Raw genomic sequence first — 54411 nt, forward strand, 5'->3', positions numbered from 1 at the left:
CATCCTCGTTGGCGTCGACGATCGTGGCGCACACCATCTCTGGGACCGCGAGACCTACACCGTCCACATCATCCGGGCGGACGGCGGCCGCGGGCGGAAGATCCTCGATGGCGGCGATATCTACGACTACGCCGACGCGGTCGCAGAGGCCCACGGCTGGCAGACGCGCCGGCTCTTTGAGACGCTCGGTAACGCGATCTCCAGTCGGGTGAGCGCGTGATGGGCGACGTTGACCTGGACGTGGTCAAGACGCAGTTGGCCCAGGCCTACACGCGGGCGTTGCAGCCGGCCGCGCGGGAGCATATTCACGCGGCGCTGCTGGAACTGGATGCAGAGGTGCCGAAGAGGCTCGCGGAGTGTCCCAGTTGTGGGCGCGTTGGATTGCCTGATCGGGTGCGAGAACACGACTGTTGAAGCTTCGCCGTAGTTCCTGTTCAAGGGGGGTGCTGTATACAGGGCGCGTTCCTGTACAGTTTCCTCGACTACGACCAGATCGCGACCGCCAAAGCACTGTCTCTGCCCGCGTTCGTCTGTCAGGGCGAGCGCGACTGGCAGGTTGAGATGCGAAACTACGAGCGCTGGATAGAGGCATTCTCCACAGGGTCGGCACGAAAGCGGTATCCGGCACTGAACCGCTTCTTCCAGCCTGGAACCGGTCCTTCACTCAACATGGAGTGTTTCTACTTCGACAACGTGGCGAAGCTGTCGTGACCGAGCTGGTGTCGTGACTCAGCTGCAACGACCGACCTCTTCGTTCCCACGGCGTGGCGTGCTCTCAAACTCGCTCACAGCCACTCTTTCGGCGTGCCAAACACGTATATCGGCCGGGTTGACAGCAGAGTCGCTTGGCGAGTGTGTGACCTCCTCCACGGCCTGAAGGCCGTGGCATCCGGCCACCGGATGACCGGCCTGTCGAAACAGACCGTTGCGGTTCCAACCCGCACTCAGAGGGAACCGGCAGCATACCGGCGAAACTCTCGTTTTCTCCCTCGCTGTAGGGCTGTGGCCCGGTCACGCAGGCCCCATCGGAATCGATGTCATTGCCGTGTGACGAACAGACCGCGTTCGTCACCGCCCCTTGTCTGTTGGGGGCCGGCGTCTCACCGATTCCGTAGCAGGCTCCAATACGTCGGGCCACGACAAAAACATTCGGTTGGTCATCCAATTCGGCCACAGTACGGCGGTTCCTCGGTAGGAGTGTCCGCTTGACCCCCGCCTGTTCACTCCTCGGTTCCGACAGAGCGTCGGAACACTCGTCGCTCACGGGAAGGCGGGGGTATGCGCTCGTATCTCTATCAGGCGCGTAAGGATGTCACGCCCCGGTAGCGGTCGACCAGCGTCGCGACCAGTCGCCGTTCGACGGGGGCGAAGCCGAGCCACAGCAGGACGCCCGCGTAGGCGGCCACACCGACGAGGGTGCCGACGAGCGCGCCGACAGGCCCGGGTGCGACGGTCCGTGCAACAAGCGCGACGGTCGCCAGCGGCACGGCGGCGACGAGCGGGCGGATATGCGCGCGCGTCAGTGGCTGGAGTCCCTCCAGCCGGTAAAGCACGAGCACCTCCAGCGTATTGTTGATGGTGAGCATCAGCAGATACGCGATGACGACGCCGACGAGCCCGAACTGGCGCACAAGCGGGATCGCGAGGATTGCCAACCCGGCGGTGATGGCGGTGTTAACGACGAGCAGTGCCCGCTGGTGGTCGGTCATCATCAGGAGGATGCCAACGCTGCCGGCTGCACAGGCGACCCACTGTGCGAGCACGAACGCCGGCAACAGGTCAGCGTAGGTGACGAAGGTCGGGCCGAACAGCGTCATCACCTCGTGGCGGAACACGACGACCGGCACGGCGAGTGCAGTGACGCCGACGAGGACGAGCCGGCTCGTCGCGCCGTACACCGCCGACAGCGCGTCGCGGTGACCGCTGCCGTGGAGTGCAGCAGCCACCGGCGGCATGAACTGGTTGATGCCCATCAGCGGGAGCCGGACGAGCATGCCGACGAGCGCACCGACGGCGAACACCCCACCAGCGGTCCCGGAGAGGAAGACAGCGATGAGCGGATAGAAGCCGAGCCGCTGGACGGTCGTGGCGATAGAGCCGGCAAACACGGGAGCCGTGTACCGGGCATACTGGCGGTGGAGTCGGCTGGCGTTCGTCCCGCGGAGCCGAGGGCGGAGCCCCCGCTTGCGGCCCAGCCACCCGATTGCGGTGAGCCCGGCCAGCGCAGCGACCACCGGGGCGCCGATGGCCGCAACGAGCAGGGTATCGGTCGCGACGGCGATTCCCGCGACGACGAGTTGTGCGGCCGGGAATCCCAGTCGCTGCGTGAGATTCAGCGGGCCGACCTCTTCGAGGCCACGTAGCAGCGCCACCGCGGTCTGGAGCGCGACGGTCGCTGGGAGCGCGACTGCGAACACGCGGAGGAAGATCCCAAACCGCGGGGCTGTCCCGGCGAAATCGGTGATGACCGGCGTGGCGAGGTACAGTCCGCTCCCGAAGACGACGGCTGCCGACAATCCCAGGAGACTCCCGATGGTGGCGACGATGTCGCGTTCGGTGGCCGTATCAGCGTTCGGGAGATACCGGCTCAGTCCGGTTCCGAAGCCGTTCGTGAGCGAGACGAGCACGAACTGACATCGGCGGGCGAGTACGAACAGGCCGTATGCAGCCGCCGAAAAGCCGTTGGTCAGCAGCGCGGTGAACGCCAGCGTCAGCAGCCGTTCGACGAGGATACTCGGGACGCTAACGACGGCGCCATGGGCGACCCGTTCGAGCGCGTCGGCCACCCTGTCGTCGGTCGGGTCGGACGGCTCTTCGCGCACACCCGGTCGGGGTGGCTGCGACGGGAAAACGTGACGATGCGTGCGACTCGGGGTGGGCTACGAGCGTGAGGACTCGACCAGTCGGTCGAAGGCAGCTGGATCCTCCCACAGCTCCCGAAGCGTCGCAGCTGCGAGAAACCGCGTGGGCGCGGCGACCCACTCCGTCGTGACATCGGCATCGGGGGCCGGCGTGTCACCGGCCGTAAACCACCACGCGAGATAGCCGCCGTCGTGTAGTTCGGCGGTCGGGTAGAGCCGCCCGTCGACAGCCACGTCAAGCCGCGATCCATCGACGACCGACGGCCGCTCGTCGTCATCGCCGGCGAGGGTCACCTCGATGGGGACGCTGCGGTCGTCCCGGCGAGACGGCTGGCCGTTCATACCCGCTCCGTACCTGACCGGTGGACAAAAATCCCCGTCGGACGCGCGGCACACGGGCCTCACTCGACGGCGTGTGCCTCAAGCGTCGCCCTGTCGAGCGTGTCGAGGACGGCGGCGTTCGTCGCCGCGAGCACGACCGGTGGCGCGACGCCTGCCTCCTGGGCCTCTGCCCACCGGGGGACACAGAGACACCAGCGGTCGCCCGGCTCTAGTCCGGGGAAATTCAGCGCCGGCCGCGGCGTCGTAAGGTCGTTGCCACGGCGCTTCGAGAACTCAAGGAACGCCTCCGTCAGGACTGCACACACTTCGTGCCGGCCGGGATCGCGGCGCAGGTGCCGACAGTGACCGTCGCGCTTGAAGCCGGTCGTCGGCTCGTGCGAGCAGGGCTCCAGCGGCTCACCGAGCAGGTTCTCCTCGTCCATACAGCGACGTGGGCCGCCGGGCAGAAAACTACAGGGCGTCGTCCCAGTCGATCCACTCCTGCTCCCAGCCGCGGCGACGCTGGTCGGCGCGGCGAGCGCGTTCGCCCTCTTCACGGCGGGTCCGGTTCCGCTCGAGGGTGTTCGCCTGCTCACCCTCGACTAGCATCGGCGCGAAGGCGACAGAGCCGAGCCGTTCGCGGTCGTCGCCATCCGGGCCGAGGGCCGTCAGCGTCTGTGTGCCAGCGCCAAGCGGGAGGACGAGTCGGCCGCCGTCGGCCAACTGTGCGAGCAGTTGTCGCGGCGGCTCCACGGCGGCCGCCTCCACGAGCACCCGGTCGTAGGGGGCATATTCCGGGAACCCCTCGGCGCCGTCTCGGCAGTCGACAAGCACCGCGTCGTAGCCGGCCTCGCGGAGGTTCTCGCGGGCCTCGTAGACGACGCGGCGGTCGATGTCGACAGCTTGGACGTTGCGGCCGCCAACGAGTTCGGCAATGACGGCAGCGGTGTAGCCGACGCCGACGCCGACAACGAGCACCTCGTCGCCCGGCTCGACAGCCAGCGCTTCGAGCAGGCGGGCGGCGTCGGAAGGCGCGAGCACGCGCGTGCCGAGCCGCTCTGCCGATCGGTCGGCATAGGCAGCTCCCTCGTCGGGGACGAACGGCTCGCGTGGCACTGTCCGCATTGCAGCGGAGATGCGCTCGCTCTGGACGACAGCCTTCGCCTCGTGTTCGAGGCTGTCGACCATGTCGTCGCGCAGTACCACCGGGTCCATACCACTGTTCGGGGGGCGAGGCTATTGAACCCGACGCCCGACGGCGGTCGTCACTCCGGCTTGAGTCCGTCGTTCTCGACGCGCATCACGCTCTCGCCGTCGGGGAGGTTCGGCGCGTCGACCAGCTTTACGATGCGTTTGTTCCCCTTGGATTTCTTCAGATAGAGTCGGAAGGTGGATTTGTGGCCGAGGATGTTGCCACCGATGGGCTTCGTCGGGTCGCCGAAGAACGCGTCCGGATTCGACTGCACCTGATTGGTGACGAGAACGGCGGCGTTGTAGAGGTTGCCGACCCGGTCAAGGTCGTGGAGGTGCTTGTTGAGCTTCTGCTGGCGGTTGGCGAGCTCACCACGGCCGACATACTCCGCTCGGAAGTGGGCGGTAAGTGAGTCGACACACAGCAGCCGGACCGGGTAGTCGTCGTCCTCGTGATCTTTGGCGATGTCGAGCGCCTTCTCGGCCAGCAGGATCTGGTGGTTAGAGTTGAACGCCTTCGCGACGTGAATCTTGTCGAGGAAGTCCTCGACAAGTGCTTCGAGTGCCCCCTCGTCGTCGACGTTTCCGTCGATTTCTCGGTGGTCAAGCTCTGCTTCGAGAATCTCGTCGTCAAGTCCGCGGACCATCTCGTCGATACGCTCCGGGCGGAACGTGTCCTCGCTGTCGACGAAGATACAGCGGCCGTGAAGCCCACCAAGCTCGTCTTGGAGCTGGACGTTGACCGCGAGCTGATGCGTCACCTGCGACTTGCCAGCACCGAACTCGCCGTACACCTCGGTAATGGATTGGGTTTCGACGCCGCCGCCGAGCATCTCGTCAATCTCGGGGACGAGCCACTCCAGCTTCCCGATCTCTTCGCGGCGCTCGAGCACATCGGCGCCCGTCTCGAAGCCGCCGATGTCAGCGGCCTCGCGGGCCGCGTTGATGATGTCCGATGCTGATGACTCGCCGACGTCCGCCTGGTTCGAGAGTTCGGCCGGCGACGCGACGGCGATAGACTGGTAGGATTCGAAGCCGTTCTCTTGGAGTTTGTCGGCCGTCGCGGGACCGACACCTGGGAGTTCTTCAAGATCCTCTGATGCTGCCATACCCGTTGCTACTGTATCCGGGATGATAAAGGTACGTTAACAGCCAAGTGAAAGTGAAATCGAACGACAGGACGGCACTGAGGGACTCGAGAAACGGAGAGGTGACGTTGAGGAGCGGGTGTTCGACCCGAAGCGTAGGGGTTCAGTCGTCGGCCGAGCCGGACACCTGGAGTTGGTCGTCCATGGTGGCCGCGTACCGCTCATCTTGGAGGTGACACGCGACGCGGCGCCGGCCGTCGTCCTGCATGGCCGGCTCCTCGTTCGCGCAGACGGTCGGGAATGCCTCGCGCAACGTCGCCGCGGCGGCATCGCCGTCGCCGGCCGTCAGCTGGTCGACTGCCTCCGACACTGCCGACTCTGCATCGGCGTCTGCGAGCGTCTCCGGCAGTTCGAACTCTTCGCGGATAGCCGCGTCCACCTGTTCGCGGTCGTAGCCTGTTTCGCCGGGGTCCTCGACATCGAGGTGGCTCTCGACCACGACATCTGCTTCAATCCCTTCACGGTCTGCCCGACTGCGGAAATCCATCACCCGCCGCCAGACGGATTGCTCGAGGTCGATATCCTCGGGCGGGATGACGAGCGGACACCGCGTGTGGAACCGACAGCCCTCCGGTGGATTCGACGGGTTGGGGACGCTGCCGGTCAACTCGACGCCCATCCCTCGTTTGCGCGGGTCTGGCTGAGGGATGGAGCTCATCAGCGCCTGTGTGTACGGGTGTTGTGGGTCGTCGAACACTTCTTCGGTCGGTCCGCTTTCGACAATCTGACCGAGATACATCACGTTCACCCGATCGCACACCTGCCGAACGACCCCCATGTCGTGGCTGATGAGCAGGAACGAGAGGTCGAACTCGTCTTGGATGTCTTCGAGGAGGGAGAGAATCTCCGCCTGGATGGAGACGTCCAGCGCGCTCACCGGCTCGTCGGCGACAATGAACTCGGGGTTGACGGACAGCGCCCGCGCGACCGCGATGCGCTGTTTCTGCCCGCCGGAGAACTCATGCGGATACCGGTCGGCGTCACGGGCGGACAGGCCCACCCGCTCGAGCAGGTCCTCCACGATGGCGCGGCGTCGGCTCTTGTCGGACATGCCGTGGATGCGAAGCGGCTCTGCCACCGACTCGGCGATACTCATCCGCGGGTCGAAGCTCGAGGACGGGTCCTGAAAGATCATCTGAGCCCGCCGCCGGAACGCCTTCAGTTCCTGATCGTCGTACTCGGTGACGTCTTCGCCGTCGAACCAGACAGCCCCATCTGTCGGCTCCTCCAGCCGGAGGAGCGACGTGGCGGCCGTCGACTTTCCACAGCCCGACTCGCCCACCAGCCCGACCGTCTCGCCGCGGTCGATATCGAAGCTGATACCATCCACTGCGCGGACGGTGCCGACCTGTTTTTTGAGGATTCCCTCGGTGATAGGGTAGTGTTTCTTCAGCCCGTCCACCTCGACGAGCGGGTTGGGGCGACTCACTGCTCGCTCACCTCCCCTTGGACGGCGTCGGCCGCCGCAGCTGTCCCGCGGACGACGCTCTCGTCGTATCCCTCGCCGTAGTAGATACACGCCGCCCGGTGGCTGTCCTCGGCCCCGTCGACCCCGAGCAGGTCGGGATGCTCGCCTGTTTCGCACTCGCGGACAGCGTGCGGGCACCGCGGCGCGAACCGACAGCCGTCTGGCGGGTCTGTCGCGTCGGGCAACGAGCCGCCGATGGCCTTGGTGGTGTCACCCCGTCCAGGGAGACACTCCAGCAGCGCCTTCGTATACGGGTGGGCTGGGTCCTCGAACAGCTCATAGACGCCACCCCGCTCCATCACCTTGCCGGCGTACATCACCACGACACGATCGGCAATCTCCGCGACGACTCCCAGGTCGTGGGTGACGAACAGCACCGCCATACCGAGTTCTTCCTGGAGGTCACGCAGGAGTCGGAGGATCTGGGCTTGGATGGTGACGTCCAGTGCTGTCGTCGGTTCGTCGGCGATGAGCAGATCCGGTTCGGCGGCCAATGCCATCGCGATGATGACTCGCTGTTTCATACCGCCGCTCATCTCGTGGGGGTAGTCGTCGACGCGGGTCGCCGGCTCCGGGATACCGCACCGGTCAAGCAGGTCGATGGCTCGCTCGCGGGCCTCAGCCTTGCTCACGTCCTTGTCGTGGATACGAATCGTCTCGCCGATCTGCCGGCCCACGCGGTAGACGGGGTTGAGCGTCTCCTGTGGGTTCTGGAAGATGTGGGCGATACGGTCTCCTCGGAGCTTTCGCAGCTGCTTATCTGAGTAGGTCGTCAGGTCACCGCCGTCGAAGTAGACGGAGCCGCTGACGATTTCGCCCGGTGGGATGGGGATGATGCGCGTAATGGATTCGCTGGTCACTGACTTGCCGGAGCCGGACTCGCCGACGAGACACACCGTCTCGCCACGGTCAATATCGAAGCTGACACCGTCCACCGCGCGGACGGTACCAGAGTCGGTGTGGAACTGGGTCCGGAGATTCTCGATGCGTAGCAGTGGTTCGTTCGTGCTCATGAGCTACTCCGTGGGTCGATGGCGTCGCGGAGTGCGTCGCCGACGAAATTGAACGCCAGTACAGTGAAGAACAGGAAGAAGCCGGGGATAGTGCTGATCCACCACGCCGTCGCGAGGTCTGATCGGCCGGCGCTGATTGTACGGCCCCAGCTGAACGCGCCGGGGTCGCCGAAGCCGAGGAACGACAGTGCCGCCTCGCCGAGAATGAACACCGGGATCGAGAGCGTCGCAGCCGTGATGACCGTGCTAGAGACGTTAGGGATGATGTGGCGCCGGACGACCCACAGCCGACTCGCGCCGGCAGCCTCGGCGGCCCGTGAGTACGCCTCCTCGGTGCGCTGGAGCGCCTCCGACCGGACGAGCCGAGCGGTCCCCTCCCAGCCGAACAGCCCATACAGCGCGATGATGAGGAAGAGGCTCGCACCGTACAGGTAGATGAGCAGCACCAGCAGGATGAACACAGGGAACGTCTGCTGGAGGTCGACGTAGCGCATCAGTGCCTCGTCGACCAGCCCGCCGAAGTGAGCCGCGACGGCGCCGACGGCCGTCCCGATGGTGATGGCCAGCGCCATCGAGATGAGGCCCACCTCGAGACTGATGCGCATCCCGTAGACGATGAGATGCCAGAGGTGCCGCCCCTGTGCGTCCGTGCCGAGCGCGTGGTCCCAGGAGGTCGCCTCCCCGCCCATGAAGATGGGCGGCGAGTAGGCGGTCCCGTAGCTAATTGTCTCGTTGGGCGCCGCCCAGATGAGCGGGCCGAGCATCCCGATGAGGAAGATGGTGACGAGATATCCCGCCGAGAGCACGGCGATACGATTTTTCTTGAACTGCCGCCAGTAGTAGGCGGTCATCCGCCGGTTGCGCGCCAGCGGAATCACCACGTTGAAAAAGCCGACGATGAGCACCGCCCCCAACAGCCACTCGACAGAAGTGACGTTCCACTTGAGAATCAGTGGATTGCCCTGCTCGACCAGCAGGTAGTCGTAGGCGAACGCCGCCCCCAGGGCCATGAATGCCAGCAGTTCGGCAAACAGCGTGACTTCCGGGCCGCTTGTCTCGGCGTCGATTGCGTCCCAGTCGACCGTGTCGAACGTATCGGATGATTGTCCCGTCGCCATCAGCGATCACCGTAGTCGATTCGTGGATCGAGGACCACGTATGCGAGGTCCTGCAGGAGGTTCCCCACAATAGCGAGGAACACCGGGATGAGCGTTACCCCGAGCACCAGTTGCGTGTCCTTCTGGTTGATTGCCTCAAGCGAGAGCCGGCCGAGGCCGGGAATCTGGAAGATGGCCTCGATGACGAACGACCCCGCGAACAGCACCGCGAGGATGTCGACGATCAGAATCGTCGAGAGCGGCACCAATGCCACCCGGAGCACGTGCGCGATGAGCACCCGCCACATCGAGGCACCCTTCGAGCGGGCCGTCTTGACGAAATCGGAGTTGGCGTACTCGAGTGCCTGCGCCCGCGAGTAGCGCATCTGGCTGGCGACACTTGCCGTCGACAGCACGATGACCGGCAGTATCAGCTGTTTGGCGTTCTTCCAGCTGAAGATTGGGAACGACACCTCGTAGTAGGTGCGGAGGCTGTACGGCTCCAACGAGATGCCGAGTATCGAGGCATCCCGGAACCACACCCCTACCACCAGTATCAGCACGATGGCGAACCAGAAGTTGGGGATACTGATGCCGAAGTAGGCGACGAACGACCCGAAGTAGTCGGTTAGTGTGTACTTGTTGAGAGCGCTGTACAGCCCGATAGCGTACCCAACCAACGCGCTGATGAGGATACTGGGGATAAAGTACTGAGCCGAATAGACCCACGCGTCCCCAATAGCGTCCAACACCGGTTTCCCTTGGCTTTCAGCGTACCCCCAGTTGAGCGTGACGATGCCAGTCATATAGTCGGCGTACTGGACCGGTATCGGGCGATCAAGCCCCCGCTCCTCAAGGTAGTTCTGCCGACAGACTTCGGGGTCCTGTCCCTGTGAGGCACACTGTGCAGCGGCGGCCTCGGCCCCTGGGTTCGGTGCTGCGACCAGCAACAAGAAGGTCAGGCTGACCGCGATCCATGTCGCGAAGACGGCCCAGGCGAGCCGTCTCGCCACGTACCATTTCATTCCCATGCGTGAGGTTGACTAGAGTGTCTCGCTGAAGCGTTTAAATTCGACGGTTGTTGGGCGCTGACGACGAGAACAGCCGACGCCGGCCGGGTTATTCAGCCGAGCGCAGATTCAGCGTGCGCACACTCGGCCGGTCCCAGAAGCTGTCTGCCTCCGGCAGCCCGGACACCGCATTCCGGTAGCCGATGGAAGAGTTGTCGTTGAACAGCCACGTGAGCGGCTGGTCTTTCGCGAGGAACTGGAACATGTCTGCCATGATCTCTCGGGTCGTCTCGGGATCCTCGGCTGTCGTCGCCTCCTGGATGGCCGACGAGAAGTCGTAGTCGTCGGTCGTGTAGCCGATGTAATTGAACGTTCCTTGCTCCGTCAGGACGAGGTCGATAATCTGCCACGGCGAGAACGGCGCCGCCGAGAAGCCGACCCCCTGTAGGATGTCCCACTGGTTCTTGCCGATAGCCTCGTCGTACGCGCCGGCGTTGTACGGCCCGGAGTTGTACGACGGCTCGCCGCTGTAGTTGGGGTTGTTCTCGACGCTGTTCTGCAGGTACTGGGTCAGCTGCTTGGTGAAGTTCGTTCCCTCGATGTTCACCGCGATGCCGGCTTCGCCTAGTCGCTGTTTGATATAGTTGCCCTGAATCTTCCCAGACTTGCGCGTGTTATTGATGACGAGCGTCAGCTCGACCTGTTCGCCGTTGGGGCCAATGAACGTGTCACCGTCGTACGTGTAGTCGCTGCCAGTGCCGTTTTCGAACTTCTGTTTGGCCTTCTCGATGCTGGGCTCGAACGTCTGAATCTGGTCGGGGTAGAACGGCCCCCAGTTGGGATGGAACGTTGAGGCCGGGTTGGCGTGGCCCTGGAAGATCTGCTCGATGAGCGTGTTCTTGTCGATGACGTGGGCGAACGCCTGCCGGACCTGCCGGCTCTCGCGGATGGGTGCCCAACCGTTGACCCGGTGGTTCAGGTTTAGATAGAAGACGCCCGTCCCGAACTTCGACTCCCACACCTTCGCGCTGTCGGTGCCGTCGATTTCCTCAATCTTGCGCGACTCGACGCCCGTCGCGGTGATGTCGCCGGCCTTAAGCGCGGAGTAGGCCGTCGACTGCTCGTCGAAGACCTGGTAGGTGAACTTCTCGATGTTCGGACCAGCCGGGCCGAGCCCGTCGAGTTCCGTCCCGGTGAGGTAGTAGTCCTCGTTCTTCGAGACGACGAGCTTCTGCCCCTTCTTCCAGCTCTCGAAGTTGAACGGGCCGAGGTTGCCGCTGAGCGTCGCCTCCTTGACAGCCGGGTCCTGGCCAATCTGGGTGATGACGTTTGCCTTCTTACCGTTCACTTTTCGCTTCTTTACCGGCTTGTACTTCTTGATGAGGTCTGCCGGGAGGATGTACGCCGTCCGGAGCGGGTCTTCGACGAGCCAGAAGCCGCGCGACTGCGGCAGCGTGGCGCGGAACTCACGTTTGCCGAGTTTCTCGACCTGGATGCGCTCGCCACCAAGGAGGTAACTGTCCGTCTGCGTGTAGCCGACTGGTCGCGATTCCTTCCCCCGGTCGCCGTAGACGATGGTGTTGAGGAACTCGATGTAGTCGTCGGCGGTCACTTCGCCGTAGTCAGCGCCCCACTGGAGCCCCTCGCGGATGGTGTAAGTGACCGTCGTGGAGTCGTCGGAGATCTGATAGTCCGACAGCATCCGGCCCTCGAACTCAAGTCCCTCGATAGTGACGCTTCCCGGGTCGTAGAGCAGGTTGAGGCGGTTCGTCGTTGCCTCGTCGCTGATGTTGACTGGATTGAGGCTTTGTGCTCCGGAGGTCGTGCCAGTAATCCACTCCCGGTCGCCTGGCCCCTGTGGCTCGAAACTCTCCTGTGTCGGCGTCGAGGTGTCGGTTTCTTCCGACGTCTCCGTTCCCGTTCCCTGGCCCCCGCTGCTACACCCGGCAAGAGTAACCGAAATGCCGCTCGCGGCAACCCCCTGCAGAAGGCGCCGTCGTCGCTGGTCTATGGTATCTTCGGACATGCGAAGCTACCCGTTACGTGAATGCAAGAACATAAGTATCCATCGGTAAAAAACAATACAGAACTGCGGTCTCTCAAACAATACCGGCGCCCCCTCTTGCGGTTCGGGCGCGCCTGCCGACGCGACGCGAGGTTTAACTGGCCGAACCGACCAGTGAGAGTAATGAGCGAAACGCGGCAGTTCTGTCCTCGGTGTGGCGACCCCGTCGAGCGGGCGCCAGACGCGGCTCTCCCGGACGGGCCGGACGCCCGCCTTTGTGACGACTGTTACTTCACAGAGTTCGAGCTGGTCGACGCACCTGACCGCATCGAAGTGGGCGTCTGTTCTGGGTGTGGCGCTGTCCAGCGGGGGAACCGCTGGGTCGACGTGGCTGCCGACGACTACACCGACGTTGCCGTTGATGAACTCGTCGAGCGGCTTGGCGTCCACGTCGACGCCCGCGAGGTAACGTGGGGCGTCGAGCCCGAGCAGGTCGACGAGAACACAATCAGGATGCACGCCACCTTCACAGGGTTCATCCGCGAGACACCACTGCAGGCGGAGGTAACTGTCCCGGTCTACATCGCGCGTGGCACCTGCGACCGTTGCGGCCGGATCGCTGGCGACTACTGGAACGCGCTCGTGCAGGTGCGCGCTCGGAATCGCGCGCCAACCCCGGCAGAGATGGAGCGCGCCGAAGAGATCGCCGAGTCGTATATCGCCGAGCGCGAAGCGAAGGGCGACCGCAACGCATTCATCACGAGCGTCGCTCGCGAGGAGGGGGGGCTGAACATGAAAATAAGCGCGAACCAGATGGGTGAGGCCATCGCCCACCGAATCGTCCGCGAGTTCGGCGGCGAGGTGTCCGCAGCCGAGACGCTAGCGACCGAGGACGGCGACGGAAACGAGCTCTACCGGGTGACGTTTGTCGCCCGACTCCCGGAGTTCACTCCCGGCGACGTAGTCGCGCTTGACGACGGCGACGGTCCGGTGCTCGTCACGAGCGCCCACGGGAACCTGAAGGGTCGCCGCGTCGAGACGGGTGCCCGCTACGAGGCCAGTCACGAGGAGGGTATCGCGCCCGACGGCCGCAAGCTGGCCGACCGCAGCGACGCCGAGCCGACCACGCTCGTCGCCGTCGAGGACGACCACGCTGTGCAGGTGCTCGATCCCGAAACCTACGAGCCCAAGACCGTCCCCAGACCAGACTATATGGATCCCGACGCGCAGGAGGTGCTCGTCCTGAAGTCACGGGCTGGGCTCCACGTCCTTCCGGAGTCAGACGAGTGATGAGCAATCTCGCAGCCGTCGTCGAGCGGGAGCGGGCTGAGGCCGTCGCTGAGGCGCTGACTGCCGAGGGTGTCTACGACGACACCCGCTCGGTTGCTCCACATGGCGATGGGGTCGCTCTCCCGGTGACGACGCCACCAATAGAAACGGACGTACGCGGGGTTGTCCGGGTCGACCTGCCGACTCGCGAGCGTGGCCTCCGCGATCTGCTGGCGGCCCGCGGCTGGAGCGATGCCGAACTTGCGCGGGCCCCCGGCTCGTGGGCCGTCGTCGGCTCCTGCGTGCTCGTGGATGCCCCCGACGAACCATTCCCCGACCAAGCGGCGGTCGGTGAGGCCCTGTTAGAGCTACACGGCGCGGCCGACACCGTCCTCGTCGCGCAGGGTGTCTCTGGGGTCCGCAGAGAGCCCGAGGTAACGGTCCTCGCCGGCACCGGCGACACCGAGACCATCCATACGGAACACGGCACCCGCTACGCGCTTGACCTCGCAGAAGTGATGTTTTCGCCGGGCAACAAAACAGAACGCGCACGCATGGGCGGGGTCGTCACGGAGGGGGAGCGTGTCTTCGACATGTTCGCCGGCGTTGGCTACTTCACACTCCCGATGGCGCGTGCCGGGGCGACCGTGACCGCGGCGGAGATCAACCCGACGGCCTACCGGTACCTTGTCGAGAATGCCGTTCTGAACGGCGTCGAGGAGCGGGTGCGCGCGCTACGTGCCGACTGCCGGGATGTCGAGGCGAACGCCGACCGGGTGGTGATGGGCTACTACGATGCCCCCGACTACCTCGAGTCGGCGGTTGCCGCGCTCGAGGCGGGTGGTATCCTCCATGTCCACGCGGCGGTGCCAGAGCCGGAGTTGTGGGCGCGGCCGGTCGACCGGATTCGGGCGGTCGCCGGCGAGGTGACAGTCCTCGACCGCCGGATTGTGAAGAGTCACGCGCCGGGCGTCCAGCACGTTGTCGTTGACGCCCGGATGGATTCGGCTCCGCCTATATGACTGCGGCCCCACCCGTTGGAGTATGTACGTTGATTGCGGGACACTGTTCACTGGCCGAGAGCTCATCGAGGAGGGCCGACTCAGAGTCGAAGACGGCCGGGTACATGCGGTCGGCACCCAGGAGGGAATCGAACCGGTCGGCGAGCGGGTCGACCGCTCGGGGGCTGTCGTAACACCAGGGTTCGTTGACGCCCATCTCCACTTAAAAGGGGCGCGGTCGATGGACCCGATGCAGTGGGTGACGGGGACACGGGCCGAGGATGCTGCCCGTGCCGTCGCGGATGCAGAAGCGCTCCTCGAGTCGGGATTCACGGCCGTTCGTGACGTCGGCAGCGATGTCGCAATCGGCCTCCGGGAGGCCATCGATGCCGGCGAGGTCGACGGCCCGCGTGTGTTCACGTCCGGGCGGTCAATCTCACAGACGGGCGGCCACGGTGACCTCCACATGTTCCCCCGCGAGTGGGTGGATGATGGAGCGGGCATCTCGACGCTGGTCGATGGCGCCGACGAGTGTCGCCGGGTCGCGCGCGAGCGCCATCGCGACGGCGCAGACCTACTGAAAATCATGACGACTGGCGGTGTCCTCTCCCAGAAGGACTCGCCGCAGGAAGCGCAGTTCACTGACAAAGAGGTACAGGCGCTCGTTGAGGAGGCCCACCGCGTCGGGATGCCGGTCGCGAGCCACGCACAGGGCGCCGCGGGCATCAAGCGCGCGCTCGAGAACGGCGTCGACACCATCGAACACGGGTTCCACATCGACGAGGAGTGTCTCGACCTGTTCGCGGAGACGGGGGCGACCTTCGTCCCGACGCTTGCAATCATGTACCGTATCGTCACCCGCGGCGAGGACCACGGCGTCCCCGAGCATGGCCTCCGGAAGGCGCGGGCAGCCCGCGAGGCGCACTTCGAGTCGGTCAGACAGGCGAAGGAGGCGGGCGTGCCAATCGCTGCTGGCACGGACTTCATCGGGCCAGAGTTGGTCCCGCACGGCGAGAACGCGCTGGAGCTCGAGTTGCTGGTCGAGGAGGTCGGGTTCACTGCCGAGGAGGCCGTCGCTGCGGCGACCAGCGTTGCCGGACAGACGATACCGGGCGACGTGGGTGGGCTCGCCGAGGGGACCCACGCCGACTTCATCGTGCTTGGGGGCGATCCTCGCGACGACATCGGACACGTGCGGGACGTCGAAGCCGTCTACAAGGGCGGCACACGCGTTCACTGACCGGCGAGTCGGCGTTTCGAAGCGTTTAATCGCGGACCGGCTAACCTCGTAGACGACTATGGTCAAGGTTAGCATCATCGGTGCGGCCGGCACCGTCGGCGCGGCGACGGCGTACAACGTCGCGCTGCGTGAGGTGGCCGACGAACTCGTTCTCGTTGACATTCCGGACATGGAGGCGGAGACGGTCGGGCAGGCGGCCGACGTCAACCACGGTATCGCCTACGACTCTAACACGACTGTCCGGCAGGGTGGCTATGCAGCTACGGCCGGCTCTGACGTTGTCGTCATCACGGCCGGAATTCCTCGCAAAGAGGGCCAGAGCCGGACGGACCTCGCGGGCGACAATGCCCCAATCATGGAAGACATTGGCTCGTCGCTCGCCGAGCACAACGACGAGTTCGTCTCTATCACTACCTCCAACCCGGTCGATCTGCTCAACCGCCATCTCTATGAGGCGGGTGACCGCGACCGCCACCAGGTCATCGGGTTCGGTGGCCGGCTCGACTCTGCGCGATTCCGCTATGTCCTTGCCGATCGGTTCGAGACGCCCGTCAAGAACGTTGAGGCGACCATCCTCGGCGAGCACGGCGACGCGCAGGTGCCCGTCTTCTCGAAGGTGCGCGTCGACGGTCGCGACCCCGACTTCAACGAGACCGAGCGAGAGGAGATCCTGGGCGATCTGCAGGAGTCAGCGATGGACGTCATCTCGCGGAAGGGCGCGACGGAGTGGGGGCCGGCAACCGGTGTCGGTCACATGGTCGAGGCAGTCGTCCGGGACACGGGTGCAGTGTTGCCTGCCTCACTGAAACTCGACGGCGAGTACGGTTACGAGGACACTGCCTTCGGTGTCCCGGTCAGATTGGGCGCCGACGGCGTCGAGGAGGTACTTGAGTGGGACCTCGACGACTACGAGAGCGATCTGATGGACGAGGCCGCGGAGAAGCTGTCGGCCCAGTACGACGAAATCGCGTAGTCGCTCACTCCTCCCGGCCGTCACCATCCTCGTCGCCGACCCGAGCGTCGACGAAGCCGGCCCAGTCATCGACGTGCGACCCGCGGTCCGGTTGGTCTCGGTTCGGTGACATCCTCACGTGCGGAGGGTCACAAGCGTCGTATATAATGATTGTGCCGGGAGTCAGACCAGTCGCTCGCCGTCCTCGTACACCCGGATGGCGTCGACGGGACACGAGCGGGCGGCGAACTTCGCGTCGAGTTCGGCCCCCTCGGGGACCTCGCGGACCCGTACATCCGCCCCCCAGTCGGCGCTTGTCTGCTCACCGTCGACGAGCACCGCCTTCCCGGCCGTCTCGTCGCGCTCGAAGGCGTCCCACTCCGCGACGCACTGGAACATGCCGATGCAGGTGTCGCGGTCGTACTCGACTCGCATACGGGTCGGTGGGCGCGTGCGGGCAAAGGCGTGTCGGGGCGGCCGGAACGACCGTTTAAATCCACGGGGACGCTACCCGCCGGTAATGGACGTGTCCGACGTGCCCGCGGTGCCGGAGTGGCTCCCCGACCACCTCCGGGCCGACGGCGTGGAGTCGCTGTATCCCCCGCAGGCCGAGGCGGTCAGGGCCGGCGTCACCGAGGGGGAGTCGCTGGTCGCTTCCATCCCGACGGCATCAGGCAAGACGCTGATTGCCACGCTCGCAATGCTGGCGGCTGTCCGCCGGGGCGGGAAGGCGCTGTACATCGTTCCGCTGCGGGCACTCGCCTCGGAGAAACGCGCCGAGTTCGAGGAGTTCGAGCAGTATGGCGTCTCTGTCGGTGTCTCGACTGGGAACTACGAATCTGACGGCGAATGGCTGGCCGAGAAGGACATCATCGTCGCTACCTCGGAAAAGGTCGACTCGCTCGTCCGCAACGGCGCCCCGTGGATCGACGCCCTTGACTGTGTCGTCGCCGACGAGGTCCATCTCGTTGACGACCCAAACCGGGGGCCAACGCTCGAGGTGACACTTGCGAAGCTGCGGGCGCGCAACCCCGCCCTCCAGACGGTCGCGCTCTCGGCGACCATCGGTAATGCAGACGAGCTGGCCGACTGGCTCGATGCTGCGCTCGTCGACTCCGACTGGCGGCCCATCGACCTCCGGAAGGGAGTTCATTTCGGACAGGCGCTCCACTTCGACGACGGAACACAGGAGCAGCTGTCGGTCGGCAGCTCGGAGAAGCCGACTGCTGCCATCGTCCGAGACACGCTCCGAGACGACGACGCCGGCGAGGGCGGCTCGACGCTGGTGTTCGTCAACTCTCGGCGGAACGCCGAGGCGGCGGCCCGCCGGCTCGCGTCGACGGTGAGCGCGGAGCTCGACGGTGACGAACTCGCCACGCTCGCGGAGGTCGCCGAGGAGATTCGCGGCGTGAGCGATACGGAGACGAGCGACGATCTCGCAGACGCCGTCGAGCAGGGGGCGGCGTTCCACCACGCCGGGCTCGCCCCCGAACACCGTGAACTCGTCGAGGCGGCGTTCCGCGACCGACTCGTCAAGTGCGTCTGCGCGACGCCGACACTCGCGGCCGGCGTCAATACCCCGTCGCGGCGGGTAGTCGTCCGCGACTGGCGCCGCTACTCCGGTGAGGCTGGCGGAATGCAGCCGCTGTCGGTATTGGAGGTCCACCAGATGATGGGCCGGGCGGGCCGGCCGGGTCGGGATCCCTACGGTGAGGCGCTGCTGCTGGCGAACAGCCACGACGAACTCGACGAACTGTTCGAGCGGTACGTCTGGGCCGATCCCGAGCCGGTGCGGTCGAAGCTCGCTCGCGAGCCGGCGATGCGAACCCACCTGCTTGCGACGGTTGCGTCTGGCTTCGCCGACTCTCGCGAGACCCTCCGGGAATTTCTCGAGGGCACGCTGTACGCGACCCAGACAGACGAGCAGGGCCGGCTCGACCGCGTGATGGACGACATGCTACGGTACCTCGAGCGCAACGAGTTCATCGAGGAGACCGACGCGGGGCGACTCCAGGCGACCGGGCTCGGCCATACCGTCTCCCGGCTCTATCTCGACCCGATGAGCGCCGCGACGATGATAGATGGACTGGCAGACGCCGAAGACCCCTCTGCGCTCGGGCTGTATCATCTCGCCTGCCGTACGCCCGATATGTACGAGCTATACCTCCGGTCGGGCGAGCGGGAGGCATTCACTGAGGAGGCCTACGAGCGAGAACCAGAGCTGCTGGGCCAGACTCCCTCCGAGTTCAACGAATCGCGGTTCGACGACTGGCTGTCGGCACTGAAGACGGCCCGGCTGCTCGAGGACTGGGCCGGCGAGACCGACGAGGATCGCATCGCCGAGCGGTACGGTGTCGGTCCGGGCGATATTCGTGGGAAGGTCGACACCGCGGAGTGGCTGCTGGGTGCTGCCGAGTCGCTGGCGGGCGAGCTCGGCTACGGGAACGCGACGGCTGTCCGCGAGGCAAAAAAGCGCGTCGAGTATGGCGTCCGCGAGGAACTCATCGATCTCGCCGGGGTGCGCGGTGTCGGCCGCAAGCGCGCTCGCCGGCTCTACGAGGCCGGCATCCACACCCGTTCGGAGCTCCGCAACGCCGAGAAGTCGGTCGTGCTTGCAGCCCTGCGCGGGCGGCGCCGCACCGCCGAGACAGTCCTCGAGAACGCTGGTCACCCCGACCCCGACATGGAGGGCGTAGAGCCGGACCCGGACGCGGCACCGGACACAGACTCGGGGCCGGAGGCGGTAGAGGCACCCGCCGGCGACGGCAACGATCAGTCCAGCTTGGGGGACTTCTGATGAAGCTGGTCGAAGGAACGGTGACAGTCGGCGGAGAGCGGTTCCCGGACACAGGGGCATTCGTAGACGCACTCGCGACCGTCGGCGACGAGTACGGCGTGACGACACAGGCGTTCGATGCCCGCTATGTCGTCTCCGAGCGGCATCTCCAACGGGCGGTCGAACTCGCGGACCGCGAGCGGGCCCGCGGGAACGCTATCGCTCGCGAGCGGGCGGTGGAGATACTGCTGTACGCCGCCGGCCGCCGACAGATCGACCGCGCGCTGGCGATGGGCGTCGGCGACGGTGAGACGCCCGTCGTCGTACTGGTCGATGGGGACGCAGAGTCGGCTGCATCCGAGGCCGTCGCTGACCTGCTTTCGCCAGCCGCGACGCTGGGCGAGTACGACCCGGCGCGAGTCCGCTCGTACTTCGCGATTAGCGAGCAGGAACTGGCAGCGACAGACGCCGATCTTGCGGACCTCGTGCTGGAGCGGGTAGCACTGCTCGTCGTCGAGCGGTAGGCCCGGTCTTTAATTCCCCGGACGGCAAACTGTTGTGTGGTGAGATTATGAGCGACGGCGACCCGAATCGTGAAGCCCGTGAGCGTCAACACGAGCGGGCCGCAGCCGTCGAGCGGGTGTTGACGGCAGTCGAGCGCGGCGTCGACGCGTATCCCGCCAACAGCGATGAACTCGCAGCCCAATATCGGGCGGCGGAGGTAGACGTGGTGAACGAGACAGAGAGTCTCGCGGACGCGTTCGACCGACTGGCCGACGAGTACGACGAGTTCGCCGACCCGGAGGAGGCACGGGCGGCACTCACGGCCGAGCTACGGCGGGATGAACGGTTCGACGAGACGTTCACAGACGCGCCGGAGTAACAGCCGGCGCGCATCCGGAGAGGAGAGTCAGCAGCGGTCGGCAAGTACCGGGGCCTGTTCGCGCGGCATCGAAAGCCACGCACCGTCCCGGGAGATGTCGGCGATGAGATAGGCGTCGCCATCGACTGACGCCATCACTTCGCCGTGCTCGGACGCGCCGTCGGAGACCGCTGAGTCCGGAGCCATGCTTGCGAGTAGTTAACACGAGCATATAAACGTGGCGAAGAAACGCAGGCCCAACGGCCACACGCGCCCCTGTGTCGACGAGGCTCGGGGAAGTGTAAGGACTTAGTACGCGGCGGCCAGCGTGGGTGTATGAACGTCGCAGACGCCATGACGCCGCGGGAGTCGCTGGTGACGGCCGTCGTCCCGGGCACACGCGAGGACGTGCTCGAGCGGCTCCAGGACAACGAATTCTCGTCGGTGCCAGTGGTCAACGAGGAGTCCGGTGACTTCCGCGGGCTCGTCTCGCGTGAGCGGCTCATCGATGAGCCGGATGAAGACCAGCTGGCCCTGCTCGTGGAGGAGGTGGAGTCCGTCGCAGCCGACGAGCCGATCGGCGTCGTCGCGGCGCTAATTAACACCAGCGGCCAGCGGCGGGTGCCCGTCGTTGACGGTGAGACGCTCATCGGCATGGTCACGGTCACCGATCTCGTGCGGGCGATGGCGAACGGCGACGTGGCGGTCGACGCCGATGCTGGCGAACTGATGACCGAGCGTGTCAACGCGACGTTCCGCGAGACGCCGCTCACCGTCGCCGAGCGGGAACTGGCCTACGCGGGCGAGGCGTACGCCGTCGTTCTCGACACAGGCGGACGGCCAGACGGCATCGTGACCGAAGTCGACGTGCTCGACGTGGCCCGCATTGTCGAGGGCGAGGAGTCGACCGGCGACGCCATCGCCGACGATGACGACGACTGGAAGTGGGAGTCGGTCAAGGCGGTCGGCGCACGGTATCTGCCGACACGCAACGTCGAACTGCCGGCTGAGCCGGTGGCGGGATTCATGAGCGACTCGCTCGTCACCGTCTCCCGGCGCAAGTCTGCCACCGAGGTAGCGCAGCTGCTCATCACCGAAGATATCGAGCAGGTGCCGGTGACGGGCGGCGACGAGCTGGTCGGAATCGTCCGAGACACCGACCTGTTGGAGGCGCTCGTATGAACCGGGAGGACGAACTCGCGACAGTAGGTGAACTCGGCAAGCGGCGTGGCTTCTTCTTTGGCACTGCCGAAGCATACGGCGGTGTTGGCGGCTTTTTCACCTACGGTCCGGAGGGGGCAGCGCTGAAGCGAAACCTCGAGGACGCCTGGCGCGACCGGTTCGTCACGCGCCCGGGCCACATGGAGGTCTCTGCACCGGATGTCCTCCCAGAGCCGGTGTTCGAGGCGTCGGGTCATCTTGACGGGTTCGACGATATGATTGTCGACTGTCCGGCGTGTGGCACGGCCCACCGCGCGGACCATCTCGTCGAGGACCATCCCGACTCCGAGTACGAGGACGCCGAGGCGCTCGGCATCGAACGGGTCGCGGAGCTGCTCGGTGAGCTGGGCGTCGACTGTCCCGACTGTGGTGCGTCGCTGGCCAACGAGTCTGTCGAGGAGTTCAACCTGATGTTCGAGACAGACATCGGGCCCGGCAGCTCACAGCCCGGCTATCTCCGCCCAGAGACCGCACAGGGCATCTTCGTCGAGTTTCCCCGACTGAAAGAGTACGCCCGCGGACAGCTCCCGTTCGGCGTCGCGCAGGTGGGTGCGGCCTACCGCAACGAGATTGCTCCGCGGCGTGGCCTCATCCGTGTGCGCGCGTTCACACAAGCAGAACTCGAGCACTTCATCGACCCCGAGACTGACGAACCGCCGCTTGACGACGTCGCGGATGTCGAGCTCCCGCTTTACTCGGCGGCCGCCCAAGAGGCCGGCGGCGGTGTCGAGACCCGCACCGTCCGTGAAGCAGTCGACGAGGGCGTCGTCGCGCCGTGGATCGCCTACTACCTCGGTATCGCCCGCGACTGGTACGCGTCGGTCGGCGTCGACATGGATCGGTTTCGCTACCGCCAGCATCGCTCGGGCGAGCGGGCCCACTATGCCGCGGACTGCTGGGACGCCGAGACGGAGATTGCCGGCGACTGGGTCGAGGTGACGGGCTTCGCCATCCGGGGCGACTACGACCTCACGAACCACGCGGCGGCCTCCGGCGAGGAGTTCACTGTCTTCAAACAGTACGACGAGCCGAAGACGGTCGAGCGGGCGACTGTCGACCCAGACATGGCGACGCTCGGCCCAGAGTACGGCGACGCCGCGGCCGAGATCGCTGCTGCACTCGAGAGGTTGGCCGCGCGAGACCCAGACGCCTTCGAGGCTGCGACGGTGCCCGTCGAGGCCGACGGAGAGACGTACGAGGTCGACACCGATCTCGCCAACTTCGGGGTCGAGACAGTCACCGAGTCCGGCGAGCACATCACGCCCCACGTCATCGAGCCATCGTTCGGTATCGGCCGACTGTTCTACACCATCCTCGCGCACAACTACCACGAAGACGAGGTAGACGGCGAGCCGCGCCGGTATCTCTCGTTGCCGGCGGAGCTCGCGCCGACATTCGCCTGCGTCGCACCGCTTGTGACCGACGACGCGCTCGTCGAGCAGGCCGAGTCAGTGCGTGAGGAGTTGCGGGCTGCCGGGTTCGCCGTCGACTACGACGAATCCGGCTCCATTGGTCGCCGCTACCGCCGACAGGACGAGATTGGGACACCCGTCTGTGTCACCATCGACCACGAGACGGTCGAACAGGCGGAGCACGATACCGCCACGGTGACGCTTCGCGACCGCGACACGACTGCACAGGCTCGCGTTCCCGTGGCGGATCTGCTGGAGCATTTGACCGCGCTCCGGGCCGGGACGGAGTTTGCAGCCCTGTTCGACCGCGACGGCGTCGAGCAGGTGTGAGATGGTGCGCTGCTGGCTCGTCGAGCGGTCGTACGGTGACCGGAATCTCGTCACGCTCGTGTACGCGACCCCGGACGGCGAGCGGGCGGTGCGGAAAGAGGTGCCGATGACAGCCATCTCGAACGGGACGGTGACCGTCACGGCCGCCAAAGAGGTCGACGAGACGGCCCTCAACCGCGTCGAGGGCAGTCGGGTCGAGCGCTACCAAGCAGAGGCGGCCCGCGTGTCGGCAGCTCACGACCCCGACGACGAAATATAAAAGCGGTGGCCGGCCGCGGGTGTGAAACCCTTTATGAGGTCGGAGAGAACTGGGTATATGGCTGCCATCGACCTGTCCGGCGTCACCAAACGGTACGGTGACGTCACCGCCCTCCACAATCTCGACATGACCGTCGAGAGTGGGGAGGTGTACGGCTTTCTCGGGCCGAACGGCGCGGGGAAGTCGACAACCATCGATATCCTGCTCGACTTCGTCCGACCGACGAGCGGCGAGGTGCGCGTGCTCGGCCGGGACGCCCGTCAAGAGAGTGTCGCCGTTCGCGCGCGGTGTGGCGTCCTCCCGGAGGGGTTCGACACCTACGACCGGCTGACGGCCCGCAAACACGTCGAATTCGCCATCGAGTCGAAAGGGACTGACGACGACCCCATTGGCCTGCTCGAACGGGTCGGGCTCAGCGAGGCCGTCGACCGGAAGGCTGGGGGGTTCTCGAAGGGGATGACCCAGCGGCTTGCGCTGGCGATGGCACTGGTCGGCGAGCCTGACCTGCTGGTACTCGACGAGCCGTCGACGGGGCTGGACCCGAACGGCGCCCGCGAGATGCGTGCCATCGTCCGTGAAGAGGCCGACCGCGGCGCGACCGTCTTCTTTTCCTCGCACGTGCTCGGGCAGGTGGAGGCCGTCTGTGACCGCGTGGGCATCCTCCGGGAAGGCGAGTTGGTTGCAGTCGACTCCGTTGAGGGGCTCCGCGAGAAGAGCGATACCGGCACCCGTCTTGAAATCGAGACGAGCGGCGTCGACGAGGCGGCGCTGACAGCGGTCCGGCGGACCGAAGGCGTGAGCGAGGCCCGCGCGGAGGGGACGCTGGTTGTTGTCACATACGCGGGCGACGCGAAGATGGACGTGGTGAACGCGCTCGAGGAACACACCACCGTCGCGGACTTCACGACCCACGAAGCATCCCTGGAGGATGTCTTCGCCGCCTACACGGAGGGAGAGCGATGACGAGTCTCGACCCCGACTCCGTGCGCGCGGTCGCCCGCAAGGACTTCGAGGACGCACTCCGGTCGCGGGCACTGCTCGTGCTTGCAGGTGTGTTCGTCGTGTTCTTCCTTGCGGCCGCTTACTTCTTTACCGACAGCATCGGCCAGGCGGTCCAGCAGGGTGGCCAGAACGCACCACCGATCACCTCCAGCAGCTTCTTGCGCGAGTTGACGAACGTCACCCGGCTGCTCGTCCCGCTGACAGGCGCGGTGGTCGCGTATGCGTCGGTCGTCGACGAGCGGGAGTCCGGCTCGCTGAAGCTGCTGCTGTCGCTGCCTCACTCCCGGCTGGATGTGCTCGTCGGGAAGTTACTTGGCCGCGGGGCAGTCCTCGCGTTGCCCGTTGCGCTCGGCCTGCTCATCGCGGTGCCAACGTTCCCGCTGGCCGGCATCGACTTCATCGCCACCGATTACCTGCTGTTCTCGGCGCTGACGGTGCTTGTCGGGCTCACGTTCGTCGCGATTGGGCTCGGAGCGAGCGCGGCAGCCGACAGTTCCCGGCGGGCCGTCGTTGCGACGTTCGTCCCATACGTGGTGTTCACGCTGCTGTGGGGACAGGTCGCTCGCCGAATCACCTCGACGCTGCGCGACCGGCTCGACCTCGGTCAGCAGGCAGTGTTAGAGGCGTTCTTTGGCGCCCGCGCGCTCAATCCCATCGCGGCCTACCAGATGGTTGCGTCGACCGTCGGCTCGCCGCAAGCACAGCTCTCGCTGTTCAGTCCACCGACCCGACAGAGCTACGTCCGGCAGTTCGGTGAACTGCCGTGGTATCTCTCCGACGGCGCACTGGTGGGCGTACTCCTTCTGTGGGTAGTCGTCCCCGTTGCGGTCGGCTATCTCGTCTTCGAGTCGGCCGATCTGTGATTTCCTCCCACGGCTAAAGCCGTGGGCGTTCGCCTCGCATTGCTTTGACATCCTCCCCGCTCTTCATGACGGGGCTTGCTCGTTGCTTCTCCGTAACCACAGTCGTGTACACTTTCGGCTGCGAGCGAACCGAAACCACCATACTCGCACAACCACGGGTAGGGGTCATGAACCGAGCCGAGAAGGCCGCGCTCCAGCTGCAGGCCGTCGACGTGCTGCGGACGCTGAAGGAGACGCGGACCTACGACGAACTCGCCGCCGAGACAGGGCTGCCGGCCGGCGACCTCAACCGGTACGTCAACGGGCACGTGCTGCCGGGTGTCGAGCGGGCAGAGGCGGTTGTGAGAGGGGTAGGCCGCGAGACGCTCGCGGCTGAACTGGAGGCACGCATCAAGCGGGATGCAGACGGGTACATCGACAATTCTCGGGTCGTCTTCGACCAGTCGTTGCTGGATCTGGTGGCGCCGGTCGCGAGCAGCAGCTTCGACTTCGAGCGGCCAGACACCGTACTGACGGCGGCGACAGACGGCATCACGCTCGCGGCTGCGATGGCCTCCCACTTCGGCGCTACCACCGCGTACGCCAAGCAGTCGAAGGAGACGGCCGTCGAGGAGTTTATTGAGTCACGCCAGCGGCTCGACTCGGGAATCGAACTTACCTATTATTTGCCGGCGAGCGCGCTCGAGACCGGTGACCGTGTCCTCGTCGTCGACGACCTCATCCGATCGGGCGAGACCCAGGAACTGCTGTTGGACATCACCGAGCGGGCCGGTGCGGAGGTGACGGGCGTATTCGCGCTCATTGCCGCCGGCGCGGAGGGGATCGACCGGGCGCGCGAGCGGGTCGACGCCCCCGTCGGTGCGCTCGTCGAGCCGTGATTCACTTTCGTGCACATCTCGTCGCCTGAGAGAGCAATTCTTAACACGAGCCTGCACGCAGGCCGGGGTGTAGATGGCGCTACCAGACACCGTGGCGGCGTTCTTCGAACTCGAGGAGCACGGGACCGACGTTCGGACGGAGGTGCTTGCCGGCCTGACGACGTTCCTGACGATGAGCTACATCGTCGTCGTCAACCCGGGCATCCTCGTCGGCATCGAGGGGGAGAAACCGGGTATCATCGTCGATGCCCTCTCGTACGGGGAGACGGTGCAGGCGGTGGCGGTTGTCACCATCATCGCGGCGTTCGTCGCGACGATTACCATGGCCCTGTACGCCAACAGACCGTTCGCACAGGCGCCCGGCCTGGGGCTGAACGCGTTCTTCGCATTCACCGTCATTGGCGCGCTCGGTGTAGCCTGGCAGACCGCCCTCGCTGCGGTTGTCGTGGAGGGAATCATCTTTCTCGTACTCACGCTCGTGGGTGCCCGGCGGTACATCATCGAGGCGTTTCCCGCGCCGGTGAAGTTCGCGGTCGGCGCCGGTATCGGTGCATTCCTCGCTATCATCGGCCTACAGGCGATGAACGTCGTCGTGGCCGACCCGGCAACGTACGTGACGCTCGGCAGCGTGGCCTCGGATCCGGTAGCGATTCTGTCCGTGCTGGGGCTGTTCTTCACGTTCGCCCTGTACGCCCGCGGCGTCCGCGGGAGTATCCTCATCGGCGTGGTAGCGACGACCGTCGCGGGGTACGCTGTCGCCGCCAGCGGGCTCGTCACCGGTGAGTCGGCGCAGGCGCTCAGGGGGAACCTCAACGCCGGCGCAAATTACGATATCACGCCGCTTGCGGGGGCGTTCATCGACGGACTCGGCCTCGTCGAGCCGTTCTCGTTCGCGCTCATCGTCTTCACGTTCTTCTTTGTCGACTTCTTCGACACCGCCGGGACGCTCACCGGCGTCGGACAGGCGGCCGGCTTCCTCGACGAAAAGGGCGATCTCCCCGAGATCGAGCGACCGCTACTGGCTGACGCTATCGGGACGACTATCGGCGGGATGCTCGGGACCTCGACGGTGACGACGTACATCGAGTCGGCGACGGGCGTCGAGGAAGGCGGTCGCACCGGGTTGACGGCGCTGGTCGTCGCGCTGCTGTTTCTTGGCTCGCTCGTGCTCGTGCCGCTGGCGGCCGCCATCCCGCTGTACGCCAGCCACATCGCGCTGGTCGTCGTGGCCGTCATCATGCTCGGTAACCTGACCGACATCGATTGGGACGACGTGACCCAGGCCGTGCCCGCCGGGATGACGGTGCTCATCATGCCGTTCACGTTCAATATCGGCTACGGCATCGCTGCGGGAATCATCTCGTATCCGGTAGTGAAGGCGGCCGTTGGCGACTGGGACGAGGTCGGCGCAGCCCAGTGGGGGCTTGCGGCCGCGTTCGTGGTCTACTTCATCGTGCGGACGGGCGGCGTGCTCTCGGGCGTGGGTGGCTGAGCCGCGGCGGAAATCCCGACGGGTATCAGTAGCTTAAAGCGCGCCTGGTCCCCCGCTTTTCGTAATGACTACCCTCGGCACGGCCACAGCCGCACCCGGCGAGCAGGCGGTGGGCCGGCTGCCTGTCGGCGAGGCCCGCGACGGGACCGAGGTCTCACTCCCAGTCTGTCTCATCAACGGTGAGCGGGATGGGAAGACCCTCTACATCCAGGCCGTCTCCGACGGCGACGAACTCAACGGTCTCGGCGTCGTCCAGCGGCTCGTCCCACGCATCAATCCGGCGGAGTTAGCCGGTGAGATCATCGTCGTCGGAATCGTCAACTGGTACGGCTTCCAGGTGGCCGAACACCGCAATCCAATCGACGACACGAAGGTCAACCGCACATATCCCGGCGACGAGAACGGCACTGCAAGCGAACGCATCGCAGAGGCCACCTTCTCGGCGGCCGTCGGTGCTGACCTCGCGCTCGATCTTCATCAGGGCTCCACCAGCCGGATGATAAACGAGGTGCGCGTGCGGTGTGGCCGCCGTCACCGGCTGCATCGGGAGTGTCTCGAGCTCGCCAAAACGTTCGACTGCGGCTACGTCCTCGACCAGAAGGGGCCGGACGGCCAGCTTGCGCGGGCACTGCCCGACGAGGGCGTCCCCACCATCGACCCGGAGTTAGGGGGGGCCGTCGGCTGGGATGAAGAGTCGATCCGGCTCGGCGTTCGGGGCGCTATGAACGTTCTCACGGCCTACGACTTTCTCGACGGCACCGTCACCGCGAGCGAGCAGACCCGCGCCGGAGGGTTCGACCAGTACGGTGCGCCCGCGGGCGGGCTCGTCGACTTCCACGCCGAGTTGGGCGATGAAGTGACCCGCGGTGACACGCTGTTCGAGGTGACCACCCCCTTCGGCAACGTCAAGGAGACGGTCACCGCCGACGGGAGTGGGCTGTTCTGGCGCTCCCGGCGGCTCCCGCAGGTGGCGACCGGCGAGTACGTCTGTTCGGTCGGCACCGACATCGACCAGTACTGACCGAGTGGGTCGCTAAGCGACTGCCTCACCGCTGGCAACAGATGGAACATCTGTGCACGTGCGTCAATCATGACGCCTCTGTCACTCGCGGCGCGAGAATCCGCACTCGCGTCACTCGCCCGCTTGTGCCGGGCTGGGTCGACATCGACACCGACATACTCCGAGCCGACCCAGCCCGTGTATGCTCGCGTGTGCCGTCTGCGGGGAGACGTACGCGGACCGCTGGCGCTGCAGGTGCGGCGGCCCGCTCGACTTCGTTGCCCAGCCGACTCCGAACGGCAATCCCGCGGTTGACGCCCGCCGCGGGCTATGGGCCTTCGAGTCGTTCTTGCCGACCGGCCCCGCGGTGACGCTCGGTGAGGGGTTTACTCCTCTCACGCCGAGCGAGATGTGGGACTGTTCGTTCAAGCTGGAGTACGTCTCGCCGACAGGGTCGTTCAAAGACCGTGGGGCGACGGTGACGCTGTCGCGGGCCGTCGAGCTGGGCGTCGACCGAGTGCTCGAGGACTCCTCGGGCAATGCCGGTGCCGCAATCGCGACGTACGCTGCCCGTGCGGGGCTGGATGCGCGGATTTACGTGCCGGCCTCGGCCAAGCCCGCGAAGCTCCGGGCCATCGAGCGGACAGGCGCCGACGTGCGCCGGGTCGAGGGGCCACGAGCGGCTGTAACGGACGCCTGCACCGCGGCTGTCGAGGCCGACGATGGCTGGTATGCGAGCCATGCCTGGAATCCCGCCTTCTACGCCGGGACAGCGACGTTCGCCTACGAACTCGCTGCTCAGCGCGACTGGACCGTCCCCGATGCCGTCGTCGTCCCCGTGGGCCACGGCACGCTTCTGTTGGGAGCCTACCGTGGATTCCGGGCGTTGCGTGCGGCCGGCTGGATTGACGAGATGCCGCGGTTGCTGGCCGCGCAAGCGGAGGGATACGCCCCTGTCGTCGAACGGCTCGGCAGGACGGCCGAGGGGCAGAACGATCTCGCGGATGGCATTCAGATACGCGACCCAGCACGACTCGAGCAGGTCGTCACAGCGGTCGAACAGACAGGTGGTGCCGCGCTGGCAGTCTCGGCGGCGACCGTCGAGTCGACGCTCGACCGACTCCACGAGCAGGGATTCTACACAGAGCCGACGTGTGCGGTTGCGCCGGCCGCCCTCGAGCAGTTCCGCGAGCATGGGGTTATCAGCCCAGAGGAAGACGTTGTCGTCCCGCTGACCGGCTCCGGGCTGAAGAGCTGACTCGACTCACCGCTCGGGGTGGACCGGTGCGTCGAACCCCCCGCGGACCAGCGGCTTCGCCACGTGTCGGCGGGCGCTCGGCGGCACCTCGTACCAGCCGCGCTCCAGTCGCCGGTCGAGTTCGCGGGCGACCTTGCCGGGGGCGGTCCTGTCACAGTCGCCGCGACACCGGTAGCCCTGTCCGCGACCGGCAGACTCCATCCGCCGGCCGCAGTCTGGACACGTCGGTGTGACCTGCTCGGTGCGGACCAACGAGCGAGCGGCGAACTTCTCCAGCTTGAGCGTGCTCTCCGAGACCTCGCCACAGACAGTCACGCGGTCGCCGACACGGAGCCGACGCACCCGCTCGCGGAACCGGCCGGTTGGCTCGAAGGCCGCACACGCGAGTTGCAGATCTCCGTCGGCAATCTCGAGGAAGACGTGGCCCCCCTCCCGTGTCTCCGGCGGGTCGGCGACAACTCCTTCAACCCGATACGAGCGGCCGTCGACCGCGGTCGCGATGGTCCCCTCGGTCAGGTGAGCGTCGGTGCCCTGGTTGGTCGTGAACGTGGTGCGCCGTTCGACCGGCTCCGAGCTGACGGCCGCTGCACACGCCCGGGTCGCCGCGGGGTCGTCGCCGCGGATGCCGTGCAAAACCGGCCCGGGAGTATGTGGGACCGCGACTGTCTCGCCGGTCTCCCGGTCGACGGTATCCCACACGCGGGGGTAGAACTCGTCGGCAGCTGCGAACAGCGAGTCGGCATCGACAGCCCGTCCGGTCCCCCAGCGGTCGCGTTCGCGGTAGGAGATGGTTTCGTACGTGGGGGAGAACTCTGCTCGCGACCACGCGCGTGCGGCACCGATGGCCGCGAGCGCCCCAACCAATCCGCGGCCCAACCCCCAGGTTACCGTCCGGTAGCCGTGGTCTGAGCACACATCGCGGGCTTGGGCGGGGTCGAGTAGCTCGTGCATCGCCCGGTCGGTCCAGTCGGCGACGGCCGTCGGCACCTCCTCGGGGCGGCCGGGCGCGACGACGACTCCGGGGTGGGTCCGGTCGTCGTCGGTGACGGCCATCGCGTCGAGCAGGTCACGAGCGGTGATCAGCGCCTGATCCGGGGCGACATCGGTCACGACAGCGAGCGCGGCGTTGCCCCGCGTCTTGTGCGGGACGGCAGGGTTCAGCCGGACGAGATAACGGGCCGACGCATCGAGCCGCTCAGCAAGGCGGGCAGCAGCGTAGGTGGTGCACATCCCACGCTCACGGGAGTCAGTGTCGTCGAGCCCGACGACGGTCATATGCTGTGGTGGCCATGGCGATATAAAACCCCTTCTGCTCCGGTCGGAAACCGCCCGATGTGGCCGAGTGCGCCACAACCTATATATCCGAGGACAGGACTAGACTACAGTATGTCACGGCAGGCGCTGGTGGGGAACGTGACCGCGATGCTGGCAGACGCCGGCTTCGCGGTGAGCGACCGCATCGCGGTCCGCCCCAAGAGTTTCGACCTCGCGGCGCGGCGCGGCGAGGACGTCCTGCTCGTGAAGGTACTCGCCAACGTCGACGCCTTCGACGCGGCGACTGGCGCAGAGATGCGTCGGCTCGGCCACTATCTTAACGCAACGCCGCTCGTCCTCTCGCTGCGGACCCGCGACGAGGACCTGAAACCGGGGGTCGTCTACTTCAGACACGGTGTCCCGGCTATCTCCCCGGACACGGCCGTCGATCTGTTCGTCGAGGAGGTGCCGCCGCTCATCTACGCGGCACCGGGTGGCCTCTACGTCAACATCGACGGCGACGTGCTCGCGGACGCCCGCGAGGAACGCGACTGGTCGCTTGGGCAGTTGGCCTCTGAGCTCGGTGTCTCGCGGCGCACTGTCTCCAAGTACGAGGATGGAATGAACGCCTCTGTCGATGTTGCTGCGCGGCTGGAAGAGGTGTTCGACCGGCCGCTGTCGGCACCAGTAGATGTCCTCGACGGCGCCGAAGAGGTGCGCGACGGTGACCCGGAGCCATCGGAGCCAGAGCCGGATCCCGACGACGAGGGGGTCGTCGCTGTGCTCACCCGAGCGGGCTACACCGTTCACCCGACGGAGCAGGCGCCGTTCAAGACTGTCTCAGAGGATGCCGAGGAGTCGCTGCTCACCGGTCACTCCGACTTCACCCGTACTGCAGAGAAGCGCGCGCGCATCATGTCGTCGGTGGGCGACATCACGAGGACGCGGTCGGTGTACGTGGTCGACAGTGCCACCCGCGAGAACGTTGACGGGACAGCACTCGTCGAGCGGGAGGAACTCGAGCGGGTCGAGGACGCCGACGACCTGCGCGATCTCATCTACGGTCGGGTCGACCGCGAGCCGGAGTCTGCCTAACGGAACCCATTTCCAGGCCGGCGTGCAACTGCGCGTATGTCCGAAGAGCCACCCGACCGTCCCGGCGTCGCTGGCTTCCTGGCGGCGCTGTCGGTGCGGCGCAACGCTGCTGTTGGGTTCGCTGTCGGACTCGCCGTCGCTATCTTCCTTACATACGGCGCCGTGACGGGACCGGCTGGCGGTTACTCGGATATCGCGTATTTCGCACTCGGGTTCGTCCTCGCGGTGGGGCTCGGCCTGCTGGTGGCCGGATTGCTGACGCTCGGGCGGGCGATTCGGCTAGCGCGACAGTGAACCGCCTCGGGGTCAAGCCCCGTGGCATTCGCCTCGTACCGCCTGTAAACTACCCGACCCGCTCGCCCCGAACGCGGTTCGCTCCTTGCAGAAGGGGGTTAGCGCCTCAGTTCGGCTCCGTCAGGTCGGCCAGCCGCTCGGCGCCGGTGCGGGTCCCCTTCGCAATAAGCACGTCCCCGGCCGCGAGCTGCGTTGCTGGGCCGGGCGAGACGACCCAGCCAGGCTCTTTGCCTGACGGCGAGCGGGATTCGTTGCCACGCCGCACTGCGATAACTCGCATTCCCGTCTGCGACTTGACAGCGACATCGCCCAGTGTCGCGCCCGCCAACCGGCTGTCGGCGCTCACCTCTTGGCGAGTGAGCACCTCGTCGGATTCCAGCACCGCCTCCTGGATAACGGGGTGGCTATCCAGTCCGCGAAGCACCCCCTCGCTGATTTCGAGGGCCGCGTCGGAGATAACCTCCGTTGCGCTCGCGAGGTGGACGAGCCCCCGTAGCGAGACGGGGTCGTCAGCCTCCGCGGCCGCCCGCAACGTCCACGCCTCGAAGCGCGACTGAAGCGCATCAACCTCCGCCTCGAGTTCCAGTACCTCCTCGGCGAGTGCGTCGTCGTCAAACAGGACCGCCCCATACGCCAGGTCGACGGCCAGCTCGGAGACATCCTTCATCAGGACGACCGAATCCATCGCCCGGTCGAGATCCGCCGATGGTTCATCCGGGGGCTCGGGAGGTGTGTACGTCTCGCCGGAGAGCCGCTCGTAGACGCCGGCAACGCCGGTGTCGGGACCGCGCAGTAGCGCCACGTCGCCAGGTTCCAGCGCCGTCACCGGGCCGGGATCGGTGAGCCAGTCGCCCGCCCGCCGGATGGCGATGACACGAACACCGGTGTCCGTCTCGAGGGTGATGTCGCCGAGTTGGCGGCCCGCGAGCGGCGAGTCGGCGGCCACTTCGACACGGACGAGCGTCTCTACCGACTCCGGGAGTGCCGCCCGCATGGCTGCCGGGAGGCCGATATCCTCAAGCACCACCTTCGCGATATCGCCGGCGGCGTCGGAGATTTTCTCAGCAGCGCCGACGATACCAAGTACGGGAGCAAGCGCCTCCGCGTCGTCGGGGTTGCGCGCGGCCATCAGCAGGCTCATCCGGGCACGCAGTTGAAGCACATCCATCCGCGCCTCCAGCTCAAGGACTTCCTCTGCTACCTCGTCGGACTGGAGCAGCACGGCCGAGTACGAGAGGTCGACCAAGAGTTCGGCAGTGTCTTTCATCTCTGCCAGGAGCTCCTTCACGCTCACCGGCTCGTAGCCCACCTCTCGCTCCATGTGGGTGTCGGTTGCCCGGCCACGGTAAAAACGTACGCGACGAACGCTCACGGTCGTGCGTGAACGATAACCCTTAACGTATCCCCCCGGAAACGCCGAGGTATGTCCGAGGAACTCAAGAAGGGACTCGAGGGGGTGCTCGTGGCCGAGTCGTCGCTCAGTTTCATCGACGGCGAGGCCGGCCGGCTGGTCTACCGGGGGTACGACATCGAGGAGCTCGCAGCGGAGGCGAGCTTCGAGGAGGTGCTGTACCTGCTGTGGAACGGAGAACTCCCGACCCGCGAGCAGCTCGAGACCTTCGCCGCGTCGATGGCCGAGGACCGGGCTGTCGACGAGCGCGTCCTCGACACCGCTGCGGCGCTGGCGGAGGCTGACGAAGAGCCGATGGCCGCGCTCCGCACGCTCGCCTCGTTTCTCTCCTCGGACGATCCCGAAAGTGATGTTGCCGCGGACGACCTGGACGCTGCGCGCCGGAAAGGGCGCCGCGTCACCGCCAAGATACCCACCGTGCTGGCGGCGTTCGACCGTTACCGTCGCGGTGAGGAGCCACTCTCCCCCCGCGAGGACCTTGGCCACGCCGCGAACTTCCTGTATATGCTCACCGGCGAGGAGCCAGACGATGTCGCCGAGGAGACGTTCGATCAGGCGCTGACCCTCCACGCCGACCACGGACTCAACGCCTCTACGTTCACCGCAATGGTCGTTGGCTCGACGATGGCCGACCTCTACTCGGCAGTCACCGCCGGTGTCGGCGCGCTCTCGGGGCCGCTCCACGGCGGCGCCAATCAGGATGTGATGGAGATGCTACTCGACATCGACGCGGCCGGTGAGGATCCCGTCGAGTACGTCGAGCGGCGCCGATCCGACGACGACGGCTGGCGGGTGCCAGGGATGGGCCACCGCGTTTACTCCGTGAAGGACCCCCGGGCGGTCATCCTCGAGCGGAAGTCGGAGGAGCTTGGTCAGACGTCTGGTGAAGCGAAGTGGTACGAGATGGCCGACGCCATCGAACATCACTTCCAGGCGGCCGGCCTCGCCGAGAAGGGAATCGCCCCCAATGTCGACTTCTACTCTGGTACCGTCTACTACCAACTCGGTATCCCCGTCGACATGTTCACCCCGATCTTCGCGATGTCACGGGTCGGCGGCTGGATCGGTCACACGCTCGAATACCAGGCGGAAAATCGGCTTATTCGGCCGCGAGCCCGCTACACCGGACCCACTGAGGCGACGTTCGTCCCGCTCGACGAGCGGTGACATCCACCCGGGCTGGAGGGCTTGGCGCGGTCGGTATTGCTCGGCCACGACGAGAAACCACGAATCGAATCTGACCGGAATCAGGCGACCGATACCGCAATTTATCGGCGTCCCGGTCGTACGCCAGAGCGATGACAGAGCGAGCTTCGCGGCGGTGGTTCTTGGGGAGCTTCGGGGCAGCGGCGACGGCCGGGCTGGCCGGCTGTGCCGGCGCATTCGGACGGACGAAGCCGACCCTCACGATGATCGACTGGGGGTACGTGTACAACAACGACATACTGGCCGACTTCGAACAGCGCCACGACTGCAAGGTCGAGCGGCAGGCTGCACAGGGATCAGCGGAGACGCTGTCGCTGTTGCGGTCAGGTCGATCAGACCACGATCTCGTCCCACTGGGCAATTACGCGGTGACACCGGCGATGAACGAGGGGCTCATCGAGCCGATCGACCTCGGGCAGGTCCCGTCGTACGGTGATGTGTTCGACTTCCTCAAAAAGGACTACTTCGAGATGGGCGGTGATGTCTATGGCGTCCCACGCAGCTTCGGGCAGACGCCGCTGGCGGTGAACACAGACATCGTCGACCAGGAGGTGACGGCACTGCGTGACCTCTGGAGCGACGACCTGGCGGGCGTCGTCGGCGGCCGCGACGACGCCCGGCTTCAAGTCCTGTACCGTAACGCCGCGTTCGACCAGCCGTTGAATCCGACATCGCGCGAGGAGGTCGACTTCGAGGCACTGAAGACCGACCTGATTGCCCGCCTAGAGAACACCGCCGGGCTGTGGAACTCCGGCGGTGACTCCGAGCAGTTGTTGCGAAACGAGACGGTTGGCGTCCAGCCGGTGTGGAACTACGTCGTTGTCTCTCTGCAGAGCGAGTTGCCGATCCAGCGAGTCCGGCCAGCCGAGGGGACGAAGGCGTGGTTCATCCAGCACTGTGTCCGGGCCGGCGCGGAGAATCGCGAACTGGCACACACGTTCATCGAGGAGTGGCAGAGCCGCTACGGCTACCGGTCGTTGATGGCCCCGTTCAGCATCGCGATCCCCAACGAGCGTGTGTTCGAGGAGCATGACGTCGACCCATCGACGTACGGTGTCGACAACCCTGACCAGTTCATCTACGAGGAGCCGAAGCCGCCCGAACTCGTTGAGGCGTACTCAGAGACCTGGAGCGAGGCGAAGGCGGAGGCCGACATTTAGATGGCCGTCCTCGAGGCCGACGGCCTCCACAGGTCGTTCGGGACCGAGCGGGCTGTCGACGATGTCTCCTTCGAGGTCGACGCCGGGGAGTTCTTCGCGCTACTCGGGCCTTCCGGGTGCGGGAAGACGTCGACACTGCGGTTGCTCGCTGGCCTCGATGCGCCTGACGCTGGGAGCGTCAGGCTCGCTGGCGAGGACATCACCGACCGGCCGGCCCGCAATCGGGCCACGAACATCGTGTTTCAGGACCTCGTATTGTTCCCGCACATGACCGTGGCAGAGAACGTCGGCTACGGGCTCGCACGCGACGGCGTACCAGCCGGCGAGCGGGCACGCCGGGTCCGAGAGGCGCTGTCGCTGGTCGACTTAGCGGGGTTCGGTGAGCGGGACCCGACGGCGCTGTCGGGCGGCCAGCGGCAGCGGGTGGCGCTCGCCCGGGCACTAGTCAATGACCCCGCAGTACTTCTGCTCGACGAGCCGCTCTCCTCGCTGGACCGCGCGCTGCGGGAGGATATGCAGGCGGAGTTCCGACGTATCCAGCGGGAGTCGGACACGGCGTTCCTCTATGTCACTCATGATCAGGAGGCTGCGTTGAGTATGTCAGACCGGGTGGCCGTGATGCGAGACGGTCGGCTGGTCGAATCAGGGGCCCCTGACCGGCTGTACAGCCGGCCGCGGACCGGCTTTGTCGCCGCGTTCCTCGGCGACGCAACGCCACTGACCGCCACGGTCGTCGCTAACGAAGAGACCGAGCGTGCGGACGGGCATGTCCAGCTCCAGCGAGCGGGCGCCACGTTCACAGCTGCCGCGGACGGGTCGGCCCCTCCAGTTGGGACGGAGACGCAGGCGGTCGTCCGGCCAGAGGATATCGCGCTCGGTGAGGGGCCCTTCGAGGCCCGTGTCGTCGCGGACGCCTACAAAGGGTTCTACGAAGAGTTCGAACTCGAGCTGGCCGACGGGACCCGGCTCCGTGCCCGCCGGACAACGCCGACGACGGGCAAACGGGCCGAGGCAGGCCGACCTGACGGTGGTCGCGACATCGAGCCGGACACAGTCGTCCAGTTCGATGTAACCGATGCAGTGCTCGTGACTGATGGCGACGGCTGAACGGCCGCGGCGGGACCTGCTGTTGGCTCTTGCGCCGACCCTGCTCGCGGTGGGATTGGGTGTGGTACCGCTGGTCGTCCTGCTGGTCGAAAGCATCGGCGCACCCCCGTTGGCGAACTATCGGACGGTACTCAGCCTTGAGGAGCCGCTGTATCTGCGGTCACTTGGGCGCTCGCTGGGCGTGGGTCTCGCCGTGACGGCCGTCTGTTTAGTTATCGCCTACCCGGTGACCTACTGGCTCGCCCATCGGTGTCCGAAGCGACACCGATTGGCGGCGCTGGTCGCGCTGACGCTGCCGCTGTGGCTCAACTACGTTGTCCTCAACTACACATGGGTCTGGATACTCGCGCCCGGTGGGTTGGTAAACGAGACGCTGGCGTGGCTTGGGCTCCGTGAGCGGCCGCTTGAACTCCTGTACACGGACGTGTCGATGTTCATCGGCTTCGTCTACATCTATCTCCCGTACGTTGTCCTCACGATGTACGTCTCGATGGAGCGGCTGGATAGCCGGCTCATCGAGGCAGCCCGCGACTTAGGTGCGACGAACCGCCGGGTGTTCCTTGACGTGGTGTTGCCACAGACACTTGCAGGGGCGGCTGCTGGCGCGCTCATCGTCTACGCGCGCATCGCCGGGGCATTCGCGACCCCAGAGATACTCGGCGGCCCAGGGAACGTGATGGTCGCACGGTTGATTGTGAACGCGTTCTACCAGTATCTCGACTACGGGTTCGCGGCAGCGCTCTCGTTCGTCTTTCTTGCCATCGTCGCCGCAGGATTTCTCGTCGGGGCATCAGTTCGGCCGGTCAGGGAGGCGTTGAAGCGATGGTAAGCCGGTGGCTGGCGCGCGCGACCGCTCGGGTGCCGAGTCTCACGACCGCGGCCGTCGCGGCCTTCCTGTATCTGCCCATCCTCACCGTCGCGTACCTGTCGCTATCGCCGGCCGCACAGCCGACCATTCCACTCGAGTCGGTCTCGCTGCAGGGGTACCAAGCAGTGCTGTCGGACCGGCGGTTCGTCGAGGGACTGGTCACCAGCGTCGGTATCGGTGCCGTGGCCGCCGTCGGCGGCACAGCGCTTGGGCTGGCCGGGGCACACGCCATCACACGGAGCCGACTCCCGCCAGCGGCGAAGGCAGCCGTCGGGCTACTCGTCGCGCTACCACTGTTCGTCCCTACCGTCGTCGTCGCGCTCGGCATCGGCCTCGCGGCCGGCGCGGCAGGCGTCGGCTACGGACTGGGACCGGTCGTGGTCGGCCACCTCTTCTGGGTGTTGCCGTTCACGACGTTCCTGCTCGCGGCGCGGTACGCCGAGCTCGACGAGGCGCTCGGCGAGGCGGCCCGCGATCTGGGCGCCGACCGGACGACCGTCTTCCGGACCGTTACCCTGCCACTGCTCGCGCCGGCGCTGGCGGCCAGCGCGCTGTTCGCGTTCGCACTGTCGTTCAACGAGTTTCTCATCACGTTCTTTCTCGCAGGCAGCAGCGTGACGACGATGCCGCTGGAGATATTCGGGAAAGTACGGGTCGGGGCAACGACGTTTCTTAACGCGGCGAGCGTTCTCGTGTTGGTCGCGAGCGGGCTGGTCGCGAGCATCGCTTCGTATCTTGAGCGGCCCGTCTGACCGGGGAAGCGAAGTCAGCCGCGACCGTCCAGCCGGCATGGACTGTTTCGTCTATGGGACACTCACCGACCCTGAGCGGGCGACGACAGTGGTCCCGGATGCCCAGTTCGGGCCGGACGCGTGTCTCAAGGGGCTCCACCGGGTCGAAGGGCAGTATCCGACGCTCGCGCCCGGTGGCCAGACCACGGGCCGCATTCTCCGAACAGACGCGCCTGCTCGACTCGACGAGTACGAGGGAGTCGACCGGGGGCTCTACACCCGGGTGACCGCCCCGGGCGAGACAGGCGACGTCACCGTCTACGTCGGTGACCCGGCACGACTCGACGCGCCGGTCGAGTGGCCAGGTGAGGGGCCGTTCGGTTGCCGCGTCAAACAGTACGTCCACGAGGCGGACGTGCGCGTTCGGGTGACACCCTCTTCGGATTGACAGCCTCCCCGCTCTGAAGGGCGGAGGCTTTCTCCTTGCTTCTCCGTGGACCGCCTCGGGGTCAAGCCCCGTGGCATTCGCCTCGTACCGCCTGTAAATGGGCCCGTTCGTCAGACTCGCGTGATACCGGCCGCTCAGAAGGAGACGTTCGTCTCCATCCCCTCGGTAGCGTCCTCAAGGCCGTCTTCGGTGGCCTCCTCAGTCATTCGTCCCGAAAGGTCGGCGTCGGGAACGGCATCGGCGAGCGCTGAGCGGAAGCGCCCGGAGACACGCCGCGACTCCGCACGGGCCGCAAGAATGCGGCGGTAGCGTCTGATTGTCGACTCGGAGACACCGAGTTGGTCGGCGGCCGTCGCTGTCGAGACGTCTTCCTCGTGGAGGTCGCGGAGCCGCGACAGGTCGATTGGTGCGTCGGTGTCGCGGTCTCGCAGGAGATGCAAGTCGAGGCGGGCGCGAACGACAGTGTCACGAGCAACGCCGAGTTCGTCTGCCAGCGTCGCGTCGCTTGCACCTTCGAAGTAGCCACGGACGACACGGACGAGGTCGCCGTCGGGCAGTTCCGTCGAGAAGGTGTATCGGTCGCGCATCTCGGCGACGACCGATCTGACCTGCTCGTCGACGTCGCCATCGTCGGTCAGCGAGCCCCGGTCGTCGTCTTGTTGCTCGGTGACAGTCCCTTCTTCAGAGACGTCCATGAAGATGTCCCGGAGCTCCTCAGTCTTCTCGTCCATCGGAACGTAATGGTTCGCCGGCAAGCGACTTATGCCTGGGGGGCTGTCCGGAGCCGACAGGCGGCTAAACCAGCCTGTGGGCGGGGGTTGAGAAGATTTAACCGACCGGTCGCCCGTGTGTCGGTATGGCACCCTTTGCGCCGCTCCAGACGGGTGAGACCGTCACACGGGAGACGTTCTGGGGTATCTCGCCGGTCGGCGAGGTCGTGTTTTACTATCTTGCGGCGGTGACGCTGGTCGTCTTCGGGTACGGCGTCTACGACCGGTTCGCGCGGTACGCGCGCGGCGATGACGACTGGTTCGACCGTCTCGACGACCTCCCGGGGCGAATCGTCCGGGCAGCGAAGATCGTCGGCTCCAACGAGAAGCAGTTCAACCGCGACCTCGTCGGCGGCGTGATGCACGCGTTCATTTTCTGGGGCTTCATGACGCTGCTCATCGGCACGACCATCCTCGCCATCGATATCGACATTTACCGCACCCTGACGGCGCTGCTGACCGGCGAGCAGCAGTCCTTCTTTGTCGGCGACTTCTACCTGTCGTACTCGCTGGTGATGGACGCGATGGGGCTGCTGTTTGTCGCCGGCGTCGCCGTGGCGCTGTGGCGCCGCTACGTCACTCGAGCCGAACGACTCCACGGGAAGCACACGAACTGGGAAGATGACTTTCTGGTCTGGTCGCTGTTCCTGCTCGGTGTCGGGGGCTACCTCCAGGAGGGCCTGCGTATTCTCGGCACCGCGGAGGTCGTAGACGGGACGGCCCAGTTCACCAGCTACGAGCAGGTCTCGTTCGTCGGCTGGTTCGTTGCGGACGTGTTACAGGTCGTCGGGCTGACGCCCGCGCTCGCAGCAGCCGCCTACCCAGTGATGTGGTGGTCACACGCGCTGCTGGCGTTCGTCTTCATCGCTGCCATTCCCTACGCCAAACCGTTCCACATGGTGTCATCGTTCGCCAACATCGTTACCCGCGACGAACAGGCCGGCAAACGGCTGCCGGGCGTCCCCGCCGCGCTTGACGCCGATACCGGCGCAGAGTCAATCGATTCCTTCTCGTGGAAGGAGCTGCTCGACCAGGATGCCTGCACCAAGTGCGGCCGGTGTTCGTCTGTCTGTCCGGCGAACGCCTCTGGCCGGAATCTCGACCCTCGAGACGTCATCCTCGATTTAAAACAGTATCGCGAGGCCGTCGACGCCGGCGGCGAGCCGAAAGATATCGTCGCTGACGGCGGGGAGAGTGTCATCGCCGCCGAGACGATGGAGTCGTGCATGTCGTGTATGGCCTGCATGGATGCCTGTCCGGTCGAGATCGAGCACCTGAAGAGCTTCACCCGGCTCAACCGCCAGCTCACCGATCAGGGCGATATCCAGTCGAGCCTGCAGGACGTGTTCCAGAACGTGATGCAGAAGGGCAACACCTTCGGTAACAGCCAGCGCAACAGGGGCGACTGGACCGAGACCGTCGATGTCGAGGTGGCCGACGCCCGTGAGCAAGAGGTAGAGTATCTCTGGTATGTCGGCGACTACCCCAGCTACGACGACCGGAACAAGCAGGTGGCGCGCTCGCTCGCCCGCATCTTCGACGCGGCGGATGTGAGCTTCGGCATCCTCTTCGAGGATGAAAAATACGATGGCAACGATATCCGGCGTGTCGGCGAAGAGTTCCTCTACGTTGAGCTTGCCGGCCACCACGTCGAGACGTTCGCCGACTGCGAGTTCGAGAAAATCGTCTGCACGGACCCCCACTCGTACAATACGTTCAAAAACGAATACCCGGAGGTCGACTTCGAGGAATTCGCCGACGACCCGATGATGCCGTTCGAGGTCGAAGAGCCGTGGAATCCCGACGGAGAGGTCGACGTGCTCCACTGGACACAGGTGGTCGAGGAACTCGTCGACCGGGGGGCGCTCGGCCTCTCGGGGACAGAGCTTAATTACACTGTCACGTACCACGACCCGTGTCACCTTGGTCGGTACAACGACGAGTATGAGGCGCCCCGCGAGCTCATCCGTGCGACCGGCTGTGATCTCCACGAGATGCCTCGCAACCGGTCGAACTCCTACTGTTGTGGCGGTGGGGGCGGCGGGCTCTGGCTGGAGCAGGACGAAGAGGAGAAGCCCAGCGAAGAGCGGCTCCGCGAGGCACTCGAGGACACCGGCGCCGGACGCGCTGTCGAGAAGTTTGTCGTCGCCTGTCCGATGTGTATGACGATGTACGAGGATGGCCGCAAGACCGGCGACTTCGAGGACGATATCGAGATTGTCGATGTCGCGGAACTCGTCGTAGAGGCAGTCGACACAGCGCCGGCGGCATCGGAGACGACGGCCGCGAGTGCGACGCCAGCCGACGACTAATCGGGTCGACTGTCGACCCGGTCGGTGCCGAGTCGACTACGGCTCCGTCCGGTAGCGGACCGTTCGGACCCCTTCGAACCGCGGCCCCTCCCCACGGTGTTCGAAGCCCGCCTTCTCTGCCACCGTCTGAAGATCATCGTCATCGACGGCGACGAGCAGTTCCACATCCATCCCTTCGCGGGCGGCGAACCGGACTGGCTCCTCAAGCAGCCGTTCACAGGCCTCTGCGGTTCCCTCGATCTGTGTCACGTGAACCGTCTCTCGCTGGGCGTCGTAGGAGACGAACCCAAGCGTCTCCTCGGCCTCCCGAGGGTGGTCGGCGGTCGGGTCCGGGTTCGGTTCTCCCTCGTAGGCGACGGCGACAGTGCGGTCGTGGACGAGGTTGCGCATCACGTCGGTTGGCGAGCCGGTGAGTTCGGCCATCCGCTCGGCGTCGGCCTCGACGGCATCGCGTATCTCCATGGACATGCAACGCGTGCGGGATACTTACAACGCTCGCCGAGAGACCGAAAGGCGTTCGGGAGAGGCCTGAATAGAACCGGTATGACCGAGGGGACCGACGGGACGGGGGTGGCCGACGACGATACGGCCGGCTGTGCGTTCTGCCGGCTGCCAGTGCCGGACGAACCGGTCGAGGCGACCGTCGAGGGTGTCGAGCGGACGTTCTGCTCGGCGTCGTGTCGCGACCGGCTGGTCGAGACCGGCGAGCCGTTTGACGATTACGCCGATCGCGGGCGGGTTCGGCCGGGAGTCTCGGCGCTTGACGCCTCGCTCCCCCAGGGGTTCCCGCGCAATGCGTTCGTGCTCGTGTCTGGGGAGGCAGGCACCCGCGACCGGGCGCTGGGGGCTGAACTCGTCTGGCGGGCGCTCCAGCGGGGCGAACCAGTCGTCTTCGTCTCCTTCCAGGAGCCGCCCAGCGCACTCGTCCAGCAGTTTCTCACGCTGGAGTGGAACGTACTCCCGTATCTGGAGCGCGAGCAGTTCCATATTGTCGATTGTTTCACCTATCGGCTGGATGACCGCGACCGACTGTTCGACCGGATGGATGACTGGAACGCTTACCTGTCTGACGTGGCCCGTGACGCTACCACGACCGTCCGTGACCCAAGCGACATCAACGAGGTGGGCAACAAGCTGGACAATGCCCTTGAGAAACGGGGGATGGTCGACGAGGGGCTCGTCATCGTTGACTCGCTGACGGAGCTGGGCACGCTTGTTCAGCCGGTGCAGGCGTACGATTTTGTGAAGGACATCCGTGCAGACGTCTGTAAGGGGCGGTTCGTCCCGGTGTTCGCTGGCGCGACCATCGGCGGCGGCGGGGGGGGCAGTGATCAGTTCCCACACGACCTCACATACGTGATGGACGGGCTCGTGGAGCTGCGGCTCAACGACGACCTCGTTGAGAACGCGCTCGTCAAGCAGGCCCGCATCCGGAAGCTCAACGGCGCTATCGTCGTTCCGGAGTGGCAATCCTACGAATACACCGCGGGAACGGGAATGGTGACGTTCGACCCAGAGGCGGCTGTCGCCGATGAGCCGCCCGCTGAGATGGCGGAAAGCCCCGCTCCAGACGAAGGGCCGGCCGAGACATCGACCACTCCCGACAGAGGAGATGAGGCGGCGACGACGGCGGAGGCGCCGACTGGCGGTGACGGGGCAGCCGCCGAGTCGACACCCGCACCATCTGACGAGAGCGGATGAGCGGCCGGATGGAAGAGATTATCACCTCCGATTGGATATGAGAGCCATGCACGACTGTACCACGGTACGGGTGGTTCGATGCGGGTCGTAGCGAAGTTCGGGGGCACGTCGCTTGGTAACGGCGATCGGGTGAACCGGGCGGCCGACTCTGTGGCGGCGGCCGTCGAGGCGGGCCACGAGGTCGCTATCGTCGCCAGTGCGATGGGGTCGACGACGGATTTCCTGCTGGACGCTATCAGCTTCGAGGCCGAAGAGGCTGACCGTGCGGAGATTGTCTCGATGGGCGAGCGGACCTCTGTTCGGATGCTGAAGGCAGCGCTGGCTGCCCGCGGTGTCGACTCGCGCTTCTTCGAGCCCGGCAGCGAGGGCTGGCCGGTCATCACCGACGAGCGCGGCGAGGTGGATGTCGAGGAGACGACTCGGCGAGCAAAGGCGCTCGCCGACGCTATGTCACAGGAGGACTTCGTCCCCGTCATCACCGGCTTCCTCGCGCAAGACCATGCGGGGAACGTGACGACGCTCGGGCGGGGGGGCAGTGATACCACTGCCGTCATGCTTGGTAACTACATGAGCGCCGACGAGGTCGTCATTGTCACCGATGTCGAGGGCGTGATGACAGGCGATCCCACCGTTGTTGAGGGGGCACGCAACGTTGGTGAGATCACGGTCGACGAGCTGCGGAACCTCTCGTTTCGGGGGGCGGAGGTGGTCGCGCCGTCGGCACTCGCCTACAAGAAGGAGCCGATGGACGTCCGTGTCGTCCACTACCAGCACGGCGACTTGCTGACGGGCGGTACTCACATCGAAGGGCAGTTCCAGAACCTCATCGACCTCCGGGACGGAAAGCTGTCGTGTATCACGGTCGCCGGTAGGGCCGTTCGGAACCAGCCGGGCGTGCTCGCGGAACTGTCGACGGCGCTCGCGGAAGCAGATATTAATATCGACGGCGTCTCCAGCGGGATGGACTCGGTGACGTTTTATGTCGACGCGGCCCGCGCAGAGGAGGCTGAGACTATCCTCCACGACGCCGTCGTCGAAGACGAGGTACTCTCGTCGGTGACCGTCGACAGCGACATTGCCGTCATCCGGGTTACCGGTGGTGGCCTCCCGAACGAGCCGGGCGTCATCTACCGGACCCTCACCCCACTGGCCGACGAGCGGGTCACCATCCACGATGTCATCAGTTCCGCCACCTCCGTCGCAGTGTTCGTCGACTGGGACGCCCGTGAGGAGGCGCTCGAGCTGATACAGTCCGTCGAGTTTTGACCGAAGGCGTTAGCTCCCCTTTCTGCGGAACGAGGCGAAGCCAAGCGAGTAGGGGTTGGTGGTTCAGCGGCCCTTTCGGAGCCGCGTCCCGATTTCGTCGGGGAGTCCCGCCTCGCGGACCGCCGTCACGACGCGTTCGATGTCGTAGGAGACACGCCGCTCCTCCACGTCAAGCGTGTCGGTATCCAGCAGGGCATATGCAGCGTCGGGATTCCCGTCGCGCGGCTGGCCGACGCTGCCGGGGTTCAGGATGACACCCGAGTCGTACTGTTCGTGATGCTGGACGTGAGTGTGCCCCATCACGAGCGCAGTTGTCTCGCCGAGCAGCGACTCGGAGAACATCGCGGGGTAGGTGTACCGGTCGGGATCGTCAGGGTGGCCGTGGACAAGTTGGATGTCGTTGACGGTCCGCTGTGTGGGGAGCCGTTCAAGCCATGCCAGCTGTGGTTTCGATAGTTGTTCGCGGGCGTAGCGCACGCCGGCGCCGGCCATCGAATTGAAGCCGAAACCCGTCTCGGAGACGACCGCGCGGTCGTGGTTGCCCATCACGGTCGGGACCTCTCGGTCGCGGAGTGCGTCAACGCAGGCAGCGGGCCACGGGTTGTAGCCAACGACATCGCCGGCACACACGAGCGCATCCACGTCGGGCATGTCCGCGAGTACGGCCTCGAGCGCGGGCTGGTTGCCGTGGATGTCAGAAAGGACGCCGACGAGCATACTCGTAGATAGAGGGGCGGGCCGCTTAGGTTTCGTGGCTCAGTTGACGACGGCCGTCTCAAAGCCGTCGCCGGCGGGCGCGACGGCGGCTGCACACACTGCGTGCTCGAACGGGAGGTCATACGCCTCGCGGGCGGCTGTTTCGGCTGTCGTGGCGTCGAACTCGAACGGTGCCGGACTGTTCTTCTCGTAGGTGGCCACGAGCGTCGGTTCCTCGACCCGCTGGACGTGAAGGGCATCTCGGCGGACACAGCCGATGTACGCCTCGCCCGCTGTCGAGACAGTGCCCGCGATTCGGGGGGTATCGTAGTCGTCTTTCTCGAAGTCGAGCGCGTGTAGTGCCGTTACGAGCGCGTCCCGGGCTGGGTAGCCGAGGCCGAGTTTCTCCGCGATAGGGTCGACGTGGCTCCCATTGCCAACGACGGCCACATCGGCCGCGGTGCGCACGCAGTTGTACGAGACGTATGGGTTGTCCGTCGCCGGCGCGTCGTCAGTAGGGCCGACGACCAAGGCATCCTCGTGTGCAGCCACACGCCGGTTGGGAAACGACCGCGAGGAAACGCGGTATGCGGCCACGGTCGGCGAGACGACGACGAAGCGTCCGACGTACATGTGTCAGTCTGGCCGTGTTCGCCACTTAGCGGTGCCGGTCCGAGCAGAGAGGTCTTTGCGCCGGGGCGACGAGCCATCCCATGAGCGAACCCGGACTCGGGAAGGTCGACGGGGAGTTCCTGCGCGAAACGGTGTACCCACATCTCGGGGCCGACCGGGCGGATGTTCGCGTGGGACCGCGGGCGGGCGTCGACTTCGGCGTTGTCGATGTCGACGGGGCGGCGCTCGTCTGTGCGACAGACCCGCTGTCGCTGCCGCCCGGGCTCGGCTTCGCGCAGGCTGGCCGGTTCGCCCTCGATATCTGCGTGGCCGATGTCGCCGTCTCGGGCGTCGCTCCCACACATCTCGCGGTAGGCTTCTCGCTGCCACCGGAGATGACCGACGCGGAGTTCGCCACGGCGTGGACCGCGATGGACGAGCGAGCGCGCGAACTCGGTATAAGCGTCGCGACGGGCCACACTGCCCGCTACCCGGGCGTGTCATTCCCGTGGGTGGGAGCAGCCACGGTGTTCGGCGTCGGCGCCCACGAGGACGTGGTCCGGCCTGACGCAGCCCGGCCGGGCGACGCGCTCATCGTCACGACGGGGCCAGCCGCAGAGACGGCGGGGCTGTTCGCGTCGCTGTTTCCCGACCAATTAGGCCTGGACGCCGCGACGACCGCGGCCGCCCGCGAGCGGCTTGCGGAGGTGGCCTGCGTCGAGGACGCGCTGGTGGCGGCCGACGCCGGCGCCCGGGCGATCCACGACGCCACGGAGTGTGGGGTGCAGGGCGGGCTCGTCGAGATGGCGGCCAGTGCGGGCGTTCGTATCGAGATCGAGCGAGCCCAGCTTCCGTACGGTGAAGGCGTCCAAGCAGTCTGCGAGACGCTCGGCGTCGACCCGCTGCAGGTCACCTCGGCGGGGACGCTTCTCGTCGCAGCCCCCGACGACGCCGCTATGGCGCTCGTCGAACGGCTGCGCGACCAGGGGACTCGGGCGGCCGTTGTTGGCTGCGTCGCCGACGGGAACGGACTGTACATCGACGGCGAGCGGCGCGAACATCCTGGGGCGGACCCCTCGTGGGCGGCGTATGAAGCGTTCGGCGAGGGCTGATTCAGACAGGTTGCCAGCGGACAAGGTGATCGCGGAGGTACGAAACTGTACGGTGTTGTGTGCCAACTGCCACCGGAAACATCACGACAGGTCACCGAACCACGAAAGCTCCCGAAGCGACAACGTTTAGTTTCGTAGCATCCTCGTTTCGAGTGCAGTTCCGTGGTGTAGTGGCCAATCATGTAGCCTTCTGGGGGCTACGACGGAGGTTCGAATCCTCCCGGAACTATCCTCCTGACGCCACCGGTGAGCGACACTGCTGCGCTACACACCGGAACCGTCGGTGTTTTACCGGCCGCCAGCACAGACCGGGTCGTGAACACGCGGATGCGGCGGGCCTGGTTCGTGCTCGCGGGCTGTTTCCTCGTCTCGACGGGATTCAACGCCTACCTATTCGGCACCGCCAGTATCGTCCCGTTCGTCGTCGAGGCGTTCGGCATCGACAAGGCGGCGGCCGGATTAGCTATTAGTGTCGTCTTCTTCGGGTGGGTTACCCTCCAGATCCCGGGGGGGCTCCTAATGGACCGGTACGATAACCGGCGGTTAGTGTGGGGCGGCGCGGGCGTGTTCGCGGTGGCGGCGCTGGCGGGCGTCGTCGCGCCGACGTATCCGACGTTTCTCGGGGCTCGGTTCGTCGGCGGGACGGCTGCCGTCGTGCTCTGGACGGCCAACGCCAACATTGTGAGCGATGCGTTTCCGCCGGCACGCCGCGCACTCGGAACGAGCCTGTTCGTGACGAGCGCGCCAGCGGGCGTGGCACTGGCGCAGGCGGCTGGCCCGCGGCTTACCGAACTGGTCGGCTGGCGGGCGGCGGTGGCTGCCTATGCGCTCGTGACCGCGGTCGGGCTGGTTCCGTTCGGCCTCGCCCTGCGTGGGCCAGTGCGCAATGAGACGCAGCTGTCGCTTGCCGGGTTTGCCGCGGCGCTGGGCGACCGGCAGGTGCTCGCAGTGGCCGCGAGCAGCTTCTGTGCGTACGCACTATTCGTCTTCTTCAATTCGTGGATGCCGACGTACGCAACGGAAGAGGTGGGTGTCAGCCTCGGGACGGCGGGGACGCTCGCTGCACTTCTGCCGGCGGTGGGGCTGATTGCGCGGCCCGGCGGCGGCTGGCTCTCTGACCGCGTCGGCGGCCGGCGGCCCGTGATAATCGCGGCGTTCCTGCTGGTCGTGCCGGCGCTGGCGGGCGCGGCGCTGGCCACATCGACGGCCGGGCTGGCAGCCGCGCTGCTGCTTGCAGGGCTTGGTTCGCAACTTGGAACGGGGGTCTTCTACGTGTACGTCGAAGAGGTATCTCCGCCAGAGTCCGGCGGGACGAGCCTTGCAGTGCTGATGACGCTGTCAATCGCGGGGTCACTCGCGGCGCCGGTCGCCGCGGGGTGGCTCATCGGTACCATCTCGTGGACAGCGGCATTCTGGCTCGGCGGCGTGCTAGCGGCCGGCGGCATCATTGCGGTGCTGCAGGCGCCGGAGCCGGCTCTCCCCGGTGAGTCGGGGTAGGTCAGAGACCAGCCACTTTTTTGCCACTCGTTTCCAATCCACGTGACTGTGCAGCCGAAGACCTGCGTCGTCACGGGATCGTCCACGGGTATCGGACGCGGTATCGCCGAGCAGTTCGCCGAGCGCGGATGGGAGGTGGCGGTGAACTATCGGTCGTCACGCGAGGCGGCCGAGGAGACCGTCGAGCGGGTCGAGCAGGCCGGTGGCGCCGGCATCGCTGTGCAGGCGGACGTGACGATGCCCGACGAGGTCGAGCAGATGCGTGAGACGGTCCACGACGCCTTCGGTCCGATTGACGTGCTGGTGAACAACGCAGGCATCACTCAGGACGTCCGATTCACAGAGATGAGTCACGAGGAGTGGGATACAGTCCTCGATGTCCACCTCGACGGTGCCTTCCACTGCACGCAGACGTTCTATGACGATCTCGCGGACGCAGACGAGGGGCGGCTCATCAATATCTCGAGTCTCATCGGCAAGGGAGGGAACTTTGGGCAGGCAAACTATGCGACGGCAAAAGCAGGCATCTTCGGGTTCACGCGGACACTCGCACTCGAACTGGCGCCCACGGGAACAACGGCCAACTGTGTCGCGCCGGGATTCATTCAGACCCGGATGGTCGAGGACATCCCCGAGGAAATCAAGGACAGACTCCGCGAAGACACCCCACTCGGCCGGCTGGGTACCGTCGAAGAGATCGCCGACGTGGTTGCCTTCCTCGCCAGCGAGCGGTCATCGTTCATCACCGGCGAGGTCATCGACGCCAACGGCGGAAAAGATCTCTGAGTCAGTCTTTCGGCTCGGTTTTGCCTGCGTACGTCTGGAACTCGATAGTTCTATCCGGAATGTGGAATGTGTCGGTGCAGAACTCGTAGACATTGTCGGGGGTCTCGGCGTGCCACAATAGGTAGCCAAAGTCGCCCTCGACAGTCATCTCGTCGACCGTCAGCGTCGTCCCCGGCAGGGAAAACTCCGCGAACAGCCCAGTGAACAACTCTTCTATCTCCTCACGGCCGCGGAACGTGCCGTCGTTGGTGACGACGACCGATTCGTCGGTGTAGTCGACCATCGTCTCTTCGAGATCCTGCTCGCCGAAAGCGTCGACGTGGTGTTCGAACACTGCGCGGGTGTCGCTCATGCGTGGGAGTTGTTCACACGCCGCCAACTTACCTCTTTACACACCGTCAGGGGTGAGAGGTTTGTGGGAGCGTCACGGAGGGGGGATATGGAAGCGACACACGACCACTACATCGACGGTGAGTGGACCGACGGCACCGGCAGGGAGACATTCGAGTCGACGAACCCGGCGACGGGCGATACATTGGGGACGTTCCGACGTGGCACCGAGTCGGACGTCGACCAGGCGCTCACGGCCGCAGAGGCCGCTGAATCGGAGTGGCGCGCGCTCAGTCGTATCGACCGCGCGGAGTACCTATGGGATATCTACCACGAACTCCGCGACCGCCACGAGGAGCTTGGGACGATCGTCACCCGGGAGTGTGGCAAGGAGATAAGCGAGGGGAAGGCCGACGTGACCGAGGCGTGGCACATGGTAGAGTGGGCCGCTGGTGACGCTCGCCACCCGAAGGGAGACGTCGTCCCAAGCGAAATTCCCGAGAAAGACGCCTACATGCGTCGGAAGCCTCGAGGGGTCGTTGGCTGTATCACGCCGTGGAACTTCCCGGTGGCCATCCCGTTCTGGCACATGGCCGTCGCGCTGATTGAGGGGAACACGGTGGTGTGGAAGCCCGCCGAGCAGACGCCACTGTGCGGGCACGTAATCGCCGAGATGTTCGACGACATCGGCATCCCTGACGGGGTATTCAATATGGTCCAAGGGTTCGGCGACGCCGGTGCGGCTATCGTCGAAGACCAGCGGGTCGACACAGTGCTGTTCACCGGCTCGGCGGAGGTGGGCCAGCAGGTGGCTCAGACAGTGGCCGAACAGCCGGGGAAGCTGGCTGCCTGCGAGATGGGCGGTAAGAATGGCATCGTCATCACGGACGAGGCAGATCTCGATATCGCAGTCCACTCGGCGGTGATGTCCTCGTTCAAGACGACCGGGCAGCGGTGTGTCTCCAGCGAGCGGCTCATCGTCCACGAAGCCATCTACGACGAGTTCAAAGACCGGTTCGTCGAGGTCGCCGAGTCCGTCGCGGTCGGTGACCCCCTCGAGGAAGACACATTCATGGGGCCACTCATCGAGCCGGAGCACGTCGAGAAGGTGACCCGGTACAACGAGCTCGCCCGCGAGGAAGGGGTGGACGTGCTCGTCGACCGGACAGAGCTCGATCCAGCGGAGATACCCGACGGCCACGAGGACGGCAACTGGGTCGGGCCGTTCGTCTACGAGGCCGACCCCGACGCCCCGCTTCGGTGTACCCACGAGGAAGTGTTCGGTCCCCATGTCGCCCTGCTGGAGTACTCAGGCGACATCGAGCGGGCTGTCGAGATTCACAACGACACCGACTACGGGCTGGCGGGGGCAGTCATCTCGGAGGACTACCGGCAGATCAACTACTACCGCGACCACGCGGAGGTCGGGTTGTCCTACGGGAACCTGCCGTGCATCGGCGCAGAGGTGCAGCTCCCATTCGGCGGCGTCAAGAAGTCAGGCAATGGCTACCCCTCCGCCCGCGAGGTCATCGAGGCAGTCACCGAACGGACTGCCTGGACGCTCAACAACTCCACGGATATCGAGATGGCACAAGGGTTGAGCGCGGATATCAAGACCGCAGATGACGACTGAACGGGACGGGCGTCACTTCGCGAGCGTTGCAAAAACCATCTCCGAGTCGCTGCCCAGTGGGTCAGTCACCGTCTCCGTACGAAGGTCGGTGAAGCCGGCCGCGCGCAACTGAGCGAGCGTGCGCTCGCGGCCCGGCGCAGAAAAGAACATCTCGCCGCCCATCCAGCCACGGCGGACAGTCTCGAACCGGCCGCCGGGGAGTGTCAGCAGGGCTGTTCGACCGGGTCGGAGTACGCGGGCGAACTCCTCGTAGACGGCAGGATGGGCCTCGCGAGGGACGTGGAAGACAGCGTGGTAGGCGGAGAGTGCGTCGAAGCGGTCGCTCGCGAACGGGAGCTGTAGCATATCTCCTTGGACGAGCTGCGCTCCGGGAACCGTCTCGCGAGCGAGTCCGAGCCCGACCCGCGAGACATCGATACCGACGCTCTCATTCGGCAGGTTAGCGAGGGTACGCGCTCCGTCACCACAGCCGATGTCGAGAACCGCAGGGTCGGGCGGTGCCGCTGCAAGCAGGTCGTCGATGAGGTCGGCATCGCTCCCATCGGGGTCACGCCGCTCGGCGTACGTCCGGCTTACATCGTCCCACGCGCGGCGCACGTCTTCACGATTCACACGCTCTGTATGAGAGCGGTCCACTTGACCTCCGGGGAGTCAGCCATCGCGGTCGACAAACAGCGCGTAGAAGATAGCGGCGAAGCCGGCAGCGGTGAACGCACTCTCGACCACGAAGGCGAGCTGCCGCGGAACGGGTGCGAGCGTGTCGAGCGCGCCGGCGAGGAACGCCCCCAGGGTGACGATGCCGAAGCCAAGCGCGAGCGCGCCAAGCGACTCCGCGTCCGTTCGCCGATACGCCTTGTAGCTGTAGTACGTGATGACGGCGCCGAGCGCGAGTGTGAGCGTCTTCAGCGCCGCCACGACGAGTGGGTGTGTCATGTCGAGTCTCGCACCTCCTGCCACAGTTCCGCAACCCGCTGTTCGGGTCCGCGTGCCGGCCGGTCGACGTCGAGGTCAAACTCACCGTCTTCGAACAGCACGTGGACCGCTTCGAAGTCCGGGCTATACTGCGTCGCGTGGTGGCCGTCCGCGCGCACATCCGTCGACTCCTCGACGAGCGAGGCCTCCGCCAGCAGGTCCAACTTCCGGTAGGCCGTTGATCGAGGGATGTCACACGCCGCCGCGACCTCGTCAGCGGTGAGCGGCTCCTCAAGCGCCCGGAGCACGTCGCGACAGTCCGGGTCCTCTAGGGCCGCAAGTACGGCCTCCATGTCGGGGTCCTCGTCGCCGAACGCACTCACGGCTGGTCACCTCCAGAGGCGAGGTGGTCCGCGAGCAGTTGTCCTTCCGCCCGCCGGAGCGTCTCGCTGACGGTCGATTTGGCGAGCCCGAGCGCGTCCGCAAGGTCGGTGAGCGAGCAGTCACGGGGCGTCTCGTAGTAGCCACAGTCGACGGCTGCGCGGGCGACGCGCCGCTGGCGGGGCGTGAGCGGTCTCGATGGTTCGACGCTCGCGGTCACCTCCTGCACCTCGAAGGCAAGTCCGGCCGTGTCGAGCCGGTCGGCCAGCGCTGACAGTGCCTCGTTGGGGGCAAGCACCGTCCACTGGGCGACGCCGTCAGCGACGACGAACGGGAACGCCGGTGGGGTGCCCGCAGCCGCAGCCGCCGATAGTGGCTCTGTTGTCGTCGTCTGGACGCGACAGAGCGCGCGGTCAGCCTCACGGTCGAGAATATCCAGTCCGACCACGTCAGGGGCATCGGCGAGGGCTGCGGTCGCCGTCGGGAGCATGTCGGGGGCCATGAGGTCGACTACTAACGCCGCCGGATCGCCGAGCGTCGCGCTCCGGATCCGGAGTCTGGCGGATTCGTCGCGCGTGAGCCGTCCGACCCAGAAGTCGGGCGGCGGTGTTACTTGGAGGCGTGCGCGTGCCATCTCCCCTCGGCCAGAGGTCACCGGTCGCAGTACATTACCCTGCCGAAGGCGCGGCGGCCGCGCGGGAGGGTACTTAAACACAGAGCCGAACACGTTCGCTGTATCGTCGCGCGGTGGGACTCGCCGGTGGGGGATACAAGAGGCCTGTGTGAACCAGGAGATATGACGCCACCAATCGGCGCACCGGGGGACGGCATCACGCGACGAGAGTTCGTGGCTGCGACCGGGACGGTCGGCGCAAGCGCGGCAGCCGGCTGCACGACCAC

The 54411-nt window shown here is 65.9% G+C and carries 58 protein-coding genes and 1 tRNA gene (1 of these 59 only partly in view); 36 read left to right on the forward strand and 23 right to left on the reverse strand.

The window, feature by feature from the left end; all coding sequences use genetic code 11:
* The 3 genes from ABEJ63_RS11855 to ABEJ63_RS11865 all read left to right on the forward strand — a co-directional run.
* Positions 1–220, forward strand: a 220-nt coding sequence (locus ABEJ63_RS11855; RefSeq protein WP_375796580.1) for a hypothetical protein, incomplete at its 5' end; no start/stop codon positions are given.
* Positions 220–414: a hypothetical protein gene (locus tag ABEJ63_RS11860; RefSeq protein WP_375796581.1), complete on the forward strand. Its 195-nt coding sequence runs from the start codon at positions 220–222 to the stop codon at positions 412–414. The genes ABEJ63_RS11855 and ABEJ63_RS11860, both read left to right, overlap by 1 nt.
* A 147-nt stretch (positions 415–561) precedes the next feature.
* The gene (locus ABEJ63_RS11865; RefSeq protein WP_375796582.1) at positions 562–711 is read left to right on the forward strand and encodes a hypothetical protein; all 150 of its coding nucleotides are present in this window, start codon (positions 562–564) and stop codon (positions 709–711) included.
* A 584-nt stretch (positions 712–1295) separates the two neighbouring features.
* On the opposite strand, the gene ABEJ63_RS11870 is transcribed toward ABEJ63_RS11865, so the two are convergent.
* The 10 genes from ABEJ63_RS11870 to ABEJ63_RS11915 all read right to left on the reverse strand — a co-directional run bounded on the left by ABEJ63_RS11870 (position 1296) and on the right by ABEJ63_RS11915 (position 12135).
* Positions 1296–2822 (reverse strand): polysaccharide biosynthesis C-terminal domain-containing protein, encoded by a 1527-nt coding sequence (locus ABEJ63_RS11870; RefSeq protein ID WP_375796583.1) that lies wholly within the window; start codon positions 2820–2822, stop codon positions 1296–1298.
* Positions 2823–2879: 57 nt separating this feature from the next.
* On the reverse strand, positions 2880–3203 hold the full coding sequence (locus tag ABEJ63_RS11875) for a hypothetical protein (protein ID WP_375796584.1): 324 nt from the start codon (positions 3201–3203) through the stop codon (positions 2880–2882).
* 59 nt (positions 3204–3262) lie between these two features.
* Entirely contained in the window at positions 3263–3625 is a 363-nt protein-coding gene (locus ABEJ63_RS11880) for a DUF2237 family protein (RefSeq protein ID WP_375796585.1), read from the reverse strand.
* 28 nt (positions 3626–3653) lie between these two features.
* Complete coding sequence (locus ABEJ63_RS11885) at positions 3654–4397, reverse strand: protein-L-isoaspartate O-methyltransferase (RefSeq protein ID WP_375796586.1); 744 nt, start codon at positions 4395–4397, stop codon at positions 3654–3656.
* 50 nt (positions 4398–4447) lie between these two features.
* Positions 4448–5482, reverse strand: coding sequence for a DNA repair and recombination protein RadA (gene radA, locus ABEJ63_RS11890; protein ID WP_375796587.1), 1035 nt, complete (start codon positions 5480–5482; stop codon positions 4448–4450).
* Between the two features lie 142 nt (positions 5483–5624).
* Positions 5625–6950, reverse strand: coding sequence for an ABC transporter ATP-binding protein (locus ABEJ63_RS11895; protein ID WP_375796588.1), 1326 nt, complete (start codon positions 6948–6950; stop codon positions 5625–5627).
* Complete coding sequence (locus ABEJ63_RS11900) at positions 6947–8002, reverse strand: ABC transporter ATP-binding protein (protein WP_375796589.1); 1056 nt, start codon at positions 8000–8002, stop codon at positions 6947–6949. Before ABEJ63_RS11900 ends, ABEJ63_RS11895 begins: the two co-directional genes overlap by 4 nt.
* Entirely contained in the window at positions 7999–9120 is a 1122-nt protein-coding gene (locus tag ABEJ63_RS11905; RefSeq protein ID WP_375796590.1) for an ABC transporter permease, read from the reverse strand. Before ABEJ63_RS11905 ends, ABEJ63_RS11900 begins: the two co-directional genes overlap by 4 nt.
* Positions 9120–10130 (reverse strand): ABC transporter permease, encoded by a 1011-nt coding sequence (locus ABEJ63_RS11910; protein WP_375796591.1) that lies wholly within the window; start codon positions 10128–10130, stop codon positions 9120–9122. The genes ABEJ63_RS11905 and ABEJ63_RS11910 overlap by 1 nt, the downstream gene beginning before the upstream one ends.
* A gap of 88 nt (positions 10131–10218) precedes the next feature.
* Positions 10219–12135 (reverse strand): ABC transporter substrate-binding protein, encoded by a 1917-nt coding sequence (locus ABEJ63_RS11915; RefSeq protein WP_375796592.1) that lies wholly within the window; start codon positions 12133–12135, stop codon positions 10219–10221.
* Between the two features lie 162 nt (positions 12136–12297).
* Between ABEJ63_RS11915 and ABEJ63_RS11920 the strand changes: the two genes are divergently transcribed.
* From ABEJ63_RS11920 to mdh, 4 genes are read left to right on the forward strand one after another with little or no spacing between them, the layout of a single operon-like run.
* Complete coding sequence (locus ABEJ63_RS11920; protein WP_375796593.1) at positions 12298–13404, forward strand: 60S ribosomal export protein NMD3; 1107 nt, start codon at positions 12298–12300, stop codon at positions 13402–13404.
* On the forward strand, positions 13404–14405 hold the full coding sequence (locus ABEJ63_RS11925) for a class I SAM-dependent methyltransferase family protein (RefSeq protein WP_375796594.1): 1002 nt from the start codon (positions 13404–13406) through the stop codon (positions 14403–14405). The genes ABEJ63_RS11920 and ABEJ63_RS11925 overlap by 1 nt, the downstream gene beginning before the upstream one ends.
* Before the next feature lie 22 nt (positions 14406–14427).
* A complete protein-coding gene (locus ABEJ63_RS11930; protein WP_375796595.1) occupies positions 14428–15624 on the forward strand; it encodes an amidohydrolase family protein in 1197 nt (398 codons plus the stop codon).
* 58 nt (positions 15625–15682) lie between these two features.
* The gene (mdh, locus tag ABEJ63_RS11935; protein WP_375796596.1) at positions 15683–16597 is read left to right on the forward strand and encodes a malate dehydrogenase; all 915 of its coding nucleotides are present in this window, start codon (positions 15683–15685) and stop codon (positions 16595–16597) included.
* A 162-nt stretch (positions 16598–16759) separates the two neighbouring features.
* On the opposite strand, the gene ABEJ63_RS11940 is transcribed toward mdh, so the two are convergent.
* Entirely contained in the window at positions 16760–17011 is a 252-nt protein-coding gene (locus tag ABEJ63_RS11940) for a ferredoxin (RefSeq protein ID WP_375796597.1), read from the reverse strand.
* An 85-nt stretch (positions 17012–17096) separates the two neighbouring features.
* Here ABEJ63_RS11940 and ABEJ63_RS11945 point away from each other — a divergent pair, with 85 nt between their 5' ends.
* From ABEJ63_RS11945 to ABEJ63_RS11955, 3 genes are read left to right on the forward strand one after another with little or no spacing between them, the layout of a single operon-like run.
* Positions 17097–19373: an ATP-dependent DNA helicase gene (locus tag ABEJ63_RS11945; RefSeq protein WP_375796598.1), complete on the forward strand. Its 2277-nt coding sequence runs from the start codon at positions 17097–17099 to the stop codon at positions 19371–19373.
* Positions 19373–19876: a KEOPS complex subunit Cgi121 gene (cgi121, locus tag ABEJ63_RS11950; protein WP_375796599.1), complete on the forward strand. Its 504-nt coding sequence runs from the start codon at positions 19373–19375 to the stop codon at positions 19874–19876. Before ABEJ63_RS11945 ends, cgi121 begins: the two co-directional genes overlap by 1 nt.
* 47 nt (positions 19877–19923) lie before the next feature.
* Entirely contained in the window at positions 19924–20235 is a 312-nt protein-coding gene (locus ABEJ63_RS11955; RefSeq protein WP_375796600.1) for a hypothetical protein, read from the forward strand.
* A 27-nt stretch (positions 20236–20262) separates the two neighbouring features.
* Here the strand turns inward: ABEJ63_RS11955 and ABEJ63_RS11960 are convergent, their stop codons facing one another.
* Positions 20263–20421, reverse strand: coding sequence for a hypothetical protein (locus tag ABEJ63_RS11960; RefSeq protein ID WP_375796601.1), 159 nt, complete (start codon positions 20419–20421; stop codon positions 20263–20265).
* Positions 20422–20550: 129 nt separating this feature from the next.
* Between ABEJ63_RS11960 and ABEJ63_RS11965 the strand changes: the two genes are divergently transcribed.
* The 9 genes from ABEJ63_RS11965 to ABEJ63_RS12005 all read left to right on the forward strand — a co-directional run bounded on the left by ABEJ63_RS11965 (position 20551) and on the right by ABEJ63_RS12005 (position 29929).
* Positions 20551–21396, forward strand: coding sequence for a CBS domain-containing protein (locus tag ABEJ63_RS11965; RefSeq protein WP_375796602.1), 846 nt, complete (start codon positions 20551–20553; stop codon positions 21394–21396).
* Positions 21393–23177: a glycine--tRNA ligase gene (gene glyS / locus ABEJ63_RS11970; RefSeq protein WP_375796603.1), complete on the forward strand. Its 1785-nt coding sequence runs from the start codon at positions 21393–21395 to the stop codon at positions 23175–23177. The genes ABEJ63_RS11965 and glyS overlap by 4 nt, the downstream gene beginning before the upstream one ends.
* Before the next feature lies 1 nt (position 23178).
* The gene (locus tag ABEJ63_RS11975; protein ID WP_375796604.1) at positions 23179–23436 is read left to right on the forward strand and encodes a hypothetical protein; all 258 of its coding nucleotides are present in this window, start codon (positions 23179–23181) and stop codon (positions 23434–23436) included.
* Positions 23437–23493: 57 nt separating this feature from the next.
* Complete coding sequence (locus tag ABEJ63_RS11980) at positions 23494–24399, forward strand: ATP-binding cassette domain-containing protein (RefSeq protein ID WP_375796605.1); 906 nt, start codon at positions 23494–23496, stop codon at positions 24397–24399.
* Positions 24396–25301 carry an ABC transporter permease gene (locus ABEJ63_RS11985; protein ID WP_375796606.1) on the forward strand — a complete coding sequence of 302 codons (906 nt, stop codon included), beginning with the start codon at positions 24396–24398 and terminating at the stop codon, positions 25299–25301. Before ABEJ63_RS11980 ends, ABEJ63_RS11985 begins: the two co-directional genes overlap by 4 nt.
* 167 nt (positions 25302–25468) lie before the next feature.
* Complete coding sequence (locus ABEJ63_RS11990) at positions 25469–26179, forward strand: phosphoribosyltransferase family protein (protein WP_375796607.1); 711 nt, start codon at positions 25469–25471, stop codon at positions 26177–26179.
* A gap of 73 nt (positions 26180–26252) precedes the next feature.
* Positions 26253–27671 carry an NCS2 family permease gene (locus ABEJ63_RS11995; RefSeq protein ID WP_375796608.1) on the forward strand — a complete coding sequence of 473 codons (1419 nt, stop codon included), beginning with the start codon at positions 26253–26255 and terminating at the stop codon, positions 27669–27671.
* 64 nt (positions 27672–27735) lie between these two features.
* Positions 27736–28692, forward strand: coding sequence for a succinylglutamate desuccinylase/aspartoacylase family protein (locus ABEJ63_RS12000; RefSeq protein ID WP_375796609.1), 957 nt, complete (start codon positions 27736–27738; stop codon positions 28690–28692).
* 181 nt (positions 28693–28873) lie between these two features.
* Positions 28874–29929, forward strand: coding sequence for a threonine synthase (locus ABEJ63_RS12005; protein ID WP_375796610.1), 1056 nt, complete (start codon positions 28874–28876; stop codon positions 29927–29929).
* 6 nt (positions 29930–29935) lie between these two features.
* On the opposite strand, the gene ABEJ63_RS12010 is transcribed toward ABEJ63_RS12005, so the two are convergent.
* Entirely contained in the window at positions 29936–31204 is a 1269-nt protein-coding gene (locus ABEJ63_RS12010; RefSeq protein WP_375796611.1) for a DUF1743 domain-containing protein, read from the reverse strand.
* Positions 31205–31315: 111 nt separating this feature from the next.
* Here ABEJ63_RS12010 and ABEJ63_RS12015 point away from each other — a divergent pair, with 111 nt between their 5' ends.
* Together ABEJ63_RS12015 and ABEJ63_RS12020 are read left to right on the forward strand one after the other, a co-directional pair.
* Positions 31316–32278 (forward strand): transcriptional regulator, encoded by a 963-nt coding sequence (locus tag ABEJ63_RS12015; protein ID WP_375796612.1) that lies wholly within the window; start codon positions 31316–31318, stop codon positions 32276–32278.
* 36 nt (positions 32279–32314) lie between these two features.
* Positions 32315–32572, forward strand: coding sequence for a hypothetical protein (locus tag ABEJ63_RS12020; protein WP_375796613.1), 258 nt, complete (start codon positions 32315–32317; stop codon positions 32570–32572).
* A gap of 106 nt (positions 32573–32678) precedes the next feature.
* Here ABEJ63_RS12020 and ABEJ63_RS12025 read toward each other — a convergent pair whose 3' ends face one another.
* The gene (locus tag ABEJ63_RS12025; protein WP_375796614.1) at positions 32679–33893 is read right to left on the reverse strand and encodes a potassium channel family protein; all 1215 of its coding nucleotides are present in this window, start codon (positions 33891–33893) and stop codon (positions 32679–32681) included.
* Positions 33894–33995: 102 nt separating this feature from the next.
* Between ABEJ63_RS12025 and citZ the strand changes: the two genes are divergently transcribed.
* The 6 genes from citZ (at position 33996) to ABEJ63_RS12055 (ending at position 39503) form a co-directional block, all read left to right on the forward strand.
* On the forward strand, positions 33996–35150 hold the full coding sequence (citZ, locus tag ABEJ63_RS12030; RefSeq protein WP_375796615.1) for a citrate synthase: 1155 nt from the start codon (positions 33996–33998) through the stop codon (positions 35148–35150).
* A 131-nt stretch (positions 35151–35281) separates the two neighbouring features.
* On the forward strand, positions 35282–36349 hold the full coding sequence (locus tag ABEJ63_RS12035; RefSeq protein ID WP_375796616.1) for a PotD/PotF family extracellular solute-binding protein: 1068 nt from the start codon (positions 35282–35284) through the stop codon (positions 36347–36349).
* Positions 36350–37456, forward strand: a complete 1107-nt coding sequence (locus ABEJ63_RS12040) for an ABC transporter ATP-binding protein (RefSeq protein WP_375796617.1) — start codon at positions 36350–36352, stop codon at positions 37454–37456.
* Complete coding sequence (locus ABEJ63_RS12045) at positions 37443–38285, forward strand: ABC transporter permease (protein WP_375796618.1); 843 nt, start codon at positions 37443–37445, stop codon at positions 38283–38285. The genes ABEJ63_RS12040 and ABEJ63_RS12045 overlap by 14 nt, the downstream gene beginning before the upstream one ends.
* Positions 38279–39076, forward strand: a complete 798-nt coding sequence (locus tag ABEJ63_RS12050) for an ABC transporter permease (RefSeq protein ID WP_375796619.1) — start codon at positions 38279–38281, stop codon at positions 39074–39076. Before ABEJ63_RS12045 ends, ABEJ63_RS12050 begins: the two co-directional genes overlap by 7 nt.
* A 37-nt stretch (positions 39077–39113) precedes the next feature.
* Positions 39114–39503: a gamma-glutamylcyclotransferase gene (locus ABEJ63_RS12055; RefSeq protein WP_375796620.1), complete on the forward strand. Its 390-nt coding sequence runs from the start codon at positions 39114–39116 to the stop codon at positions 39501–39503.
* A gap of 134 nt (positions 39504–39637) precedes the next feature.
* Here the strand turns inward: ABEJ63_RS12055 and ABEJ63_RS12060 are convergent, their stop codons facing one another.
* The gene (locus ABEJ63_RS12060) at positions 39638–40234 is read right to left on the reverse strand and encodes a conditioned medium-induced protein 4 (protein WP_375796621.1); all 597 of its coding nucleotides are present in this window, start codon (positions 40232–40234) and stop codon (positions 39638–39640) included.
* 125 nt (positions 40235–40359) lie between these two features.
* Between ABEJ63_RS12060 and ABEJ63_RS12065 the strand changes: the two genes are divergently transcribed.
* Positions 40360–42585: a heterodisulfide reductase-related iron-sulfur binding cluster gene (locus ABEJ63_RS12065; RefSeq protein WP_375796622.1), complete on the forward strand. Its 2226-nt coding sequence runs from the start codon at positions 40360–40362 to the stop codon at positions 42583–42585.
* A gap of 36 nt (positions 42586–42621) precedes the next feature.
* Here ABEJ63_RS12065 and ABEJ63_RS12070 read toward each other — a convergent pair whose 3' ends face one another.
* Positions 42622–43047 carry a hypothetical protein gene (locus tag ABEJ63_RS12070; protein ID WP_375796623.1) on the reverse strand — a complete coding sequence of 142 codons (426 nt, stop codon included), beginning with the start codon at positions 43045–43047 and terminating at the stop codon, positions 42622–42624.
* An 81-nt stretch (positions 43048–43128) separates the two neighbouring features.
* Between ABEJ63_RS12070 and ABEJ63_RS12075 the strand changes: the two genes are divergently transcribed.
* Positions 43129–44286: an RAD55 family ATPase gene (locus ABEJ63_RS12075; RefSeq protein ID WP_375796624.1), complete on the forward strand. Its 1158-nt coding sequence runs from the start codon at positions 43129–43131 to the stop codon at positions 44284–44286.
* A 78-nt stretch (positions 44287–44364) separates the two neighbouring features.
* A complete protein-coding gene (locus ABEJ63_RS12080) occupies positions 44365–45552 on the forward strand; it encodes an aspartate kinase (RefSeq protein ID WP_375796625.1) in 1188 nt (395 codons plus the stop codon).
* A 63-nt stretch (positions 45553–45615) separates the two neighbouring features.
* Here the strand turns inward: ABEJ63_RS12080 and ABEJ63_RS12085 are convergent, their stop codons facing one another.
* Both ABEJ63_RS12085 and ABEJ63_RS12090 read right to left on the reverse strand, forming a co-directional pair.
* The gene (locus tag ABEJ63_RS12085; protein ID WP_375796626.1) at positions 45616–46269 is read right to left on the reverse strand and encodes a metallophosphoesterase family protein; all 654 of its coding nucleotides are present in this window, start codon (positions 46267–46269) and stop codon (positions 45616–45618) included.
* Between the two features lie 39 nt (positions 46270–46308).
* Complete coding sequence (locus ABEJ63_RS12090; RefSeq protein WP_375796627.1) at positions 46309–46881, reverse strand: IMP cyclohydrolase; 573 nt, start codon at positions 46879–46881, stop codon at positions 46309–46311.
* 80 nt (positions 46882–46961) lie between these two features.
* On the opposite strand from ABEJ63_RS12090, the gene ABEJ63_RS12095 reads away from it, so the two are divergent.
* From ABEJ63_RS12095 to ABEJ63_RS12110, 4 genes are all read left to right on the forward strand, one after another.
* Positions 46962–47972, forward strand: a complete 1011-nt coding sequence (locus ABEJ63_RS12095) for an AIR synthase family protein (protein ID WP_375796628.1) — start codon at positions 46962–46964, stop codon at positions 47970–47972.
* A 156-nt stretch (positions 47973–48128) separates the two neighbouring features.
* A tRNA-Gln gene (locus ABEJ63_RS12100) sits at positions 48129–48201 on the forward strand.
* 86 nt (positions 48202–48287) lie between these two features.
* Positions 48288–49469: a nitrate/nitrite transporter gene (locus tag ABEJ63_RS12105; RefSeq protein ID WP_375796629.1), complete on the forward strand. Its 1182-nt coding sequence runs from the start codon at positions 48288–48290 to the stop codon at positions 49467–49469.
* A gap of 42 nt (positions 49470–49511) precedes the next feature.
* Entirely contained in the window at positions 49512–50255 is a 744-nt protein-coding gene (locus ABEJ63_RS12110) for a beta-ketoacyl-ACP reductase (protein WP_375796630.1), read from the forward strand.
* A 1-nt stretch (position 50256) separates the two neighbouring features.
* On the opposite strand, the gene ABEJ63_RS12115 is transcribed toward ABEJ63_RS12110, so the two are convergent.
* A complete protein-coding gene (locus ABEJ63_RS12115) occupies positions 50257–50607 on the reverse strand; it encodes a nuclear transport factor 2 family protein (protein WP_375796631.1) in 351 nt (116 codons plus the stop codon).
* Positions 50608–50694: 87 nt separating this feature from the next.
* On the opposite strand from ABEJ63_RS12115, the gene ABEJ63_RS12120 reads away from it, so the two are divergent.
* Positions 50695–52218 carry an aldehyde dehydrogenase family protein gene (locus tag ABEJ63_RS12120; protein WP_375796632.1) on the forward strand — a complete coding sequence of 508 codons (1524 nt, stop codon included), beginning with the start codon at positions 50695–50697 and terminating at the stop codon, positions 52216–52218.
* A gap of 12 nt (positions 52219–52230) precedes the next feature.
* On the opposite strand, the gene ABEJ63_RS12125 is transcribed toward ABEJ63_RS12120, so the two are convergent.
* The 4 genes from ABEJ63_RS12125 to ABEJ63_RS12140 are packed head-to-tail and all read right to left on the reverse strand — an operon-like array spanning position 52231 to position 54145.
* Positions 52231–52830, reverse strand: coding sequence for a class I SAM-dependent methyltransferase (locus ABEJ63_RS12125; protein WP_375796633.1), 600 nt, complete (start codon positions 52828–52830; stop codon positions 52231–52233).
* 39 nt (positions 52831–52869) lie between these two features.
* Positions 52870–53151: a hypothetical protein gene (locus ABEJ63_RS12130; protein WP_375796634.1), complete on the reverse strand. Its 282-nt coding sequence runs from the start codon at positions 53149–53151 to the stop codon at positions 52870–52872.
* Positions 53148–53513, reverse strand: coding sequence for a helix-turn-helix domain-containing protein (locus ABEJ63_RS12135; RefSeq protein ID WP_375796635.1), 366 nt, complete (start codon positions 53511–53513; stop codon positions 53148–53150). Before ABEJ63_RS12135 ends, ABEJ63_RS12130 begins: the two co-directional genes overlap by 4 nt.
* Entirely contained in the window at positions 53510–54145 is a 636-nt protein-coding gene (locus tag ABEJ63_RS12140) for a helix-turn-helix domain-containing protein (protein WP_375796636.1), read from the reverse strand. The genes ABEJ63_RS12135 and ABEJ63_RS12140 overlap by 4 nt, the downstream gene beginning before the upstream one ends.
* Before the next feature lie 162 nt (positions 54146–54307).
* Between ABEJ63_RS12140 and ABEJ63_RS12145 the strand changes: the two genes are divergently transcribed.
* On the forward strand, positions 54308–54411 hold the 5' portion of the coding sequence (locus ABEJ63_RS12145; RefSeq protein ID WP_375796637.1) for a multicopper oxidase domain-containing protein. The gene runs 1048 nt beyond the window's last position; only the first 104 of its 1152 coding nucleotides appear in the window; it begins with the start codon at positions 54308–54310; the stop codon falls past the right edge of the window.

The organism is Halosegnis sp., assembly GCF_042216475.1.
Lineage (GTDB): Archaea > Halobacteriota > Halobacteria > Halobacteriales > Haloarculaceae > Halosegnis.

What these genes read in the sequence shown, in the direction of transcription:
- ABEJ63_RS11885 (WP_375796586.1), bottom strand. Translation starts at nt 4,397, where the DNA reads ATGGACCCGGTGGTACTGCGCGACGACATGGTCGACAGCCTCGAACAC.
- ABEJ63_RS11880 (WP_375796585.1), bottom strand. Translation starts at nt 3,625, where the DNA reads ATGGACGAGGAGAACCTGCTCGGTGAGCCGCTGGAGCCCTGCTCGCAC.
- ABEJ63_RS12130 (WP_375796634.1), bottom strand. Translation starts at nt 53,151, where the DNA reads ATGACACACCCACTCGTCGTGGCGGCGCTGAAGACGCTCACACTCGCG.
- ABEJ63_RS11860 (WP_375796581.1), top strand. Translation starts at nt 220, where the DNA reads ATGGGCGACGTTGACCTGGACGTGGTCAAGACGCAGTTGGCCCAGGCC.
- ABEJ63_RS12040 (WP_375796617.1), top strand. Translation starts at nt 36,350, where the DNA reads ATGGCCGTCCTCGAGGCCGACGGCCTCCACAGGTCGTTCGGGACCGAG.
- ABEJ63_RS11995 (WP_375796608.1), top strand. Translation starts at nt 26,253, where the DNA reads ATGGCGCTACCAGACACCGTGGCGGCGTTCTTCGAACTCGAGGAGCAC.
- ABEJ63_RS12140 (WP_375796636.1), bottom strand. Translation starts at nt 54,145, where the DNA reads ATGGCACGCGCACGCCTCCAAGTAACACCGCCGCCCGACTTCTGGGTC.
- glyS (WP_375796603.1), top strand. Translation starts at nt 21,393, where the DNA reads ATGAACCGGGAGGACGAACTCGCGACAGTAGGTGAACTCGGCAAGCGG.
- ABEJ63_RS11865 (WP_375796582.1), top strand. Translation starts at nt 562, where the DNA reads ATGCGAAACTACGAGCGCTGGATAGAGGCATTCTCCACAGGGTCGGCA.
- ABEJ63_RS12045 (WP_375796618.1), top strand. Translation starts at nt 37,443, where the DNA reads ATGGCGACGGCTGAACGGCCGCGGCGGGACCTGCTGTTGGCTCTTGCG.
- ABEJ63_RS11965 (WP_375796602.1), top strand. Translation starts at nt 20,551, where the DNA reads ATGAACGTCGCAGACGCCATGACGCCGCGGGAGTCGCTGGTGACGGCC.
- ABEJ63_RS12095 (WP_375796628.1), top strand. Translation starts at nt 46,962, where the DNA reads ATGAGCGAACCCGGACTCGGGAAGGTCGACGGGGAGTTCCTGCGCGAA.
- ABEJ63_RS12020 (WP_375796613.1), top strand. Translation starts at nt 32,315, where the DNA reads ATGTCCGAAGAGCCACCCGACCGTCCCGGCGTCGCTGGCTTCCTGGCG.
- ABEJ63_RS12025 (WP_375796614.1), bottom strand. Translation starts at nt 33,893, where the DNA reads ATGGAGCGAGAGGTGGGCTACGAGCCGGTGAGCGTGAAGGAGCTCCTG.
- ABEJ63_RS11915 (WP_375796592.1), bottom strand. Translation starts at nt 12,135, where the DNA reads ATGTCCGAAGATACCATAGACCAGCGACGACGGCGCCTTCTGCAGGGG.
- ABEJ63_RS11930 (WP_375796595.1), top strand. Translation starts at nt 14,428, where the DNA reads ATGTACGTTGATTGCGGGACACTGTTCACTGGCCGAGAGCTCATCGAG.
- ABEJ63_RS11985 (WP_375796606.1), top strand. Translation starts at nt 24,396, where the DNA reads ATGACGAGTCTCGACCCCGACTCCGTGCGCGCGGTCGCCCGCAAGGAC.
- ABEJ63_RS11875 (WP_375796584.1), bottom strand. Translation starts at nt 3,203, where the DNA reads ATGAACGGCCAGCCGTCTCGCCGGGACGACCGCAGCGTCCCCATCGAG.
- ABEJ63_RS11990 (WP_375796607.1), top strand. Translation starts at nt 25,469, where the DNA reads ATGAACCGAGCCGAGAAGGCCGCGCTCCAGCTGCAGGCCGTCGACGTG.
- ABEJ63_RS11980 (WP_375796605.1), top strand. Translation starts at nt 23,494, where the DNA reads ATGGCTGCCATCGACCTGTCCGGCGTCACCAAACGGTACGGTGACGTC.
- ABEJ63_RS12120 (WP_375796632.1), top strand. Translation starts at nt 50,695, where the DNA reads ATGGAAGCGACACACGACCACTACATCGACGGTGAGTGGACCGACGGC.
- ABEJ63_RS11940 (WP_375796597.1), bottom strand. Translation starts at nt 17,011, where the DNA reads ATGCGAGTCGAGTACGACCGCGACACCTGCATCGGCATGTTCCAGTGC.
- ABEJ63_RS12090 (WP_375796627.1), bottom strand. Translation starts at nt 46,881, where the DNA reads ATGTACGTCGGACGCTTCGTCGTCGTCTCGCCGACCGTGGCCGCATAC.
- ABEJ63_RS11900 (WP_375796589.1), bottom strand. Translation starts at nt 8,002, where the DNA reads ATGAGCACGAACGAACCACTGCTACGCATCGAGAATCTCCGGACCCAG.
- ABEJ63_RS11975 (WP_375796604.1), top strand. Translation starts at nt 23,179, where the DNA reads ATGGTGCGCTGCTGGCTCGTCGAGCGGTCGTACGGTGACCGGAATCTC.
- ABEJ63_RS12005 (WP_375796610.1), top strand. Translation starts at nt 28,874, where the DNA reads ATGCTCGCGTGTGCCGTCTGCGGGGAGACGTACGCGGACCGCTGGCGC.
- ABEJ63_RS12085 (WP_375796626.1), bottom strand. Translation starts at nt 46,269, where the DNA reads ATGCTCGTCGGCGTCCTTTCTGACATCCACGGCAACCAGCCCGCGCTC.
- ABEJ63_RS12000 (WP_375796609.1), top strand. Translation starts at nt 27,736, where the DNA reads ATGACTACCCTCGGCACGGCCACAGCCGCACCCGGCGAGCAGGCGGTG.
- mdh (WP_375796596.1), top strand. Translation starts at nt 15,683, where the DNA reads ATGGTCAAGGTTAGCATCATCGGTGCGGCCGGCACCGTCGGCGCGGCG.
- ABEJ63_RS11925 (WP_375796594.1), top strand. Translation starts at nt 13,404, where the DNA reads ATGAGCAATCTCGCAGCCGTCGTCGAGCGGGAGCGGGCTGAGGCCGTC.
- ABEJ63_RS11955 (WP_375796600.1), top strand. Translation starts at nt 19,924, where the DNA reads ATGAGCGACGGCGACCCGAATCGTGAAGCCCGTGAGCGTCAACACGAG.
- ABEJ63_RS12015 (WP_375796612.1), top strand. Translation starts at nt 31,316, where the DNA reads ATGTCACGGCAGGCGCTGGTGGGGAACGTGACCGCGATGCTGGCAGAC.
- ABEJ63_RS12070 (WP_375796623.1), bottom strand. Translation starts at nt 43,047, where the DNA reads ATGGAGATACGCGATGCCGTCGAGGCCGACGCCGAGCGGATGGCCGAA.
- ABEJ63_RS12050 (WP_375796619.1), top strand. Translation starts at nt 38,279, where the DNA reads ATGGTAAGCCGGTGGCTGGCGCGCGCGACCGCTCGGGTGCCGAGTCTC.
- radA (WP_375796587.1), bottom strand. Translation starts at nt 5,482, where the DNA reads ATGGCAGCATCAGAGGATCTTGAAGAACTCCCAGGTGTCGGTCCCGCG.
- ABEJ63_RS11945 (WP_375796598.1), top strand. Translation starts at nt 17,097, where the DNA reads ATGGACGTGTCCGACGTGCCCGCGGTGCCGGAGTGGCTCCCCGACCAC.
- ABEJ63_RS12080 (WP_375796625.1), top strand. Translation starts at nt 44,365, where the DNA reads ATGCGGGTCGTAGCGAAGTTCGGGGGCACGTCGCTTGGTAACGGCGAT.
- ABEJ63_RS11960 (WP_375796601.1), bottom strand. Translation starts at nt 20,421, where the DNA reads ATGGCTCCGGACTCAGCGGTCTCCGACGGCGCGTCCGAGCACGGCGAA.
- ABEJ63_RS12075 (WP_375796624.1), top strand. Translation starts at nt 43,129, where the DNA reads ATGACCGAGGGGACCGACGGGACGGGGGTGGCCGACGACGATACGGCC.
- ABEJ63_RS12035 (WP_375796616.1), top strand. Translation starts at nt 35,282, where the DNA reads ATGACAGAGCGAGCTTCGCGGCGGTGGTTCTTGGGGAGCTTCGGGGCA.
- ABEJ63_RS11920 (WP_375796593.1), top strand. Translation starts at nt 12,298, where the DNA reads ATGAGCGAAACGCGGCAGTTCTGTCCTCGGTGTGGCGACCCCGTCGAG.
- ABEJ63_RS12115 (WP_375796631.1), bottom strand. Translation starts at nt 50,607, where the DNA reads ATGAGCGACACCCGCGCAGTGTTCGAACACCACGTCGACGCTTTCGGC.
- ABEJ63_RS12055 (WP_375796620.1), top strand. Translation starts at nt 39,114, where the DNA reads ATGGACTGTTTCGTCTATGGGACACTCACCGACCCTGAGCGGGCGACG.
- ABEJ63_RS12060 (WP_375796621.1), bottom strand. Translation starts at nt 40,234, where the DNA reads ATGGACGAGAAGACTGAGGAGCTCCGGGACATCTTCATGGACGTCTCT.
- ABEJ63_RS11910 (WP_375796591.1), bottom strand. Translation starts at nt 10,130, where the DNA reads ATGGGAATGAAATGGTACGTGGCGAGACGGCTCGCCTGGGCCGTCTTC.
- citZ (WP_375796615.1), top strand. Translation starts at nt 33,996, where the DNA reads ATGTCCGAGGAACTCAAGAAGGGACTCGAGGGGGTGCTCGTGGCCGAG.
- ABEJ63_RS12065 (WP_375796622.1), top strand. Translation starts at nt 40,360, where the DNA reads ATGGCACCCTTTGCGCCGCTCCAGACGGGTGAGACCGTCACACGGGAG.
- cgi121 (WP_375796599.1), top strand. Translation starts at nt 19,373, where the DNA reads ATGAAGCTGGTCGAAGGAACGGTGACAGTCGGCGGAGAGCGGTTCCCG.
- ABEJ63_RS11905 (WP_375796590.1), bottom strand. Translation starts at nt 9,120, where the DNA reads ATGGCGACGGGACAATCATCCGATACGTTCGACACGGTCGACTGGGAC.
- ABEJ63_RS12010 (WP_375796611.1), bottom strand. Translation starts at nt 31,204, where the DNA reads ATGACCGTCGTCGGGCTCGACGACACTGACTCCCGTGAGCGTGGGATG.